The 56,780-nt window shown below is 65.6% G+C and carries 50 protein-coding genes and 2 pseudogenes (2 of these 52 running past the window's edge); 22 read left to right on the top strand and 30 right to left on the bottom strand.

What is annotated here, in order from left to right:
* Positions 1–1,583, bottom strand: partial view of a bifunctional aconitate hydratase 2/2-methylisocitrate dehydratase gene (gene acnB, locus HAV18_RS01005; protein ID WP_166951506.1) — the 5' portion only. The gene continues 1,003 nt to the left of window position 1, outside the view; 1,583 of the gene's 2,586 nt are visible here — the first part of the coding sequence; it begins with the start codon at positions 1,581–1,583; its stop codon lies off the left edge, out of view.
* Between the two features lie 610 nt (positions 1,584–2,193).
* On the opposite strand from acnB, the gene HAV18_RS01010 reads away from it, so the two are divergent.
* A complete protein-coding gene (locus HAV18_RS01010) occupies positions 2,194–2,949 on the top strand; it encodes a BPL-N domain-containing protein (RefSeq protein WP_166951509.1) in 756 nt (251 codons plus the stop codon).
* 11 nt (positions 2,950–2,960) lie between these two features.
* Here the strand turns inward: HAV18_RS01010 and HAV18_RS01015 are convergent, their stop codons facing one another.
* Positions 2,961–3,434, bottom strand: a complete 474-nt coding sequence (locus tag HAV18_RS01015) for a nuclear transport factor 2 family protein (protein ID WP_166951512.1) — start codon at positions 3,432–3,434, stop codon at positions 2,961–2,963.
* A 212-nt stretch (positions 3,435–3,646) separates the two neighbouring features.
* Here HAV18_RS01015 and HAV18_RS01020 point away from each other — a divergent pair, with 212 nt between their 5' ends.
* Positions 3,647–5,029: a lysozyme inhibitor LprI family protein gene (locus HAV18_RS01020; protein WP_166951515.1), complete on the top strand. Its 1,383-nt coding sequence runs from the start codon at positions 3,647–3,649 to the stop codon at positions 5,027–5,029.
* Between the two features lie 68 nt (positions 5,030–5,097).
* Here HAV18_RS01020 and HAV18_RS01025 read toward each other — a convergent pair whose 3' ends face one another.
* Entirely contained in the window at positions 5,098–5,346 is a 249-nt protein-coding gene (locus HAV18_RS01025; protein ID WP_166951518.1) for an adhesin, read from the bottom strand.
* Between the two features lie 626 nt (positions 5,347–5,972).
* Positions 5,973–6,407: a universal stress protein gene (locus HAV18_RS01030; RefSeq protein ID WP_166951520.1), complete on the bottom strand. Its 435-nt coding sequence runs from the start codon at positions 6,405–6,407 to the stop codon at positions 5,973–5,975.
* Between the two features lie 367 nt (positions 6,408–6,774).
* On the opposite strand from HAV18_RS01030, the gene HAV18_RS01035 reads away from it, so the two are divergent.
* From HAV18_RS01035 to HAV18_RS01065, 7 genes are all read left to right on the top strand, one after another.
* The gene (locus tag HAV18_RS01035) at positions 6,775–8,259 is read left to right on the top strand and encodes an amidase (protein WP_166951523.1); all 1,485 of its coding nucleotides are present in this window, start codon (positions 6,775–6,777) and stop codon (positions 8,257–8,259) included.
* A gap of 371 nt (positions 8,260–8,630) precedes the next feature.
* A complete protein-coding gene (locus HAV18_RS01040; protein ID WP_166951526.1) occupies positions 8,631–8,885 on the top strand; it encodes a hypothetical protein in 255 nt (84 codons plus the stop codon).
* A gap of 88 nt (positions 8,886–8,973) precedes the next feature.
* Complete coding sequence (locus tag HAV18_RS01045) at positions 8,974–9,660, top strand: hypothetical protein (protein ID WP_166951528.1); 687 nt, start codon at positions 8,974–8,976, stop codon at positions 9,658–9,660.
* A gap of 119 nt (positions 9,661–9,779) precedes the next feature.
* Positions 9,780–10,610, top strand: a complete 831-nt coding sequence (locus HAV18_RS01050) for an arylamine N-acetyltransferase (RefSeq protein WP_166951531.1) — start codon at positions 9,780–9,782, stop codon at positions 10,608–10,610.
* Between the two features lie 87 nt (positions 10,611–10,697).
* Positions 10,698–10,874: a ribbon-helix-helix domain-containing protein gene (locus tag HAV18_RS01055; RefSeq protein ID WP_166951534.1), complete on the top strand. Its 177-nt coding sequence runs from the start codon at positions 10,698–10,700 to the stop codon at positions 10,872–10,874.
* A gap of 1 nt (position 10,875) precedes the next feature.
* Complete coding sequence (locus HAV18_RS01060; RefSeq protein WP_166951536.1) at positions 10,876–11,226, top strand: glyoxalase/bleomycin resistance/extradiol dioxygenase family protein; 351 nt, start codon at positions 10,876–10,878, stop codon at positions 11,224–11,226.
* Positions 11,227–11,233: 7 nt separating this feature from the next.
* On the top strand, positions 11,234–12,094 hold the full coding sequence (locus HAV18_RS01065; protein ID WP_166951539.1) for a class I SAM-dependent methyltransferase: 861 nt from the start codon (positions 11,234–11,236) through the stop codon (positions 12,092–12,094).
* A gap of 86 nt (positions 12,095–12,180) precedes the next feature.
* Here HAV18_RS01065 and HAV18_RS01070 read toward each other — a convergent pair whose 3' ends face one another.
* The 4 genes from HAV18_RS01070 to HAV18_RS01085 all read right to left on the bottom strand — a co-directional run bounded on the left by HAV18_RS01070 (position 12,181) and on the right by HAV18_RS01085 (position 19,113).
* Positions 12,181–17,022, bottom strand: a complete 4,842-nt coding sequence (locus HAV18_RS01070; protein WP_166951542.1) for an NAD-glutamate dehydrogenase — start codon at positions 17,020–17,022, stop codon at positions 12,181–12,183.
* A gap of 195 nt (positions 17,023–17,217) precedes the next feature.
* Positions 17,218–17,406 (bottom strand): 4-oxalocrotonate tautomerase, encoded by a 189-nt coding sequence (locus tag HAV18_RS01075; RefSeq protein ID WP_027789356.1) that lies wholly within the window; start codon positions 17,404–17,406, stop codon positions 17,218–17,220.
* A gap of 62 nt (positions 17,407–17,468) precedes the next feature.
* Positions 17,469–18,245, bottom strand: coding sequence for a class II aldolase/adducin family protein (locus HAV18_RS01080; protein ID WP_166951544.1), 777 nt, complete (start codon positions 18,243–18,245; stop codon positions 17,469–17,471).
* Positions 18,220–19,113, bottom strand: a complete 894-nt coding sequence (locus HAV18_RS01085; protein ID WP_166951547.1) for an urea transporter — start codon at positions 19,111–19,113, stop codon at positions 18,220–18,222. The genes HAV18_RS01080 and HAV18_RS01085 overlap by 26 nt, the downstream gene beginning before the upstream one ends.
* Positions 19,114–19,369: 256 nt before the next feature.
* Between HAV18_RS01085 and HAV18_RS01090 the strand changes: the two genes are divergently transcribed.
* On the top strand, positions 19,370–19,930 hold the full coding sequence (locus HAV18_RS01090; protein WP_166951549.1) for a putative glycolipid-binding domain-containing protein: 561 nt from the start codon (positions 19,370–19,372) through the stop codon (positions 19,928–19,930).
* On the opposite strand, the gene HAV18_RS01095 is transcribed toward HAV18_RS01090, so the two are convergent.
* The 6 genes from HAV18_RS01095 to HAV18_RS01120 all read right to left on the bottom strand — a co-directional run bounded on the left by HAV18_RS01095 (position 19,885) and on the right by HAV18_RS01120 (position 25,620).
* Positions 19,885–20,796, bottom strand: coding sequence for an alpha/beta fold hydrolase (locus HAV18_RS01095; protein ID WP_166951552.1), 912 nt, complete (start codon positions 20,794–20,796; stop codon positions 19,885–19,887). The two genes, HAV18_RS01090 and HAV18_RS01095, sit on opposite strands and share 46 nt — an antisense overlap.
* A 4-nt stretch (positions 20,797–20,800) precedes the next feature.
* Positions 20,801–21,706: a metal-dependent hydrolase gene (locus HAV18_RS01100; protein WP_166951554.1), complete on the bottom strand. Its 906-nt coding sequence runs from the start codon at positions 21,704–21,706 to the stop codon at positions 20,801–20,803.
* The gene (locus tag HAV18_RS01105) at positions 21,703–22,641 is read right to left on the bottom strand and encodes an SDR family oxidoreductase (protein WP_166951557.1); all 939 of its coding nucleotides are present in this window, start codon (positions 22,639–22,641) and stop codon (positions 21,703–21,705) included. The genes HAV18_RS01100 and HAV18_RS01105 overlap by 4 nt, the downstream gene beginning before the upstream one ends.
* Before the next feature lie 21 nt (positions 22,642–22,662).
* Positions 22,663–24,252, bottom strand: coding sequence for an NAD(P)/FAD-dependent oxidoreductase (locus HAV18_RS01110; RefSeq protein WP_166951560.1), 1,590 nt, complete (start codon positions 24,250–24,252; stop codon positions 22,663–22,665).
* A 246-nt stretch (positions 24,253–24,498) separates the two neighbouring features.
* Positions 24,499–25,170, bottom strand: a complete 672-nt coding sequence (locus HAV18_RS01115; protein ID WP_166951563.1) for a lysoplasmalogenase — start codon at positions 25,168–25,170, stop codon at positions 24,499–24,501.
* A 108-nt stretch (positions 25,171–25,278) separates the two neighbouring features.
* Positions 25,279–25,620: a hypothetical protein gene (locus tag HAV18_RS01120; RefSeq protein WP_166950850.1), complete on the bottom strand. Its 342-nt coding sequence runs from the start codon at positions 25,618–25,620 to the stop codon at positions 25,279–25,281.
* On the opposite strand from HAV18_RS01120, the gene speB reads away from it, so the two are divergent.
* On the top strand, positions 25,619–26,587 hold the full coding sequence (gene speB / locus HAV18_RS01125) for an agmatinase (protein ID WP_166951566.1): 969 nt from the start codon (positions 25,619–25,621) through the stop codon (positions 26,585–26,587). The two genes, HAV18_RS01120 and speB, sit on opposite strands and share 2 nt — an antisense overlap.
* 392 nt (positions 26,588–26,979) lie before the next feature.
* On the opposite strand, the gene HAV18_RS01130 is transcribed toward speB, so the two are convergent.
* Positions 26,980–27,672, bottom strand: a complete 693-nt coding sequence (locus HAV18_RS01130) for an NADPH-dependent F420 reductase (protein ID WP_279573889.1) — start codon at positions 27,670–27,672, stop codon at positions 26,980–26,982.
* Positions 27,673–27,763: 91 nt separating this feature from the next.
* Here HAV18_RS01130 and HAV18_RS01135 point away from each other — a divergent pair, with 91 nt between their 5' ends.
* The gene (locus HAV18_RS01135) at positions 27,764–28,693 is read left to right on the top strand and encodes a LysR family transcriptional regulator (RefSeq protein WP_166951569.1); all 930 of its coding nucleotides are present in this window, start codon (positions 27,764–27,766) and stop codon (positions 28,691–28,693) included.
* 185 nt (positions 28,694–28,878) lie between these two features.
* Here the strand turns inward: HAV18_RS01135 and HAV18_RS01140 are convergent, their stop codons facing one another.
* The 4 genes from HAV18_RS01140 to HAV18_RS01155 all read right to left on the bottom strand — a co-directional run bounded on the left by HAV18_RS01140 (position 28,879) and on the right by HAV18_RS01155 (position 32,530).
* Positions 28,879–29,868 (bottom strand): sulfonate ABC transporter substrate-binding protein, encoded by a 990-nt coding sequence (locus tag HAV18_RS01140; RefSeq protein ID WP_166951572.1) that lies wholly within the window; start codon positions 29,866–29,868, stop codon positions 28,879–28,881.
* A gap of 123 nt (positions 29,869–29,991) precedes the next feature.
* Entirely contained in the window at positions 29,992–30,831 is an 840-nt protein-coding gene (locus tag HAV18_RS01145; RefSeq protein WP_166951575.1) for a MerR family transcriptional regulator, read from the bottom strand.
* 9 nt (positions 30,832–30,840) lie between these two features.
* Positions 30,841–31,413 (bottom strand): GNAT family N-acetyltransferase, encoded by a 573-nt coding sequence (locus tag HAV18_RS01150; RefSeq protein WP_166951578.1) that lies wholly within the window; start codon positions 31,411–31,413, stop codon positions 30,841–30,843.
* A gap of 97 nt (positions 31,414–31,510) precedes the next feature.
* Positions 31,511–32,530, bottom strand: a complete 1,020-nt coding sequence (locus HAV18_RS01155; protein ID WP_166951581.1) for an AraC family transcriptional regulator — start codon at positions 32,528–32,530, stop codon at positions 31,511–31,513.
* Positions 32,531–32,959: 429 nt separating this feature from the next.
* Between HAV18_RS01155 and HAV18_RS01160 the strand changes: the two genes are divergently transcribed.
* Positions 32,960–34,324: an MFS transporter gene (locus tag HAV18_RS01160; protein ID WP_166951584.1), complete on the top strand. Its 1,365-nt coding sequence runs from the start codon at positions 32,960–32,962 to the stop codon at positions 34,322–34,324.
* A gap of 122 nt (positions 34,325–34,446) precedes the next feature.
* On the top strand, positions 34,447–35,535 hold the full coding sequence (locus HAV18_RS01165) for a porin (RefSeq protein WP_166954062.1): 1,089 nt from the start codon (positions 34,447–34,449) through the stop codon (positions 35,533–35,535).
* A gap of 13 nt (positions 35,536–35,548) precedes the next feature.
* Here HAV18_RS01165 and HAV18_RS01170 read toward each other — a convergent pair whose 3' ends face one another.
* Entirely contained in the window at positions 35,549–36,421 is an 873-nt protein-coding gene (locus HAV18_RS01170) for a LysR family transcriptional regulator (RefSeq protein WP_166951587.1), read from the bottom strand.
* A gap of 131 nt (positions 36,422–36,552) precedes the next feature.
* Here HAV18_RS01170 and HAV18_RS01175 point away from each other — a divergent pair, with 131 nt between their 5' ends.
* Positions 36,553–37,551: a quinone oxidoreductase gene (locus tag HAV18_RS01175; protein ID WP_166951590.1), complete on the top strand. Its 999-nt coding sequence runs from the start codon at positions 36,553–36,555 to the stop codon at positions 37,549–37,551.
* A gap of 59 nt (positions 37,552–37,610) precedes the next feature.
* Here the strand turns inward: HAV18_RS01175 and HAV18_RS01180 are convergent, their stop codons facing one another.
* Positions 37,611–39,125, bottom strand: coding sequence for an MDR family MFS transporter (locus HAV18_RS01180; RefSeq protein WP_166951593.1), 1,515 nt, complete (start codon positions 39,123–39,125; stop codon positions 37,611–37,613).
* A 231-nt stretch (positions 39,126–39,356) separates the two neighbouring features.
* On the opposite strand from HAV18_RS01180, the gene HAV18_RS01185 reads away from it, so the two are divergent.
* The gene (locus HAV18_RS01185) at positions 39,357–40,916 is read left to right on the top strand and encodes a methyl-accepting chemotaxis protein (RefSeq protein WP_166951596.1); all 1,560 of its coding nucleotides are present in this window, start codon (positions 39,357–39,359) and stop codon (positions 40,914–40,916) included.
* A 41-nt stretch (positions 40,917–40,957) separates the two neighbouring features.
* Here the strand turns inward: HAV18_RS01185 and HAV18_RS01190 are convergent, their stop codons facing one another.
* Both HAV18_RS01190 and HAV18_RS01195 read right to left on the bottom strand, forming a co-directional pair.
* Positions 40,958–42,625 (bottom strand): ATP-binding domain-containing protein, encoded by a 1,668-nt coding sequence (locus HAV18_RS01190; RefSeq protein WP_166951599.1) that lies wholly within the window; start codon positions 42,623–42,625, stop codon positions 40,958–40,960.
* A gap of 126 nt (positions 42,626–42,751) precedes the next feature.
* Positions 42,752–43,606, bottom strand: coding sequence for a helix-turn-helix domain-containing protein (locus HAV18_RS01195; protein WP_166951602.1), 855 nt, complete (start codon positions 43,604–43,606; stop codon positions 42,752–42,754).
* 224 nt (positions 43,607–43,830) lie between these two features.
* Here HAV18_RS01195 and HAV18_RS01200 point away from each other — a divergent pair, with 224 nt between their 5' ends.
* Positions 43,831–45,165, top strand: coding sequence for an FAD-binding oxidoreductase (locus tag HAV18_RS01200; RefSeq protein WP_166951605.1), 1,335 nt, complete (start codon positions 43,831–43,833; stop codon positions 45,163–45,165).
* An 82-nt stretch (positions 45,166–45,247) separates the two neighbouring features.
* Positions 45,248–46,342: a TrkA family potassium uptake protein gene (locus HAV18_RS01205; protein ID WP_166951608.1), complete on the top strand. Its 1,095-nt coding sequence runs from the start codon at positions 45,248–45,250 to the stop codon at positions 46,340–46,342.
* Positions 46,343–47,448: 1,106 nt separating this feature from the next.
* On the opposite strand, the gene HAV18_RS01210 is transcribed toward HAV18_RS01205, so the two are convergent.
* From HAV18_RS01210 to HAV18_RS01220, 3 genes are all read right to left on the bottom strand, one after another.
* Positions 47,449–47,733, bottom strand: coding sequence for a transposase (locus HAV18_RS01210; protein WP_166951611.1), 285 nt, complete (start codon positions 47,731–47,733; stop codon positions 47,449–47,451).
* Positions 47,734–47,803: 70 nt separating this feature from the next.
* The gene (locus HAV18_RS01215; RefSeq protein ID WP_166951614.1) at positions 47,804–49,441 is read right to left on the bottom strand and encodes a GMC family oxidoreductase; all 1,638 of its coding nucleotides are present in this window, start codon (positions 49,439–49,441) and stop codon (positions 47,804–47,806) included.
* Between the two features lie 22 nt (positions 49,442–49,463).
* Positions 49,464–50,912, bottom strand: coding sequence for an aldehyde dehydrogenase family protein (locus tag HAV18_RS01220; protein WP_166954064.1), 1,449 nt, complete (start codon positions 50,910–50,912; stop codon positions 49,464–49,466).
* A 211-nt stretch (positions 50,913–51,123) separates the two neighbouring features.
* On the opposite strand from HAV18_RS01220, the gene HAV18_RS01225 reads away from it, so the two are divergent.
* A complete protein-coding gene (locus HAV18_RS01225; protein WP_166951616.1) occupies positions 51,124–52,059 on the top strand; it encodes a LysR family transcriptional regulator in 936 nt (311 codons plus the stop codon).
* A gap of 230 nt (positions 52,060–52,289) precedes the next feature.
* On the opposite strand, the gene HAV18_RS39545 is transcribed toward HAV18_RS01225, so the two are convergent.
* The 4 genes and pseudogenes from HAV18_RS39545 to HAV18_RS01250 all read right to left on the bottom strand — a co-directional run bounded on the left by HAV18_RS39545 (position 52,290) and on the right by HAV18_RS01250 (position 54,285).
* A complete protein-coding gene (locus HAV18_RS39545; RefSeq protein ID WP_347814722.1) occupies positions 52,290–52,649 on the bottom strand; it encodes a porin in 360 nt (119 codons plus the stop codon).
* Positions 52,577–52,999: pseudogene (locus HAV18_RS39765) on the bottom strand (transposase). Before HAV18_RS39765 ends, HAV18_RS39545 begins: the two are co-directional and overlap by 73 nt.
* Before the next feature lie 3 nt (positions 53,000–53,002).
* Positions 53,003–53,140 (bottom strand): annotated as a pseudogene (locus HAV18_RS39770) (transposase); the annotation flags it as partial.
* Positions 53,141–53,355: 215 nt separating this feature from the next.
* Positions 53,356–54,285, bottom strand: coding sequence for an AraC family transcriptional regulator (locus HAV18_RS01250; RefSeq protein ID WP_166951622.1), 930 nt, complete (start codon positions 54,283–54,285; stop codon positions 53,356–53,358).
* 275 nt (positions 54,286–54,560) lie between these two features.
* On the opposite strand from HAV18_RS01250, the gene HAV18_RS01255 reads away from it, so the two are divergent.
* The 3 genes in view from HAV18_RS01255 to HAV18_RS01265 are tightly spaced (at most 19 nt apart) and all read left to right on the top strand, a layout consistent with a single transcriptional unit that may run on beyond the window.
* Positions 54,561–55,781 carry a cytochrome P450 gene (locus HAV18_RS01255; protein WP_166951625.1) on the top strand — a complete coding sequence of 407 codons (1,221 nt, stop codon included), beginning with the start codon at positions 54,561–54,563 and terminating at the stop codon, positions 55,779–55,781.
* A gap of 8 nt (positions 55,782–55,789) precedes the next feature.
* Entirely contained in the window at positions 55,790–56,023 is a 234-nt protein-coding gene (locus HAV18_RS01260) for a ferredoxin (RefSeq protein ID WP_166951628.1), read from the top strand.
* A 19-nt stretch (positions 56,024–56,042) separates the two neighbouring features.
* Positions 56,043–56,780, top strand: partial view of a PDR/VanB family oxidoreductase gene (locus tag HAV18_RS01265; RefSeq protein WP_166951631.1) — the 5' portion only. It continues 225 nt past the right edge of the window; the window shows 738 of its 963 coding nt (coding positions 1–738); it begins with the start codon at positions 56,043–56,045; its stop codon lies off the right edge, out of view.

Below are 56,780 nucleotides of genomic sequence, written 5' to 3' on the forward strand. Positions count from 1 at the left end.
TCCAGCGGCATCGTGCCGGTGGCGGCCGCGAACGCGACCAGGCCCGAACCTGCCGGGAAGCTGATGCCGATCGGGAAGCGCGTGTGCGAATCGCCGCCGGTGCCGACGGTGTCGGGCAGCAGCATGCGGTTCAGCCACGAGTGGATCACGCCGTCGCCCGGGCGCAGCGCGATACCGCCACGCGTGCTGATGAAGTTCGGCAGCGTCTGGTGCGTCTTCACGTCGACCGGCTTCGGATAGGCGGCGGTGTGGCAGAACGACTGCATCACGAGGTCGGCCGAGAAGCCGAGGCAGGCCAGATCCTTCAATTCGTCGCGGGTCATCGGGCCCGTGGTGTCCTGCGAGCCGACCGAGGTCATCTTCGGTTCGCAGTACGTGCCCGGGCGTACGCCCTGGCCTTCCGGCAGACCGCAAGCGCGGCCGACCATCTTCTGCGCGAGCGAGAAGCCCTTGCCGCTGTCGGCCGGCTGGTGCGGCAGGCGGAACAGCGTCGACGGCGCGAGGCCCAGTGCCTCACGTGCCTTCGCGGTCAGGCCACGGCCGATGATCAGCGGAATGCGGCCGCCGGCGCGCACTTCGTCGAACAGCACGTCGGACTTGACCTGGAATTCGGCGATCACGTTGCCGTCCTTCAGCGCCTTGCCTTCGTACGGGCGCAGTTCGACCACGTCGCCCATTTCCATCTGCGACACGTCGAGCTCGATCGGCAGCGCGCCGGCATCTTCCATCGTGTTGTAGAAGATCGGGGCGATCTTGCTGCCGAGGCACACGCCGCCGAAGCGCTTGTTCGGCACGAACGGGATGTCTTCGCCGGTGAACCACAGCACCGAGTTGGTGGCCGACTTGCGCGAGGAGCCGGTGCCGACCACGTCGCCCACGTAGGCGACCAGGTGCCCCTTTTCCTTCAGCGATTCGATGAACTTGACCGGGCCGCGCTTGCCGTCTTCTTCCGGCGTGATGCCCGGGCGTGCGTTCTTCAGCATCGCCAGCGCGTGCATCGGGATGTCCGGGCGGGTGGTGGCGTCCGGGGCCGGCGACAGGTCGTCGGTGTTGGTTTCGCCCGTCACCTTGAACACGGTGATGGTCAGGCTTTGCGGCACTTCCGGACGGCTCGTGAACCATTCGGCGTCGGCCCAGCTTTGCAGCACGGCCTTCGCGTGCGCGTTGCCCTTGTCGGCGAGTTCCTTGACGTCATGGAACTGGTCGAACATCAGCAGGGTTTTCTTCAGTGCTTCAGCGGCGACGGCAGCGACCGCTTCGTCGGACAGCAGCTCGATCAGCGGCTGGATGTTGTAGCCGCCCAGCATCGTGCCGAGCAGTTCGGTCGCGCGTTCGCGCGAGATCAGCGGGCTGGCGGTTTCGCCCTTGGCCACGGCAGCCAGGAAGCCGGCCTTCACGCGGGCGGCTTCGTCGACGCCGGCAGGCACGCGGTAGGTGATCAGTTCGAGCAGCGTCTGCTCTTCGCCGGCGGGCGGGTTCGCCAGCAGTTCCACCAGTTCGGCGGTCTGTTGAGCCGTCAGCGGCAGGGGAGGAATACCGAGCGCGGCGCGGGCGGCCACGTGAGCACGAAAGTTTTCAAGCATGGGGAGACCTGCTGATATTGCGTTTGAGGGGAAGGCCTTGCCGGCACTCCGGGCTGTTCCAAGCACTGCTTTGAGCGGGATTCTAATCTCAATGCTCTATAACGTCAAATGTCTTATGTCTTATATAAGAGTTGAGGCTCGCGACGCGGGAAAGCTCGGTGGAGCGGGGAAGTGGGTGTTTTCCGACGTGTTGCGGAGGCTTGCTTGGGGGCGGATGCAGGCAAGGTGTTCCGGGTGGTTCTGGCGGTGACCGGGAGGCGCGGCGGGCGGCGGGGTGCCCGACTGCGATCCGGGCGCGTCCGTTCGGGTCAGGTGCCTTCGGTGTCGACTTTGGCTGCTGTCGTGCGAGCCGACGCGAACCGTTCGAGGCCGCGACCGGCGAGGTGCGCTACTGATAACGAAGCCCCGGGAGCCCGGTTGCCGACGGCGCATATATCTGTACAAGCACGCAAGAAACGTTACACACAGGCCGCTTTGGCGCGCCTACGCTCTATTGCGCGCGACTTTCAGTCTGATTTCAAAAAGACGGCGCGGGCATCGGTGCTGCCGGTCGCCCCGTCGTGGAATGTCCCGGAAGGCCGCGAGCCCTCAAATCCCGTCGATCAAGCACATGCGAGCCAGAGAATCGATTTTCGTAGTGGCGTCCCTCGTCGCGGTGTCGGTCGTTCATGCGGCCACGGCCGACGCCGAGGCGCGTGACTCCGCCAGCCGTCCCGTCGCGCTGGTCTATCGCGGCCCGGCCGCATGTGATGGCTGCCCCGAGACGATTGCGAGGCGCCTGCGCGAATCGGGGCACAAGTTCCGGGTTCTCTATGTCGGGCCGGCGGAAAAGCTCCGGATCACACCCGCCGTCCTGGCCGGCGCCGCGCTGTATGTGCAGCCCGGCGGCGGGCAGGACATTCCCGGCGCGGCGGCCAGCCTCGGGAAAAATTCGATCGAGGCCGTGCGGCAATACGTATCGAACGGCGGGCGCTACCTGGGCATCTGCATGGGCGCCTACCTGGCGGGCGACCCGGGTTTCGGGCTTGTCGCCGGCGAGGTCGACTCCGAGGTCGACCGGCCGCGCTCGACGCTTCACGGTATCGCGGACACGGTGACGCCGGTGGTGTGGCGCGGGCAGAAGCGCTGGATCTACTTCCAGGACGGCGCGATGCTCCCGGCCGCCCCCGGCGCGGTCGTGCTGGCGACCTATCCGAACCGCGATATCGCAGCCGCGACCTATCGCTACGGCAAAGGACGCGTCGGGCTCGTCGGCCCGCATCCCGAAGCCGATGAAAGCTGGTATCGCCAGTACGGTCTCAGGAATCCGGACGGCGTTCTGCCGGACATGGCGTACGACCTGATCAACGCGACGATGAAGCAGTAAAGGTGCGCGAGCTACTTTCGCCTGGCGCGATACGCGTCGAGATTCTTCCGTGCCTGCGCGCGGATCGCGCGTTGCATGAAAGGCGTCCAGCCGAGCAGGGCGCCTTTAATTCCAAGCGCCTGACGTGCCCAGCGCCACAGGTCGAAGCTGTCGCGATGCTCGACGATGCGCCCGTCGCGAAACCGGAACCGTGCGTCGATCCGGTTGACCACCATCCGGCCGGTCGTGGTGAACCGGTAGTGGGCGATCCACTCGGCACGCCCGGCCTGCTGATCCGCGTCGACGTCGCCGAACGTCAATGAAAAGTCCTGCGCACGCGCGACCAGCATGCGCCACATGTCGCGTGCGAGGTCGCCGCGCAGCTCGCCGAACGCGGGATCGCTGAAGACGACGTCATCCGCATAGCAGGCGAGCATCGCGTCGACGTCGCGTTGCTGGAACGCCGTGTAGAAGCGCTGGATCAACTCGGTGTGCGGATGGTTCATCTGTTGATTGGCTGTCGTTGTCGATGAAGTGGCGTGTCGTCGCGGCGGCCCGATGGCGGGCAAGCCACTGTAGCGGAAATCGCACAGGCTGTCGCCCGTGTGCGACGACCGCGGCCGGCTGTTTCGCCGGCCGGTCAATTGGTGGACAATCCGGCGCGGGAGGCCGCCCGCGCCTCGTCCGCAGAGCCAGCGTCGACCGTCGAGACCGATCCATGACATTCCGCATTGAAGCGCCGTTCCGGCGCGCGTTGTTGCCCGTGCTGCTCGCCGTTGCATCCCGATCTTTCGCCGCGGGGCTCGACTGTGCGCATGCAGGCAGCCCGACGGAACAGGCCGTGTGCGCGTCGAACGACCTGCGCCTGGACGACGGCAGGCTGTCGGCCTTCTACCGGAAGCTGTCCGATGCGTTACCGCAGGGGCCGCGCGCCGCGTTGCGCACCGAACAGCTCGGCTGGCTGAAGACGCGCGACCAATGCGGCGCGGATCGCGGCTGTATCGAACAGCGTTATCTGTCGCGGATCGGTGATCTGCAGACGCGGCTGGTGACGGTGCTCGCGTACCGCCCCGACGCCGAAGACAAGGCCGCGCTCGACGATTTGCGTGCGCTCGTCGACCAGGCGCGCCGGACGGATCCGATTTCGCCGGTCGAGCAGGTCGTCGAGCGGCTGCGGGTCAGGACGGCGGTCGCGCAGTTTTCCAGCGCGTCCGACGACGGGCAGGACGCGGCGTTTCCGACGGCCCGGCCCCACGACGTGACGGCCGACGAATGGAAGGCGTTGCACGCGTCGCACATCGACGCCGGCGACACCGTGACGCGCGCGTTCTACACGCTGATCGACCTCGACGGCGACGGGCAGCGCGACCTGGTCATCGAATCCGCGGCGGAGGGGACCGGCCTGTGGTCGTCGGTCGACGTATGGCGCCGCAACGGCGGCCGGTTCGAGGTGCCCGCCAACTCGAACGAGGCGCTCGATCGCAACCTGTACACGACGAACGGCCGCGGCGCGAATCAGGCGGCGGATTGGGTGCGCCTGCGCGGGCGCGTCTATGCGCTGTATCGCGACAGCCACTACGGCGTGGACGAGTATTACCTGCTGCGGCCGTTTACCGTCGTCGACCGGGTGCCGAAGCTGACGGTGCATTATCGCTACCGGCTGTCGGTGCCGATCGAGCAGCGCGACGACGGCAAGGCCGGTGCGACGACGCTCGACCGCACGCTGCATGCGGCCCTCGAACGGGCGCTGCGCGACGTGAGCGACAGCACCGCGCGCGATGCCGGCTCCGACACGCCGCTGTGTCCGATTCCGGCTTCGGTGCAGGGCGACGATCGCAGCGAGTACATGAGCTACGGGCCCGGTCACTACACGATCGAGATCGTCGGCGACATGCCGGTCCGGGTCGGCGGCACGTGCTACATCGGCCGGCTGATCGACTGGTTCGGCGGATACGGCAAGGACGGCCTGTTCGCACAGATTTCGATGCGCGTTCCAGGAAGCGACGCCGATCGCGAGCAGACGTTCACCGTGAACGGCGTGCGGGCCGTCACATCGGTCGCGACGTCGATCGAGAAAATGACGGTGAACAGCGGGAATTGACGCGGAGGTACGCGGCTTCGGTTCGGCCGGTCCGGCCCGAACGCTGGCGGCGCGCCGCCCGACGCGCGTCAGCGGTTCGCCAGCGCGACGTCCTGGTTGCCACGCCCGGTCACCAGGCAACCCGACATGAATGCCTCGCTCTGGCTGCCGGCGGCTGCGTCGCCGAAACCTCGGCCGAGCGCGTCGGCCTTCACCTGCGCGGCGCCCTGTTCGCAGGCAAGCGGGCTCGCGTCATGCCCCTGCGCATGCAGGACCGCGCGATCCGCGATGAGATAGGCCAGCAGCGCAAAAACGGCGATATGTACGGCTCGTCTCATGATTCGTCTCCTCGTCGCTCAAGCGTAACGCGGACTCATCTGACGAAGCACTTGGGGGTTCCCCCGGTAAACGTCTGCTGAAACGAGGCGGGCGGGGTGATCCTGTCCCGTTTTTTTTGAGTCTTGGGGGCGGAACGCGGGCGCGGCTTCAATGCGGCCGGCAGGCGAAACCGGACGTGCGGCGAGCTATTCGCGCAACGGTTTTCAGCGCGACAGGCACGCGATTCGCGCGAGTTTGACGAATGTCAGGATACGGGCGGCAGGGGGCGGTCGCGCAACCGTTCAAAGCGATAGCATGAATGCATGATTTGACGGAACGAGATCGCGGAGGAATGCATCGGTTCCGGCAAGCAGGTGCGTGTTGAACATCGCTGTTGAAATAGTGAGGAATCCAAATGCTTAACGTCTCTTCCGTCCTGATCAGCCTCGCCCCGATGTGGGCCATCCTGCTCGTTGCATCTTCGGCCGCCGCCTATTTCGTGTTCTGGCGCAAGGTCATCGACTAAGCGCAGCGGGAAGGCCGGTGCGCGTGTGGGCGGTAACGCGCACAGGTGTCGCACCGCGCGTTGCAAACCAGGGGCCCGTCGGCGAACGAGCCCTCGACGCGCTGCCGCGCGTCATCCCCGTCATTGCACGGCCGTGACCGGCACATTCGAAATCCGCACGAGCCGGCTCATCACGCTGCGGCGGAACACCGACATCAGCGCATGCAACGGATCGTGCCGCGGCGCGACGACCACGATCTCGTCGCACCCTGTCTCCGCCGCCACGGTCGCGATTGTATCGGCCACCGGGCCCACTTTCATCACGACGCTGTACTTGACGCCGGCTTCCTGCAGGATCCGCTCGGCCATGGCCAGATCGTCGGACGCGAACTTCTCCTCGATCGAACGCAGCCGCGATAGCGGATGGTAGGCCTCGAGCCGTGTCGATTCGAGCGGTGCCTGAACGTTGATCAGCACAATCTCCGACGCGCACCGTTCGCGATACAGGAATGTCGCGTGGCGAACCGCCTGAAGCGAGCGGGGAGAGTGGCCGACCGGAACCAGCAGCTTGAGCATGAACGTTGTCCAGGGAACGAGATGATTCCAGCGTAGCGCCCTGCCGGGCCGAACGATCTAAAGAGAACGGGCGACCGCGTAAAAATGTCGTTAACGCGCGCCGCTGCGTGCCGCGCCTGATAGAAATATAAGAAATTTAAGTTTATGCGCATAAACGATTTCATCGGCGGGGGCGGCACATCCGAAGCTTGGCCCGCCGCCCCGATTTAGTCGGAACCGCAATGAATCGCGGCGGAAAATATCGGAGGTCGCCGATCCGGCGTCGCGTAGAGTAGTGCATCGGCCGCGGCGCGGCCCCTCCCGGCCGGCTCGGGAGCGACCGCCGCCATGCGGCCCGCCATTCCATTCCGATTTCAGGAGACTCCGCATGCCGCACGGCGCCCCGCAGCTTCTCGCTCCCGCATCCATCCCCGTCGACCCGATCGTGCGCCTGTCGGCGGGCGAACTCGCGTCGGCGATCCGCAGCAAGGCCGTGTCGTGCGTCGAGACGATGCGCGCGTATCTCGATCACGTCGAGCGCGTGAACGGCGCGGTCAACGCGATCGTCGCGCTGCGCGATCGCGACGCGCTGCTTGCCGAAGCCGCGGAAAAGGATGCCGCACTGGCGCGCGGCGAGTACCACGGCTGGATGCACGGGATGCCGCAGGCGCCGAAGGATCTCGCGATGACGAAGGGGCTGCGGACGACCTACGGCTCGCCGATCTTCCGCGAAAACGTGCCGCAGGCCGATTCCGTGGGCGTCGCGCGGATGCGCGCGGCCGGCGCGATCTTCATCGGCAAGACCAACACGCCCGAATTCGGGCTCGGTTCGCACACGTTCAACGAAGTCTACGGCGCGACGCGCAACCCGTACGACCTGACGAAGAGTGCGGGCGGCAGCAGCGGCGGCACGGCGGCGGCGCTCGCGTCGCGGATGCTCCCGGTGGCGGACGGCAGCGATTTCGGCGGTTCGCTGCGCAATCCGGCCGCGTTCTGCAACATCTACGGCTTCCGTCCGTCGCAGGGCCGCGTGCCGCGCTGGCCGGGCGTCGACGTGTTCGTGCAGCAGCTCGGCATCGAGGGGCCGATGGGCCGCACGGTCGGCGACGTCGCGCAACTGCTCGCGATCCAGGCCGGCTACGACCGCAACGATCCGTTGTCGCTCGCGGAGGATCCGGCCGTTTTCGCGCAGCCGCTCGACGCCGACCTGCGCGGCAAGCGCATCGCATGGGTCGGCGACTGGAACGGTTATCTTGCGACCGAGGCCGGCGTGCTCGCGCTGTGCGAACAGGGGCTGGCGACGCTGCGCGGGATCGGCTGCGAGGTCGATGTCGCACTGCCGGCGTTTGCGCCTGACCGGATCTGGCGCCTGTGGCTCGCGCACCGGCACCTGCTGTCGGGCGGCGGGCTGCTTGCGCACTATCAAGACCCGGCGCGGCGCGCGCTGCTGAAGCCCGAGGCGATCTACGAGGTCGAAGGGCTGCTCGCGATGCAGGGCGCGGCCGTATTCGAGGCGAGCGTCGAGCGCACCGCGTGGCATCAGGCCGTGCTGAGCTTCTTTGACCGCTACGACTTCATCGCGGCGCCGACCGCGCAGGTGTTCCCGTTCGACGTCGACCAGCGCTGGCCGAAGGAGATTGCGGGCCGTGAGATGGATACCTACCACCGCTGGATGGAAACGGTCGTGCCGTGGACGCTGGCCGGCTGCCCGGTGATCAGCGTGCCGGTCGGATTCAACGACGCGGGGCTGCCGATGGGGATGCAACTGATCGGGCGGCCGCGCGCGGATCTTGCCGTGCTGCAGCTCGCGCGCGGCTACGAGCAGGCGGCCGACCTGGTCGGGGGGCGGTTGCCGGCGTGGATGGCTGCGTAACGCCGCGCTGGCTAGCCGATAGCCGATAGCCGATAGCCGATAGCCGATAGCCGATAGCCGATAGGCGGAAGGCGGAAGGCGGAAGGCGGAAGGCGGAAGGCGGAAGGCGGAAGGCGGAAGGCGGAAGGCGGAAGGCGGAAGGCGGAAGGCGGAAGGCGGAAGGCGGAAGGCGGAAGGCGGAGGCCGGAGGCGGGAGGCGGGAGGCCGGAAGCCGAAGCCGGAAGCCGGAAGCCGGAAGCCGAAGCCGGTTGCGGTGGACAGATGGAGAGGCGGGCGGCGCGAAGCCGCCCGTTTTGCTTCGATTCTCGAACGTGTGTTTCGTAGATGCGCGTCACGTCGCGTGAGGACGTGTCGTGCGACGGTATGGCGTCATGTCATTGACGCAGGACAGCACGTTCCGTGTCGCTGCTGTTCCGGTCGCAGAAGCATTCGCTGTGCAGTGCGACACGCGCGACCGTGGGCGGATCACCTCCGGCATCGCCTGCGAAAGCCCGCAACCGCCGCCATTGATTGATGCGGCGCGAGAACGAATGTCGGTGCGCGCCTGGAAATCGCACGGCAACCGCGGACGAATCTCCTCAAGCACGTACGCCGGTCGCCGAATTGCAAGCCGCCGCACCGCGTGATTTCGTTTCGATGTGTTTCAGTCGTTGCGGCGGCGCGCGGCGCGCTTCGACAATATCGGCCTCAATCATTCGGGCACGAGGAAAACACATGAAGCAGATTCGCGCGACGGGCCGGCACCTGGCCTCGGCAGGCATCGCGTTCGGCATCCTGGCAAGCGGCGCCGCGCACGCACAGCTCGACCTGCAGTCGATCGGCGCATCGCTGCTCGGCGGCGGGCAGCAGCAGGCGGCGCCCGCGCAGGGCGGCGTCGCGCAACTGCTGCAGGCCTATGTCGGCGCGAACCAGCAGGTGCTGACCGGCCAGTCTTCGCTCGCGTCGGCGATGGGGCTTACCGGTGCGGCCGGGCAGGCGCAGCAAGCCGCGAGCCAGCTCGCCGGCGGCGATGCGCTGACGCCGGCTGCGCTGTCGCAGATGGGCGGCGCGCAGCAATCGGTGTCGCAGGCGCTCGGCCAGGCGTTCGCGAGTGGTGGCGCGACGCACGGGCCGATCGACAAGCAGGCGTTCAGCAACGGCCTCACGTCGCTCGGGCAGGGGCTCACGCAGTATTCGCAGTTGCAGTCGGGGCTCGGCAATCTCGGCTCGACGAGCGCGGCATCGCTGTTGCAGTCGGGCCTGAATCCGCAGAACATGCAGGCTGCGTCGTATATCGCGCAAAGTGCGCCGGGCCAGTTGCAGTCGCTCGCGGCGACGCTCAGCCAGGCTGTGCAGTTCGCGACGAGCCAGGGTATTTCGGTGCCGTCGGTCGCATCGTCCGCGCTGAAGCTGCTGCCATAACGTTGCGCGGGGCCGCGCGCGGCGGCGCCCGCCTCGCGCGCGACGCCGAAGATTGCCCTGCCCAACATGGGGATTTCGCGCGATGTTATCGTGGCGTGTCCCTTTTTCGGTGCAGGTTCATGACTGACTCGTTCGACCTCTCGCGCTATTTCTCCCGCATCGGCTACGACGGCCCGGTCGAGCCGACGCTCGACGTACTGCGCCGGCTGCACCTGCTGCACCCGCAGGCGATTCCGTTCGAAAACCTCGATCCGCTGACTGGCGCGCGCGTCGCGCTCGACCTGCCCACGATCGTCGACAAGGTGCTCGCGCATCGCCGCGGCGGCTACTGCTTCGAACTCAACAAGCTGTTCTACACCGCGCTCACGACGATCGGCTTTCGCGTGACGCCGATGATCGCGCGCGTGCGGTGGATGCTTCCGCCGGAAGTCGCCTCCGCGCATACGCACATGCTGCTGCGCATCGATCTCGACGGCGCGGCCTGGCTCGCGGACATCGGCTTCGGCAGCGCGACACTGACCGCGCCGCTGCGGTTCGTGCCGGACGAGCGGCAGCTGACGCCGCACGGCGTATTCCGTGTCGTCGCCGCGCCGGTCGACGGTGAATTCGACGTGCAGATCGAGACGCCTGACGGCTGGCAGGCCACCTACCGTTTCCAGCCGAAGCGGGTCGAATGGATCGATTACGACGCTGCGAACTGGTTCACGTCGACGTATCCCGAATCGATCTTCCTGCATACCCTGATCGCATGCCGCGTGCTGCCGGACGGCCGCGCCGCGCTGCGCAACACCACGCTGACGATCCGCGATGCGGCGGGCGCCAGACGCTCTGTCACGTTCGACGATGCGGCTGCATGGGGCGCGTGCCTGCGCGACACGATCGGCATCGATACGACGGGATTCGATCTCGACGCGCTGTTCGCGCGGCTGGCGGCGCGTGCCGCGACGTAAACCGGACTCACGATAGCCCATCGCGGCCCGCGCACGCGGGACGCATCCGCGCTTGATTTTTGCTAGATTGCTAGCATACTAGTCCCCATGACCGACGAAGAAGTGAAGCAATTCAACGTGTACCTGCCGCTGAGCCTGATCCGGCAGGTCAAGCATCGCGCCATCGAAACGGAGCAATCGCTGTCCGCGCTGGTGGCCGATGCGTTGCGCGCGTACCTGGCCGCGCCGCAGCCGGGCGCGGGGCCGTCCACCGAGGAGGAGTGACATGTCATCCGAGCGAATCGAAGCCGTGTACCTGACGACGCACAACTGGGGCAAGTCGGCGAAGTTCTTCCAGGCGCTGGGCTTCACGCTGGAGTTCGAAACCGATCACAACTCGGGCCAGCTGCGCAGCGGCGACGGCCCCTTTCTGTTCATCGCCGAAGTGCCGCCGGGCGAGACGCCGGACATGCAGGTCGTGCTCAAGGTGCCGAATGAACAGGCGGTGCAGCCGCAGCCGATCGTCGACGTCGTCACGCCGTTCGAGGACACGCACTGGGGCACGCGCGACATGACCGTGCGGGATCCGGACGGCCGTGTATGGCGCCTGCAGGCGCCGGGCAAGCAGGGCGCGTGAGGCCGACATGACCGATACCCGCGAAAGCGCCCCCGACAGCACCGCCGCGCGCGTCGCGCTGTGGCGTGCGCTTCACGTCGAACTCGACGCGCCGCCGCATGTGCTCGCCGACGAAGTCGGGCTGCAATTGCTCGCACCGGCACCCGGCTGGCAGCAGCGCGGTGACATGGATCCGCAGTTCACGAGGCCGTTCCGTGCGTCGATCGTCGCGCGGGCGCGCTTCATCGAGGATCGGGTGGCCGAGCAGGCGGCGCGCGGCGTGAGCCAGTACGTGATCCTCGGCGCGGGGCTCGACAGCTTCGTGCAGCGCCGGCCCGACATGGCGTCGCGTGTGACCGTCTTCGAGGTCGACCCGCCGGCGCCGCAGCGCTGGAAGCAACGGCGCCTTATTGAGCTGGGCTTCGGCGTGCCCGACTGGCTGCGTTTCGTGCCGGTCGATTTCGAGGCGAAACAGTCGTGGCGCGCGGCGCTCGTCGGTGCGGGCTTCGATGCCGGCAAGCCGGCGGTCGTGGTGTCCACCGGCGTCAGCATGTACCTGACGCGCGAGGCGAACGCGGCCGCGTTGCGCGAAGTCGCATCGCTCGCGCCGGGCTCGACGCTCGCGATGACGTTCCTGCTGCCGCTGGAGCATGCGGATCCGGACGTGCGTCCGGGGCTGGAAATGGCGGCGAAGGGCGCGCGCGCAAGCGGCACGCCGTTCATCAGCTTCTTCATGCCGGCGCAGGTCCAGGCGCTCGCGATGGAAGCGGGCTTCACAAAAACCGAGCACGTTTCGGCCGCCGAACTGACGCGCCGTTATTTCGCGGATCGTCCGGACGGTCTCAGGCCGCCGAACAACGCGGAGGAATTGCTGGTTGCGACGATCTAGCGTCGCGCGCACGAAAGCGGGCACGTGTACGGGTTCCGGTCACGCCGAACCGACGACGCGCATTCACCGGGCGCCCGCCAGCCCGGTCACGCGCGTTCGAGCACGGCCATTTCCCGCACGATCACGAGCAGCACCGCGAGGCTTGCACCGCCGGACGCGCGCAAGTCTGCAAGCAAATGTTCGTAGCGCACGAGCGCGGCTTCGCGGCGCGCGCGCCATGTGCCGACGATCGTCTCCGGCGTGGTCGAATCCGGCGATTCCGCGAGCGCGCTCGTCGCGAGCGTGCGCTTGAGGCGCGCGACTTCCGCGAGCGCGGCCGCGCGCGCCAGCATGTCCCAGTGCGTCGGCGTCGGCAGTGTCGCCGCACGTTCGCTGATCCACCCGTAATTGAGCAGCGTGCCGAGCGAGAAATAAACGCCCGCGACGAGTTCGAGGCTGCGGTTGCTGGTCGCGGCCACTTCGGCGATGTCGAGCAGCGCGGCCGAGATGTCGCCGCTCGCGACGCGCACCGCGAGCGCGCTGTCGACGCCGGCTTCCACCAGCACGCGCTGCCGCTCGGACAGCGCTTCGAGATCGTCGGCCGGCAACAGCGACGGCAGTTGCGGCGCAAGCCGCTCGGCCGCGTCGCGGCAGCGCGCGATCAGCTCGGCGACGCCGCCGTCGGCCACCGCGCCGGATTGCAGATGCCGCAGGAACCACAGCGCCGCGCGCTCCAGGAGCCGCGCGACGTCGACGAACATGCGCGCCTGGATGTCGTCGGCGACGCGGTTGTCGAGCGCATCGATGTCGCGCCACACCGCATCGAGGTCGAACACGTCGCGCGCCATGATGCATGCCCGCACGATGTCGCCGGGCTTCGCGTCGGTTTCCTCCATCAGCCGGTGCACGAACGCGGAGCCGACGCGGTTCACGAGCGCGTTGGTCAGATGCGTCGCGAGAATCTCGCGGCGCAGCGGATGGCGGCGCATCGGTTCGCTGAAGCGCTGCTGCAGCGGCTTGGGGAAGTAGTCGACGAGCATCGCGGCCACCAGCGGATCCTCGGGCACGTCGGATTCGAGCAGCGCGTCGTACAGCCACATCTTGCTGTAGGCGAGCAGCACCGCGCGTTCCGGCGACGTGAGGCCGAGCTTCGCGGCTTGCCGTTCGGCGACTTCGTCGTCGGTCGGCAGGAATTCGATCACGCGGTTCAGGCGGCCCGCGCGTTCGAGCCAGCGCATCAGGCGCGCCTCGGCATCGAGCAGTTCGACCGCATAGCGGCCGGCGATCGACAGCGCCTGCGTCTGGTAGTAGTTGTCGCGCAGCACGAGCAGCCCGACTTCGTCGGTCATCTCCGCGAGCAGGGCGTTGCGCTGCTTCTCGGTCATCTCGCCGTCGGACACGACCAGCCCGAGCAGGATCTTGATGTTGACTTCGTGATCCGAACAATCGACGCCGGCCGAGTTGTCGATCGCATCGGTGTTGATGCGGCCGCCGCGCTGCGCGAACTCGATCCGGCCGAACTGCGTGCAGCCGAGGTTGCCGCCTTCGCCGACGACCTTGCAACGCAGGTCCGCGCCGTTCACGCGCACCGCGTCGTTCGCGCGGTCGCCCACCTGCAGGTGGGTTTCGCGCGCGGCCTTCACGTAGGTGCCGATGCCGCCGTTGTACAGCAGGTCGACCGGCGCCTGCAGGATCGCGCGGATCAGCTCGGCCGGCGGCAGCGCGTGTGCGTCGATGCCGAGCGCGGCCTGCACGGCCGGCGAAAGCGGGATCGTCTTCGCGGTGCGCGGATAGACGCCGCCGCCCGACGAGATCGCGGCCGGATCGTAGTCGGCCCAGCTCGAGCGTTCGAGCGCGAACATGCGCTCGCGCTCCGCGAAGCTCGTCGCGGGATCGGGGTTCGGGTCGAGGAACACGTGCCGGTGATCGAACGCGGCGACGAGCCGGATGTGCGGCGACAGCAGCATCCCGTTGCCGAACACGTCGCCCGACATGTCGCCGACGCCGACCACCGTGAAGTCGGTCGTCTGCGTATCGATGCCCATCTCGCGGAAGTGCCGCTTCACCGATTCCCACGCGCCGCGCGCGGTGATCGCCATCTTCTTGTGGTCGTAGCCGACCGAGCCGCCGGACGCGAACGCGTCGTCGAGCCAGAAGCCGTATTCGCGCGAGATCGCGTTCGCGTAGTCGGAGAAGGTGGCCGTGCCCTTGTCGGCGGCCACGACCAGGTACGGATCGTCGGGGTCGTGCCGCACCACGTCGGGCGGCGGCACGATCGCGTTGCCGGCCAGGTTGTCGGTCAGGTCGAGCAGGCCGCGCAGGAAGGTCTGGTAGCACGCGATGCCTTCGCGCATCCACGCTTCGCGATCGCTCGGCGGCGGCGGGTTCTTCACGACGAAGCCGCCTTTCGAGCCGACCGGCACGATCACGACGTTCTTCACCATCTGCGCCTTCATCAGCCCGAGCACTTCGGTACGGAAATCCTCGCGGCGATCCGACCAGCGCAGGCCGCCGCGCGCGACCCGCCCGCCGCGCAGGTGCACGCCCTCGACACGCGGCGAATACACCCAGATCTCGAACATCGGCTTCGGTTCGGGCAGGCCGGGCACCTTGGCCGGATTGAACTTGAACGACAGGTACGGTTTCGATTCGCCGTTCGCGTCGAGCAGGAAGTAGTTCGTGCGCTCGGTTGCGTTGATCACGCCGAGGAACTGGCGCAGGATGCGGTCCTCGTCGAGGTTAGGCACCTGGTCGAGCGCGCCTTCGATCGCTTTCAGCAGCCGCTCGGCCTGTACGTCGCGCGTGTCGCCGGTGGCCGGGTCGAAGCGCAGCAGGAATAGCTCGACGAGCTGCCGTGCGATCGCCGGGTTGCCGGTCAGTGCGCGCTCGATATACGCGTCGCTGAAGGTCGAGCCGACTTGCCGCAGATACTTCGCATACGCGCGCAGGATCGTCACTTCGCGCGCGCTCAGGTGGGCGCGCAGCACGAGGCGGTTGAAGTCGTCGTTCTCGATCCGGCCGCTCCAGATCTGGTCGAACGCATCCTCGAACAGGCCTTTCACGCGCTCGATGTCGAACTCGGTGTCGTCCGCGAGCTCGAGGCCGAAATCGTGTACCCATGCGTGCGCAGCGTCCTGCGTCTGGATCCGGTACGGCCGCTCCTCGTCCACGCGCACGCCCAGATGCTCGAGCATCGGCAGGCTGCGCGACAGCGCGATCGGGTCGCCCGCGCGATAGACCTTGAAGCGGAACGCACGCGCCTCGGCCTCGATCGGCCGGTACAGGTTCATCGCGAGTTGCCCCGAATCCTTCACGCGCTCGATCAATTCGATGTCGCGCACGGCCGTGCGTGCCGGATAGTCGTCGCGATAGCCGGCCGGGAACGAATCGGCATAGCGCTGCAGCAGGCGGTTGCCTTGCTCTTCGCCGAATACGTCGAGCAGCGCGTCGGCGAGATCGTCCTGCCAGCGGCGCGTGACCTGCACGAGCCGCGTTTCGAGCTCGCGCGTGTCGACGTCGGGCATCGTGCCGGGTTCCGCGTGCACGACGAAATGAATGCGCGCGATCGCCGATTCCGACAGCAGCGGCGTGAATTCGACGTTCACGCCGTTGTACGCATCGACGAGCAGCTTCGCGATGCGCCGGCGCAGGTCGGTGTTGTACTTGTCGCGCGGCACGTACACGAGGCACGACACGAAGCGGTCGAACCGGTCGCGGCGCACGAACAGGCGCGTGCGCTGGTGTTCCTGCAGCCGCAGGACGCCGAGCGCGATGTCGTAGAGCTGGTCTTCGTCGGCCTGGAACAGCTCGTCGCGCGGATAGGTTTCGAGCACCGTCACGAGCGACTTGCCGAGATGCCCCTTCGGCAGGAAGCCTGCGCGCCGCACGATGTTCGCGCACTTGCGGCGCACGATCGGGATCTCGGCGCTCGACACCATGTAGGCGGTCGACGTATAGAGCCCGATGAAGCGGCGCTCGCCGGCGACCTTGCCGTCGGGGCCGACGAGTTTCACGCCGACGTAGTCGAGATAGCCGGGCCGGTGCACGGTCGCGCGCGAGTTCGCCTTGGTCAGGAAAATCGGCCAGGAGCCGGTGATGATGTCGGCGGCGGCCTGCGGCAGCGGCGTGACGTCGGGGGCGCCGGACGTGCGCAGCGATTCGCGCAGGATGCCGAAGCCGGTGCCCTCGATGCCGCGCAGCCCGAAGCCCGTGCCGTCGGACACGAGCGCGTAGTCGCGCTGGCCGAGGAACGTGAAGTGATCGGCGGCCATCCATTCGAGGAACGCGCGCGCCTCGATGTCTTCCGCGGTCGATTCGCGCGCTTTCATTTCCTTGATCGTCGCGCGGGCGATCTCGACGATCTTCGGCCAGTCTTCCACCGATGCGCGCACGTCGCCAAGCACATGCGCGATGTCGTTGCGCAACGTGTTGAGCAGCGCGGCATCGCCGCAGCGATCGACTTCGAAATGGATGAACGACGCGAGCTGCGACTGGCCGTCGCCGGGCGTCGCGCCGCCCGCATTGACGCGCTCGATGCCGCCGTCGGTGCCGCGCCAGATGCGGAATACCGGGTGCAGTGCCGAATGCAGTGCGAGCCCGAGGCGGTTGACGGCCATCGTCACGGAATCGACGAGGAACGGCATGTCGTCGTTGACGATCTCGATGACCGTGTGGTCGGAATGCCAGCCGTGCTGTTCGAGGATCGGGTTGTACACGCGCAGCCGTTCGCTGCCGGGCACGAATTTCTGGGCGGTCTGCCAGTGCGCCATCGCGGCGCCGTAGAGATCGGCGATGCTGCGGCTCTGCAGATCGTCGGCATCGACGAAATCGTAGTAGTGACGCAGGAAGGGTTCGACGATCCGGAAGGTGGCTTCGGGCAGGCGCCCGCGCGCGAATTCGACGACGTCCGAGAGCAGGTGTGCGACGACTTCCTCGTTCTTCGCTTCCATGGCGGTCTCCTCGTCGGGTGGCCATCGGCTGCTGCGTCTGAGGCGCATTATATGCACCGATTGCGTGACAAAGCGATGTGCACGCGCACAACGGGAGGCGAAGGAGGAGGCCGCCTGCAGTGCCGCCCGGCGGGCGCCGCAGGAGATGAATCAGTGCGATGCAGGCGGGCGTTCAGGCATCGCCGGTTGTGACGCTCAGCGCTCGTCGCTCCACAGCTTCCCGGCCGTCGCCCAGTTCTCCTTCTTCACGTCGGTGAGAATGATGTCGACCGAGCCCGGCTCGCAGCCGAGCGTCTCGCACGTGACGCGCGTGATTGCTTCGACGAATTCGCGCTTCTGTTCGACGGTGCGGCCTTCGAACAGCTGGATATTGAAAGTCGGCATGACAAGTGCTCCGGTTGGGATTGAACGATTGGGTTGAATGCGGATGCAACGCGGATGCGGCGTCAGTCGCGATACGACGGATCGATCCGGTCGAGCCGACGCAGCAGCGCCGGCCATTCCAGCTCACCTTCGATCGCGCCGCCGTCGCGCAGCTGTTCGGCGGTGCGGTCGGCCACGGCCGGATCGGGCAGCACGAGCGGCCCGCCGCCGGCCTGCGCGCGCACCTGGATGTCGCACGCCTTGATCAGCGTATCCATCAGCACATAGGCTTCGGCCACGGTGCGGCCGACCGTCAGTGTGCCGTGGTTGCGCAGCAGCATCGCGGATTTCGCGCCGAGGCTCGCGGTCAGCCGCGTGCCTTCGGCCGGCGAGAACGCGAGCGCCTCGTAGTCGTGGTACGCGAGGTCGCCGTGAAAGCGCAGCGCGTGCTGCGACGCGGGCAGCAGCCCGTCGTGCTGGATCGATACGGCGATGCCGGCCGTATTGTGCAGATGCATCACGCAGACGGCGTCGGCACGTGCGGCATGCACGGCCGCGTGCAGCGCAAAGCCGGTCACGTTGACCGCGTGCTCGCTGTCGCCGATCCGGTTGCCGGCGAGGTCGATCTTCACGAGGTTCGATGCGCGGACCTCGTCGAACGTCAGGCCGAACGGGTTGATCAGGAAGTGGCCGGGCTCGCCGGGCACGGTTGCGGAAAGGTGCGTGTAGATCAGGTCGTCCCAGCCGTTCAGCGCGACGAGCCGGTAGGCGGCGGCGAGATCGACGCGCATTTGGCGTTCGGCGTCCGAGATCGGGCCGCCAGGTTTCACGGCTTCAGGACGGTGTGCGAATGACGACATCGGGTTCTCCGAAGGTGAGGCGGCGCGCGACGGCTACGGTCACCCACGACGCAAGCGCGAACGGGGCCGTGAACACGGGGATGCCGGCGCGCATCGCGAGCCACTGGATCAGCGCGGCGAGTGCGGCGGCGGCAAGTGCCGCGCGCGGGCCGCGCGGCATCAGCGCCAGTGCGGCGAGCGCGCCGTTGAAGCCGAGCAGGCCGTCGGCGAACAGCGCGCCGTTCGCGCCGAGCGCGACCAGCAGCACGGTCGACACGATCGCGCCGCCGAGCGCGAATGCGGCCGCGCGGCGCGATGCAAGGGCAAGGCCGACGACGATCAGTGCGCCGGCCCACGCGCCTTGTGCGAAGGTGGTCTGCGCGACGCCAGACAGCAGCGCGTCGGTGACGGACGAAGGCGTCAGTGTCGCACCGGTCGTCGCATCGGTTGCGTGTTGCAGTGCGACAAACGGCAGCCACAGCGCGGTGACGACGAGGCACGGGCTCGAATACGGGCACTGGCGCCAGCGGGCGAGCGGCGTGCGCATCGCGCGCTGCACGAGTGCCGCACCGATCGCGGCCAGCGGCGCCAGCGCGACGGCGGCAAGCGAATCGGGCACGAACAGCACCGCGATCAGCGCGGCGAGCGCGCCGTTGAAGCCGTGCAGCCCCTGTTCGACGTCGTGGCGCTCGGCGCCCGTCAGCACGGCGGTCATGCTGGCGGCGGCCGAGCCGAGCAGCGCCGCGCACGCGAGCCGCAGGTCGGTCAGCGCCAGCGCGGCGAGCAGCAGCGCGCCGGTGAGCGCGTTCGCCTGCAGTACGATCTGACCGATGCCGCGCAGCAGAATGCGCAGGTCGATCGACGGCGAGGCGGAGCGGGCGGTAGACATGATGGCGGCGGAACAGGACGAGCCGCGAGCATAGGACACAATCCGATGCACCGGAATAGGGAATTCTGGATAGTCAGGATTTGTCGGCGGTGCCCCGAAATGGGGAATGCGGACGGTCGGCCATGCTTGACGGGCGCCGCGTTGGCGTTTTCCGAGGCGAACGCTCCGTGGTTGGCGAATTCGGGCATCCACTGGCGTTTTCGTCGGTGGATTCGTGCGACAGTGCCCCGCATTGGGGGCATCGGGAGGCGAAACGATGCGTGAAGTGCGATGGGCGTCGCTTGAAGGCGACGGGGTCGAACATCTGACGTTCGACCAGAGCGGCGGCGGGATCGTCGTCGAAAGCGCGGTGGTCGGCCAGCGTTACGGCCGCGCGTATGGGCTCGCGTATCGCGTCGAGTGCGACGCGCGCTGGCGTGTGACGTATGCGGTGCTCAAGGTGATGGGTGGCGGCACGCTCGAGCTGCGCGGCGACGGCGAAGGCCATTGGCGCGACGGCGCGGGCCGTGCGCTGCCGGAACTGGACGGCTGCATCGACATCGACATCGCGGCGACGCCGTTCACGAATTCGCTGCCGATCGGCCGCCTGGGGCTCGCGCGCGGCGAGCGGCGGCCGATCGACGTTGCGTATGTCTCGACGCCGGACCTGAAGGTCACGCTGGTCAAGCAGGCTTACGCGTGCATCGAGCCGGGCCGGCGTTACCGCTACGAAGGCATCTTCCGGAATTTCACGGCCGAGATGGACATCGACGACGACGGGCTCGTGATCGACTACGAGACGCTGTTCAGACGCCTGCCGGCGCCGACGGGCCGCTGAACCACCGCGTTCGCGACGGCCGGCCGCTCCTGCGCGGACGCGAAGCGGTCGATGCGCGACGCGATCATGTCCGGGTGGCGCAGCACGATCCAGTGCGTGCCATCGATTTCCTCGCGCACGTGGTCGCCGAGCCAGCGGTCGAGGTCGACCGACATCTCGGGCGTGACATAACGATCGCGCACCGGCACGAGGATCTGCACCGGAGCCTGTGCATAGCGTTCGCGCGGCTTGTGCGCCCGCGCAAGGAAGTTCGCGCGGTAAAGCTGCAGGCCGTTCAGCGCGTTCTTCAGTTGCACGGGGTCGCGCTCGGCGCGCACGCGTTCGGTGATCTGCAGCCAGCGCGGCCACAGCGCCGCACCGCCGAGCCGCCATACCAGCGACGGCACGACCGGCAGGTGAAAGAACGCGATGTACCACGACTTCAGGCTCTGCTTGAGCCGCATCTTCGCGCGGAACACGTGATCGAGGCACGGGCCCGAGATCGACGTGTACGACGCGATCCGGCCGCGGAACGCGGGATCAGTGACGGCTTCCCAGCACTGGATCGAGCCCCAGTCGTGGCCGACGAGATGGAACGGCCGGCCGCCGCAGGTCGCATCGGCCACCGCTTTCAGGTCGCCGGCGAGCCGCTCGAGCGTGTAGTCGGCGCGGCGGCGCGGCGCATCGGACGCGCCGGCGCCGCGCACGTCGTACGCGATCACGCGGTAGCGCTTCGCGAGCCGCGCGCGGATCGGCGCCCACACGGCCGCCGAATCGGGGTAGCCGTGCACGAGGATCAGCGGCGGGGCGCGACGCGACCCGCTCACGTAGACGGCGAGTTTCACGTCGCCGGACTGGACGGTCAGCATCTCGTGGGCGCGCGCCATGGCGTCATGCCTGCGGGACCGGGTGCAGCGGCACGCGGCGCGGGGCGGCTTGCGCGGCGTAGCGCGCGTTGGTCGCGTCGATGTTCTCGAGCAGCGTGTCGAGCCCCTGCAGGTACTGGTGGTTGTCGTGGTCCCACGGGTGGAAGCCCGGGCGGAAGTAGTCGAGCCATTCGCGCGCGATGCTCGGGAACACGCCGTGCTTCGGGCTGTACAGGTACTTCACGAGGCGCCACATGCCGCCGAACTTGCCGTGTTCGCGACGGTGCGCGCGCATCAGGCGCACGTGGAAGTCAAACACGATCGTCCAGAAGAACACGGTGGTCGTCAGCATCGTGCCCGTGCGCAGCAGGTAGCTGCCGAGGCTCGGCTTCATCACGGTGGTCCATACGTCGTACGACACGGCCTTGTGCTCGGTTTCCTCCATCGCATGCCACATCCACATCTGCTGGTAGCCTTCGACCGAGCCGTCGATCCGGTGTTCGTGGCCCGACAGCAGCTGGTTCGCGAGGATCGCCGTGTAGTGCTCGAGCGCGATCGTGATCGCGAGCTGCATCGAATGCGGCAGCGCCTTCTTGAACCAGCCGAGGATCGTCCACAGGCGCTTGTCGAGCTTGTGTGCGGGCAGGCCCGACGACTGCAGCAGGTCGTTGTATTCGATGTGCTCGCGCGTATGCATCGCTTCCTGGCCGATGAAGCCGAGCACCTGTTTCTTCAGCTCGGGATCCTCGATCCGGTCGCGGTAGTTGCGCACCGAATCCATGAAGAAGCGTTCGCCGGCCGGGAACAGCAGCGACAGCGCGTTCATGAAGTGCGTGACCGGCACGCCCTGCACGTGCCAGTCGCGCGCGCGTTCGGGGGGCAGCGCGAAACGGATGTCGCGTCGCACGGGCATCATGTTCGGGGTCGTCATGATTGTTCTCCTCCCTGATTGCCTGCATTGTTGTAGGTGGCGTGCAGCGGTGCGGGCGCCGGCGCCGGCGTGCCGCGGGCTGCGCGTCGAGCCTTCGCTGCCTCGCGGCGCGTCGCGAGCACGACGAGCGCCTGGTACGCGGACGGCAGCACGCGCGCCATCCAGTCGCCGGCCTTCGCGTCGCGGCCGATCAGCACGCGGCGCTTGTTCTTGCGCACGCCCGAGAGGATCGTGCGCGCGGCATCGTCGGCGGTCGTGATGAAGAACTTCTCGAACGTGTCGCGGCCTTGCTGCTCGCTCGCGACCATGAAGCCGACCATGTTCTTCGATACGCGGCTCGCCTGCGCGATGTTCGTGCGGATGCCGCCCGGATGCACGCAGGTCGCCGACACGCCGCACTTCATCATGTCGAGTTCCTGGCGCAGCGATTCGGTGAAGCCGCGCACCGCGAACTTGGTCGCGTTGTAGCCGCTCATGCCCGGTTGCGCGAAGATCCCGAACAGGCTCGACGTGTTGATCACGTGGCCGTCGCCCGATGCCTTCAGGTGCGGCAGGAATGCCTTCGTGCCGTGCACGACACCCCAGAAATTGATGTTCACGATCCACTCGAGATCGCTGTATTCCATGCCTTCGATCGTGCTCGACAGCGCGACGCCCGCGTTGTTGAAGATCAGGTTGACCTTGCCGTGTTCCTTCGCGGTGTCGTCGGCCCACGCGAACATCGCATCGCGGTCGCCGACGTCCAGCACGCGCGTCGATACCCGCACGTTCGGCGCGATCGCGCGGACGATCCGTTCGGTTTCCGCGAGGCCCACGCCGTTCTTGTCGGCGAGCGATACCTGGCAGCCAGCCTGCGCGAGCTGGATCGCGAGCGAGCGGCCCATGCCCGAGCCGGCACCCGTGATCGCGGCGACCTTGTTGGCGAAATCTCTCATGTCGGTTGCTCCTTGTCTGGCTCAGGCCGCTTCGGCGGAAGTGGAGGCGGAAGCGGCAGCGGCCGGCGCGGCGGCGGGCCGCGCGGCCGTGTCATGTTGCGGCGCGCGATACGCGTGGTAATCGGCGATCGAGAAGTGCGCGGTCGCCTGGCGGAAGCGCCACGTGAAGCCCGGCCACAGCGTCGTGTTCTTGCCCGTGCGCGGATCGAGGTACCAGCTCTTGCAGCCGCCGGTCGACCAGATCGCCTTCTTGAGCCGGCCCTGCAGGTCGCTGTTGAACTGCGCCTCGACGAGCGGGCGCACCTCGATCGCATCCGCGCGCTCGCGGTGCATCGCCTTCAGCGCACCGAGGATGTACTCGATCTGCGACTCGATCATGAACACCATCGAGTTGTGGCCGAGGCCCGTGTTCGGGCCGACGATCATGAAGAAGTTCGGGTAGCCGGGCAGCGTCGAGCCGAGATACGCATGCGCGCCGTCGCGCCATGCGTCGACGATGTCGAGCCCGCCGCGGCCGACGATCGCGCCGCGCGGGAACGGATCGGCCACCTGGAAGCCGGTGCCGTAGATCAGGCAGTCGACTTCATGGCGCTTGCCGTCGGTCGTCACGACCGCGTCGGCTTCGATGTGGTCGATGCCGGTCGTGATCACGTCGACGTTCTTGCGCGACAGCGCCGGATAGTAGTCGTTCGAGATCAGCACGCGCTTGCAGCCGAGCGTGTAGTCCGGCGTGACGGTCTTGCGCAGCTCCGGATCGGGAATCTGCTTGCGGATGTGGCGCAGCGCGAGCTTCTGCACGTTCTTCATCAGCGACGGATGAATCGCGAAGCCGAGCACGCGCGATTCGAGCATCCAGTAGATGCCGCTGCGCACCGCCTTCTGCGTGAACGGCAGCGTGCGGAACAGCCACTTCTCGAGCCCGGTCAGGTTGCGGTCGGGCTTCGGCATGATCCACGGCGGCGTGCGCTGGAACAGCGCGAGTTCCTTCACGCGCGGTGCAATCTGCGGCACGAACTGGATGGCGCTCGCGCCTGTGCCGATCACCGCGACGCGCTTGCCTTCGAGCGCATAGTCATGATCCCAGTGCTGCGAATGGAACGCACGGCCCTTGAAGGTCTCGACGCCGGGAATCGACGGCAGCGCGGCGCGCGACAGGCCGCCCATCCCGGACACCAGCACGCGTGCCGACAGCCGCTTGCCGTTCGCGAACGTGAGGCGCCAGCGTTGCGCGGCCTCGTCGTACTCGGCGCGTTGCAGCTCGTGGTTCAGGCGCAGGTGCGGGCCGACGCCGAAGCGCTGCACGCAGTCTTCCAGATAGGCGCGGATCTCCGGCTGCGGCGCGAACATGCGCGTCCAGCGCGGGTTCGGCGCGAACGAGAACGAATAGACGTGCGATTGCACGTCGCATGCACACCCGGGGTAATGATTGTCGCGCCACGTGCCGCCGACCGACGCGGCCTTCTCGAGGACGACGAAGTCGGTCACGCCTGTTTGCCGCAGGCGGATCGCCATGCCGATGCCGGCGAAGCCGGTGCCGATGATGGCGATGTCGATGGTTTCGTCCTGGCCGTCGTGGCCGGGTGGACCGAAAGGCAACGTGCGAGCATTCATCCGGGTGTCTCCGATTTGGCTCATTTTCGAATGTTACATTGTTTGATGTAACGATAGTGGGTGAACCCGGAAACCGCAAGAGGCTAGAAGCGGCGCTCTAAGGGCCGGAAACCAGACGGGAAAAGGCTGAGCGGGGTTTGGAACGGGCCGGTTTCCGTATTGCGGGATGCGCGGAAAAGGCCGTCGACAGGGCGAGAGAGGGCGCAGACGAGACCGCCGGCGCGCGGCGGTCTGTTTGAAACAGTATCAGGGACGGATCGTTCGGGCGGCCGTCTCATGGAAAACCCCGGCCACGATCGTGACCTGTGCGAGCGCGTAGAGGCCCCAGATCAGGTAGTCGATACCCGGAAAGCCGCCGAGGAACCGGCCGACGCCGATCAGCGTGTCGGAGCCGACGAAGATCAGGCTGCCGATGGCCACCAGCGGGCCACGCGTGCGGGCGGCGAGCGCGAAGCTCGCCATCACGCACAGCACGAGCATGTAGACGGCGACGGGTGCCAGCAGCTCGCCGAGGTGCGGGAAGAACGCTATGTAGAAAGCAGGGGCGGCGATCCACAGCCCGACGAGCGCGACGATGCGCCAGCCGTGCGGCCGTGCGCGCCAGCGCATGAAGATCGCGCAATAGCACAGGTGCGTAAGCAGGAACGCGCCGAGGCCCAGCACGAACGACAGCGGCCAGTCGGGCAGCGCGAGCAGCACGTCGCCGAGCACGGCCGTCACGAGCGCCGCGCACAGCCACGCGCGTTCGCGCGGCGCGCCGCAGGTGCTGCCCGCCGCGAGCAGCAGGATCCCCATCGCGGCTTTCGCGGCGGCCTGGCCGGGATAGGGCGCGGCGGCGAGCGAGAGCCCGTACAGCAGCGCGGCGGCGACGGCGAGCGGCCAGAGCCGGCGGTAGGTGGCGGGAAGCGTGGCGATCAAGGCGGGTGTCTCCGGTTTGTTGTTGTCTGCGGTGGACGGCGCACGGTCGTGGGCGCGGCTGTCGGCCATTATCCGGAAGAAAGGACGTGGGAAAACCGCCGAATCCTTCTAGGACGCGGCCAACGATGGTACGCGCAGGCGATTGCGCTGCGACTGCGACGAGCCGGCGCCGTCGGGCGCACTCCGTCGCCCGGTTTCTTCGATGCGTTGCCCCGGCTGAACCGGGGCAACGACATCAATTCGGCTTGTTATGATCGCCGCGGTATTGCCGTTGCCGTTGCCATTGCCGTTGCCGTTGCCGTTGTCGTTGCAGTTGCAGTTGTCGTTGTCCCGCTCGGCCGCGCGACAGGATGCGCAAGCCGATGCGTGCCCGATGAATCCATGCCGTGCTTCCTTGCGCTGACGCAGCGCGAGGTAAGGCCGGCCCCCACGAAAAAATGGTCCGACCATGACCGAACTTCTCCACGGCGACGGCGCGATCCGTCGCACGACGCCGTACGGCTCCTCGATCGAAAACACCTATGCGGGCGTGCTGTCTTTCATGCGCCGCAACTATTCGCGCGCGCTCGACGGCGTCGACGTCGCGATCTCCGGCGTGCCGCTCGACCTTGCAACGACCTATCGCTCCGGCGCGCGGCTCGGCCCGGCCGCGATTCGCGCGGCGAGCGTGCAGCTCGCGGAGCTTCATCCGTATCCGTGGGGTTTCAACCCGTTCGACGATCTCGCGGCCGTCGACTACGGCGATTGCTGGTTCGACGCGCACAACCCGCTGTCGATCAAGCCCGCGATCGTCGAGCATGCGCGCACGATCCTGCGCTCGGGCGCGAAGATGCTGACACTCGGCGGCGATCACTACATCACGTATCCGCTGCTGGTCGCGCACGCGGAGCGCTACGGCAAGCCGCTGTCGCTGATTCATTTCGACGCGCACTGCGATACGTGGGCCGACGACGATCCGGACAGCCTCAATCACGGGACGATGTTCTACAAGGCGGTGAAGGAAGGGCTGATCGACCCGGCGACGTCGGTACAGGTCGGCATCCGCACGTGGAACGACGACTTTCTCGGGATCGAGCGGCTCGATGCCGCGTGGGTGCACGACCACGGTCCGCGCGCGGCGGTCGAGCGGATCGTCGAGATCGTCGGTGCGCGGCCCGCTTACCTGACGTTCGACATCGACTGCCTCGATCCGGCGTTTGCGCCCGGCACGGGGACGCCGGTCGCGGGCGGGTTGTCGTCCGCGCAGGCGCTGGCGATCGTGCGCGGGCTCGGGGCGGTGAATCTGGTCGGCGCGGATGTGGTCGAGGTTGCACCGGCTTACGATCACGCGGATATCACCGCGATCGCCGCGGCGCATGTCGCTTGCGATTTGCTGTGCCTGTGGCGGCAGAAGAAGGTGGCGGGGGCCCTGAAGTAAACGGGTGCGCGTGGTCATGCAATGCAAAAGGCCGGCGGGTAATTTGTCCGCCGGCCTTTTTTCATGCGTTTTGCGTGGCTTCCCGCGGTGCCTGTAAAAGAGCGACTCGCGGAATACCGTGATTGGCGCTCTCCGACCGAGGCTGTGTGGAAACGCAAAACCAGCCGGTTTCGGGGGGCCGCCTCACCCCTCCCAGGTTGCTACCAAGCCAATACAGTGCGATCTGAAGGGCCGAATTTTCGAATGGAGCATTCGGCCAGCGTTTTCACACAGCCTCGACCCGTAGCAGTCTTGCGCGAAGCCGGAACAGGGGCGCCCGTTTGCGCACCCGTGCGGCCGCCGGCAGAAAACACCCGGGATCTTGCGCAAAGGCGCGGCGCCCCCCTCGGTGGCTAGCCGAATTTGACGAGATTCAGCACCGGCAACGGGCCGCCCGGGATTTGCACGAGGCGCCCTCCGTCTTCGAGCAAACCCAGGTCGATGCCGAAGAAGCCGAGCCGCCCGATCAGTCCGCCCACAACCGATTTCGCGTGCTCGTCGTCTCCCGCGAAGAACAGCACGCGGTGTCCGCCCTCGGCCTGTGGATCGTCGGAAAGGAGGTGCGCCGGCAGATGATTGAACGCCTTCACGACGCGTGCGCCCGGCACGAGGTCCGCGAATACCGCGCTCGACGTTCGGCCATGCAATTCGGCGGGTTCGAACCGCGGCGCCTCGATCGGGTTGTTCGCGTCGATCACGATGCGTCCGCCGAAATCCGGCAACCCGGAGAGGGCGGACGGCAGCTTCGCCCAGTTCACCGCGACGAGGACGATGTCCTGCGCGGCCGCTTGCTCCCGGGTTCCCGGCGTGATTGACGGGCCGAGTTCGCGTGCGAGATCCGCGAGCGAATCCGGGCCCCGGCTGTTCGCGATGATGGCTTCGATGCCTTTGCCCGCCAGCGCTTTCGCGAACGCGGACCCGATGGCGCCTGCTCCGATGATACCGATGGTGTTCATGACGATGCTCCTGGTGAAAGTGGATGAATCAGGTGATAACGCCGATGCCTGTGTCGACGAGGGGAGGAACAGCTGACGTTCGCTCTCCAAGATCAGGTGAGCGAATGTTGCCGCCGTTATTGCTTGACGATTAGTGGGTAATTGTTTGAATTATTTTCAAGCAATGCTTTAAGATTCACGCATGGAAACGCTCGCCAACCTCGAATCGTTCGTGCGCAGCGCCGAAACGGGCAGCTTCTCCGCGGCCGCGCGGCGTCTTGCGCTGACACCCGCAGCGGTCAGTCGCAACGTTGCGCTGCTGGAACGCAATCTCGGCGTGCGGCTGTTCCAGCGCTCGACGCGCAAGCTCACGCTGACCGAGGCGGGTGCGCGTTTTCTCGTGGAAATCGGCGGCAATCTGGATGCGCTGCAGGCCGCGATCGCGTCCGTCTCGACCGATCGCAGCGAGCCGGCTGGCGCGCTGAAAGTCAGCATGGCGCCGACGTTCGGCATGACGTACGTGATGCCGCTGCTGCCGGCGTTTCTCGCTCGCTATCCGATGGTTCGCCCGGATTGGTACTTCGAGAACCGGCAGGTCGACCTGATTGCGGAGGGATACGACGCGGCGCTCGGTGGCGGATTCGATCTCGCACCGGGCGTCGTGTCTCGCCCGCTGGCGCCTGCGCATCTCGTGGCGGTCGCGTCTCCGGCCTACATGGCTGGCCGCCCACCGCCAACCGATCCTGGAGATTTGGCGGCGCTCGGCGGCATCGTGATGCGTTCGAGCCGCACCGGCCGCGTGCGTCACCGGACGATGCGCGGCCCGGCAGGCGTTGAAATGCCAGCGCTGCTCGGCGAGACCATCGTGGTCAACGACCCGGCGGCAATGCGTGAAGCGGCAATGCTTGGGCTGGGCGTCGCGCTGCTGTCCGTGTCGGACGTACTGTCGTCAATCGAACGGGGGGAACTCGTTCGATTGCTGCCGCGCTGGTACGTGGACGCCGGCGCGATTTCGATCTATTACGCGACGCGAACGCTGCTGCCGGCGAAAACACGCGTGTTTGTCGACTTCGTTGTCGAAGCATTCGACCGGGAGCGGCTGGCCGAAAGGTTTGCGGGAGGTGCCGCATGAGTCGAATGCCGGCAAGTCGATGCGCCTCGACTGCTGCAACGTGATGGCCGGGAACGGTTGCTCGTGGCCGAACGTCGACGGTTCGGCCCGCGCTTCGCGAACATTTCAGACGAACCAAAAAAGGCCGACGGGCAGGGTGCCCGTCGGCCTTTCTCGAATGAGTGCGCACTGCGCTGCGTCGCGCGTTACTTCGCCGCCAACGCCGTCGCCACCCGCTTGTCGCTCCAGGCATTATCAGCAACGCTCAGCTTCTGCGGAATCAGCTTAGCCCCATAAAACGCATCGGCAACGCCCTGCTGAACCGCGACGATCTTCTCGTCGACTGGCACCGCGCCGAACGGCACGCGCTTGATCCACGTCTCGACGAGCGCAAGCGGCAGCCCGACTTTCGGCGCGATCAGCGCGGCGGTTTCGGCCGAATGCCCGTTGACCCACAGTCCCGTCTCCCGCGCCTGTTTCAGGATCGCGCCGACCACGTCGCCATGCTGCTCCGCGAAGTCCCGTGTCGCCTCGTAGAAGTTGTTCGCCGGCGTGAGGCCCGTGTAGTCGGACAACGTGCGGATCTTCAGCGAATGCTGCGCGGCCGCGTAATACGGATCCCAGACGGCCCACGCGTCGACATTGCCGCTTTCGAACGCGGCGCGCGCGTCGGCGGGCGGCAGGTACACGGGGCGGATTTCGTCGTAGCGCACGCCGGCCTTCTTCAGCGCCACCAGCAGCAGGTAGTTCGCGCTCGAGCCTTTCTGCAGCGCGACCTTCTTGCCGCGCAGTTCGGCGAGCGAGCGGATCGGCGAATCGGCCTTCACGAATACGGCTTCGTTGTGCGGCGACGGCGGTTCCGCGCCGACGTACACGAAGCGCACGCCCGCTGCCTGCGCGAACACCGGCGGCGGTGCGCCCGTATAGCCGAAGTCGATGCTGTTCGCGTTCAGCGCTTCGAGCAGTTGCGGGCCGGCCGGGAATTCGAACCACTGGACGTTGTAGCCAAGCGGCTTGAGCCGTGCTTCGAGCGAGCCTTGCGCCTTGATGATCGACAGCAGGCCGGCCTTTTGATAGCCGATGCGCACGACCTTACCGGTGTCGCCCTGCGCGAAGGCCGACGTGGCGGACAGCGTGACGAGCGCAACGAGCGCGACGGCGGCGGTGCGGGTGATCCAGCGGGTGAAACCAATCATCGAACGGACTCCATGCGAAACGTCTTCGGGCGAGCGGCGGTGCCGCTCGGTTGGAAGAATCGTCGCATGAGCGATCGCACCCGCAAACGAAGCATTGCCGATAAGAATATGACGGCGGCGGCCCTATGCTTTGTCGCCGTCGTCTTGCGTATCGGGCGTACCGGACTGGCGCGCCGCTTCGTCGCTGAGCTTCTTGTCGAGGATCGTCGCGACGCGGCCGCCGAGATACGCGCTCGCCGCGGTTTCCAGCGCGCGGTTCGTCTCGCCTTCGACGAACACGGCCGCGAGCGGGCGCAGGCGCCAGATCGCGTCGACCAGTTCGGGCACGTCGGTGGCGGGCGGCAGCGTGCCGGCGTCGTAGCGGTCGAGCCGCTTCACGACGAGATCGACGAGCAGCCGCGCGATCGCGTCGAAGTGCGGCCGCGCGAGGCTGATCACGTCGAGCAGTTCGCGCGGCGGGATGCCTTCCTTCGTCATCGCGGCCGCCGCCTCGAGCAGCGCCGGGCTCTTCGCGACGAATGACAGGCCGCGCCGTTCGAGCAGCCCGAGCTCGGTCACGCGCGAAAGCTGCGTGGTGGCCTGCGGGCCGAACATCTGTGCGAGCGCGGCGAGCGAATAGGTCTTCGGCAGTTCATGCGACCAACGGCCGCCGATCGCGTTTTCGAGGCCGAGGATCGAGCGCAGGTCGTGGCCTTCGTCGATCGCCTTGATCAGGTCCTGGATGTTCGACAGCGTATAGCCGCGCGCGAGCAGGTGGTTGATCAGCTTCAGGCGCGCGACGTGCGTGTCGTCGTAGATGCCGACGCGCCCGCGCTTCTCGGGCGGCGCGAGCAAACCGCGATCCTGGTACGCGCGGACGTTGCGCACGGTCGTGTCGGACACGCGCGCCAGTTCGTCGACCGTGTACTCGTTGCGGGAATCCGCCGCGGCCTCGTCAGGGGTGGAATGAGTCTGTTTTGACATGCGGCCATTCTAGCGCGACGCGGCGGGCTCGGGCGAGGCGGGGAGCGTGTGTGCGCCGTCGCCGAGCGGGCGCTGCAGCAGTGCCGTGTCGATCCAGCGGCCGTGCTTGAAGCCGACCGCCTTCAGCGTGCCGGCCGGCTCGAAGCCGAACGCGCGATGCAGCGACGTCGAACCGCCCGTGCCGCCGTCGGCGATGACCGCGACCATCTGCCGCCACGGGCCGGCCTCGCAGCGCGCGATCAGCGCCGCGAGCAGTGCGCGGCCGATCCCGCGCCCGCGCTGCGCATCGTCGATGTAGATCGAATCCTCGATCGTGAAGCGGTATGCGCTGCGCGTGCGGTAAGGCGTCGCGTAGGCGTAGCCGGCCACGCGGCCGTCGCATTCGGCGACGAGATACGGCAGCCCGTGGCCCAGTACCGCGTCGCGGCGCGCGCGCAGCTCGGCGGCGTCGGGCGGTGTTTCCTCGAACGACGCGACGCCGTGGCGGACGTGGTGCGCATAGATTGCATGGATAGCGGCGAGATCGGCGTCGGTCGAATCACGGACGATGCAGGCGGCGGGCGTGGCTGGCGTGGTGGACATGGTGACGGGGCGGCAGGGCGGGGTGCGGGCAAACCATGACTATGCGGGCGATTGCGTGACGCGTAAAGCGGCGGCCGCGCGTCCGGCGCCGCGGCGTTCAGTTCGGCGCGCGCTTCTTTTGCGTGTCGCGCGGCAACTCGTCAAAGCGGGCGAAGTAGTAAGCGGAAAAGCGGCCGAGGTGCCCGAAGCCGAACGTCAGCGCCGTATCGGTGATGCTGGCCACCGGGTCGGTCAGCAACTGCACGCGCGCGGCGTCCAGCCGGATGTTGCGCAGCAGCTCCATCGGGGTCGCGCCGTGATAGCGGCGACACAGCACGTTCAGCGTCCGCAGGCTGACGCCGGCCGCGCGGGCGAGATCCTCGAGCGAGATCGGCGCGCAGAGCCGCGCGTGGATGAATTCGTGCAGCGCGTCCATCTGCCGGATGCCGCCGCGCGATCCGGCTTGCGCGGGTGCGCCGCGCGCTTGCAGCGCCGGGCCGGCATGCACAGCAGCGGGCGACGGCGGGCAATGCACGAGCAGGAACAGCGCAAGGCTTCGTTCGAAGTGGTCGCGCCATTCGGCCCGGATGCCGCCGTCGTCGGCAACGGCGAGCACGTTGAGCAGCGACTGCGCAATCAGATCCCATTGCGACGCAAGCGCCGTCGGCAACAGGAAGCCTGGCGCGAGGCCGGGCGCCGCGTCGTCGGGCGGGCGGCCGCGGACCGAGTGCATCAGCGAATCGGGCACCTTGACGATCAGTTGCCGGGTGCCGGATCGCCAGCGGAGGCGGACGCGCGACGTCGGCGCCAGCACGGCGGTGCGCCCTTCGGACACGCCCATCACGTGCCCGTCGCACTCGATTTCGGCGCCGCCCGCGAGGGACGTGTGGACCAGCGAAAAGCCGTCGAAGGGGCGCGGGGCGACCTCGACTTCGGCGCCGTACTGCAGCGCGTAGACGCTCAGGTGATTCAGTTGCCCCTTGAAAAGCGCTGCGTCGGGTACGCCCTGCTTCCAGCGCAGCGCATGCTCGGCCAGTTCCAGCGAGACCTGCTCGTGCGCATCCGCGCGCAGGCCGGATCGGAACACGCAATTCCGATACAGCGCGGACAGCACGTCCGCATTCGGGGTGAGGGGCATGGGGCGTCTCCTGCGTGGCGATTTTCGTGCAGCACATCAGCTGGCCGCGGATGCGCGTCGTGCCACATCGGTTTCTCTTGTGAGCGAGATATCCTGAAAGGATGATATTGATCTTTGTCAGGCTTGTCGAAAGTTTCGCAAGAATCGGATAGTCCCATCCTCGCCGGGGAAAAATCCGGATAGCGCGCGGCGTACGGCGTGCGGCACGAGAAAAACGGATCGAATTCGCGAGCCGCCTGCAAATTCCGGATAGTGGAAATCATTGTGGCTTCCTACACTGCGCCGGCAGCCGGAGAACCGCGGCGCATTCACGGTAATGATTCGTACAACTACTAAATTGATGGGTTGATCGATCGTATTAGTTCGAACTCGCGTCATGCGACGGCTACCGCCGGGCCCGAATCCCCTCTGGAAAAGGAAGGAAGCTCCATGCGTCAAATCAACCTGCAGGCGCTCTCGGACGATGCGCGGCTGGGCAAGCTGCACGGCGTCGTGCTGTTCTGGTGCGCGCTGATCATCGTGTTCGACGGTTACGACCTGGCCGTGGCCGGCATCGCGCTGCCGGCGATCATGAACGAGATGGGCGTCAACCCCGCGCAGGCCGGTTTCATGGTCAGCTCGGCCCTGTTCGGCATGATGTTCGGCAACATCGTGTTCGGGACCGTCGCCGAGCGGATCGGGCGCCGCTGGGCCATCGCGGCCTGCCTGACGCTGTTCAGCGTCTTTACCGCGGCGGCCGGGCTGGCGCCGACGCCCGCATTGTTCGGTGCGGCCCGCTTCGTTGCGGGCATCGGCATCGGCGGCGTGATGCCGAACGTGATCGCCCACATGACCGAGTACGCGCCGCGCCGCGTGCGCAGCACGCTGGTGACGCTGATGTTCAGCGGCTATTCGGTCGGCGGCATGCTGGCGGCCGTGATGGGCAGGGGGATGATCGAGGCGTACGGATGGCAGTCCGTGTTCGTTGCCGCGGGTGCGCCGGTGCTGCTCGTTCCGCTGCTCGTGAAATGGATGCCGGAATCGCTGCCGTTCCTGATCCGGCGCGGCAGGACCGACGACCTCGCGCGGATCGCACGCCGGCTCGATCCCGCATACCAGTATCAACCGGGCGACTGTTATGTCGTTCCGCGCGACGACAAGGCGGGCGGCGCGCCGGTCCGCCAGCTGTTCGACGACGGTCGTGGCTTCAGCACGGTCATGTTCTGGATCGCGTGCTTCATGTGCCTGTTCATGGTGTATGCGCTCAGCTCGTGGCTGACGAGGCTGATGGCGAGCGCCGGCTACAGCCTCGGCTCCGCGTTGACGTTCGTGCTGGTGCTGAATGCCGGCGCGATGGTCGGCGCAATCGGCGGCGGCTGGCTGGCCGATCGCTTTCCGATCAAGACGGTGCTCGTGTCGATGTATCTGCTCGCCGCGGTGTCGATCACGCTGCTCGGCTACAAGATGCCGACCGCGCTGCTGTTCGTGCTGGTCGGCCTCGCCGGCGCGTCGACGATCGGCACGCAGATCGTCAACTGCGCGTATGCGGGACAGTTCTACCCGATGGCGATCCGCTCGACCGGCATCGGCTGGACCTTGGGCGTGGGCCGCAGCGGCGCGATCCTGGCGCCGATCGTCATCGGTTTGCTGGTGGGTATCGATCTGCCGCTGGAGCAAAACTTCATGGCGATCGGATTGCCCGCGCTGGCGGCGGCCGTCGCGGTCGGCCTGATCGATCATCGGCGCTCGGCGTCGCATCACGGCCTTGCGGCTTCGGCCGGCGAACCGCAGGCGTCGCCCGCCCGGCAGTCCTGAATGGCACACCGGCGCGGCGCCGGCGCGCGGCCGCCGGTCTGTCGTGCGCGGCAACGCAGCGTCCTTCGTCTTTTGGGAGAAATTCAGTCATGCATATCGATTCGAGGGCAGTGAAGGCGATGATGAAGGGGAGCATGCCCGTGTGGGCGCTGGCGGCGGCATCGTCGATCGCGCATGCGCAAGGCGGCGTGACCCTGTACGGCATCGTCGATACCGGCATTTCGTACTACAACCATGCGGGGAGGGGCGGATCGGTGGTGGGCATGCCGCATCTGACCGGCGAATTGCCGTCGCGGTGGGGCGTGAAGGGAACCGAAGACCTGGGTGGCGGCAACCGGGCGTTTTTCGTGCTGGAGAACGGCTTCCAGCCAGGCACCGGTCGGCTCAATTACGGCGGGCGACTGTTCGGCCGACAGGCAAACGTGGGGCTGAGCAGCGATTACGGAACGCTCACGCTCGGCAGGCAAATGAACATGACGGCCTACGCGCTTGCCAACGCCGACGTGATCGGGCCGTCCATTCATTCGCCGAGCAGCTTCGACGCGTATCTGCCGAATGCGCGCAGCGACAACGCGATCGGCTACCTGGGGAAGTTCCGCGGGCTCACGATCGGCGGCACGTACAGCTTCGGCCGCGATGCTGCCGGGCCGGCCGGGCCTTCGGCCACCGGTTGCGCGGGGCAGGTGCCGGGCAATCCGCTCGCGTGCCGGCAATATACGGCCCTGGTCGCTTACGAAGCGACGCGCTTCGGCGTCGCGGTGTCCTACGACGTGAAGCGCGGTGGGGCGGGCGCATCGGCGCCGCTCGACAGCAGCGCCCATACGAGCACGCACAGCGTCGTCGACGGATACGCGGTGATGGGGCGCGCGAAGCTTGGCGCGGGATGGATCCGGAACAACGTTGCGGCGGCCGTCCATTTACAGACCGACATTTTCTTCGCGGGCGCTACGTATACGCTGACCCCGGCGGTGTCGTTCGACGCGCAAGGCTCGCGTTATCTGCAACGCGGGCCTGCGCACAACGCGAACGCGAACGCGACGCTGCTGGTCGGGCGCGCCAACCATCAGCTTTCCAAGCGGACGCGCGTCTACACGTCGGTCGGCTACATGCTGAACAGTGCCACGGCCGCCAAGGCGGTCGCCGCAGGCGGCACGGTCGACACGGGGCGGAACCAGCTGGGGATCATGGCCGGGCTGCAGCAGCGGTTCTGACAAGGCCGGGGCGTCAGAGCCGGCCGTCCGCCGCGCGAACCGCGTCGGCAATCGCATCCGCGACGCGCTGCACGCGCGGCGACCGGCGCACGTCCGGGTGGACGACGAGCCAGATTTCTCGCTCGATGTCGCAGCGGGGCGCGGCCGTCAGCTCGACGAGCGGCGCACCGGCGTGCGCGGCCGGATCGTCGACGAGAAACCTGGGCAGCAGCGCGACACCGGCGCCCGCCGCGCACGCGCGATGTTGCGCGGCCAGGTCGTTGGTGACGAACGCGAAACGGCGCCCGGCGGCGAAACGTTCGAGCCATTGTTGCTGCGGCGTTTGCGCGAGCGCGTCGTCGTAGCCGACGAACGCCCAGGTGTCGGGCGGCGCGTCGACCCATTCCGGCGCGGCGCATAGTGCGAAACGCATCGTGCCGAGCCGGCGCACGGCGAGCCCCGGTTCGCTCGGCCGCGACAGCCGCACCGCGAGATCGGCTTCGCGCGCGTACAGGTTCGCCGCATGCATCTCGCCCATCAGGTCGATCCGTAGCGCCGGCCACGCGCGCTGCGCGCGGGCGAGCCGTGGCGCGAGGAAATGGCTGGCGAACACCGGCGACGCCGATACGCGTACCACGCCGTCGAGTGCCGCGGCACCCTGGGCGGCGCGCGCGAACGCATGCGCGTCGGCTTCGAGGCGGCTCGCGTGCTCGGCGAGGTGCAGCCCTTCATCGGTCGGCGGCCAGCCGCGCGGCAGCCGGTCGAACAGCCGGATGCCGAGCGCGGACTCCAGCGCGTCGATGCGCCGCGCGACCGTCGAATGCTGAACCTGCAGCGCCCGCGCGGCGGCCGACAGGCTGCCGCCGCGCATCACCGCGAGAAAGTAGCGGACGTCGTCCCAGCTCATCGGCGGCGCGGACGCGGGTATGGGTTCTTGGTCGGGCGAATTTTGCACAGTAGATGGGCGATAACCGGGAATTCCGATCGATTATGCACGATGGGATGATCGTGTCACATCATTCGATTGTGAGGAACGTCATGACCCAAACCACCACCGCCATCCGGATCGGGATCGATCGCTACGGCGACGCCAGCGTGCTGCGCCGCGTCGATGCACCCGTCGCGCCGCTCGGTGCCGGCGAAGTGCGGATTCGCCAGACCGCGATCGGCGTGAATTTCGTCGACATCTATTTCAGGACGGGCGCGCATGCGTTGCCCGCGCTGCCGGACGCGCTCGGCGTCGAGGCTGCCGGCGTGATCGACGCGGTCGGGCCGGGCGTGACGGATCTCGTCCCTGGCCAACGCGTCGCGTATGCGGGCATGCCGACCGGCAGCTACGCAAGCCTGCGCACGATGCCGGCCGAGCGCGTGCTGCCGATCCCCGACGGCTTGAGCGATGACGCGGCGGCTGCCGGGCTGCTGAAAGGGATCACCGTCTACATGCTGCTGCATCGTGTCCGGCAGGTTGGGGCCGGCGACACGGTGCTCGTGCATGCGGCGGCAGGCGGCGTCGGGCTGCTGGCGACGCAGTGGGCGCGTGCGCTCGGCGCGCGCGTGATCGGCACGGTCGGGTCGGCCGCGAAGGCCGCGCTCGTGCGCACGCATGGGGCCGAGGCGGTCGTCGATTATCGCGAGGAGGATTTTGTCGCGGCGGCACGCGTGTTCGGCGGCGGCGCCGGTGTCGATTACGCGATCGACGGGATCGGCGGCGACGTGCTGATGCGTACGCTCGGTGCGATCCGCCCGTTCGGGATGGTCGCGAGTATCGGGCAGGTGGCCGCGATCGGTGCGCGGCAGACGTTCGATCTCGACGAACTGGGGCCGGCGCGGTCGATCGCGCTTGCGCGGCCGAGCGTGCTCGGCTTCATCGCGCGCGACGTTGACGGGTATCGGAAGGCTGCGCGTGCGACGCTCGACCGGCTGGCGAGCGGGATGCACGTGGAGATCGGCGCGCGGCTACCGCTCGAACAGGCGGCCGATGCGCACCGGCTGCTGGAGTCGCGCGCGACGACGGGCGGGGTCGTGCTGGTGCCGTAACGGCGGGTGGTTGCGCATCGCGATGCGGCCCGGTGGCTGCGTCGCGATTCGCGGGCCGGTCAGTTGTGCTTGCGCAGCGGTGCATCCTCGACGAACCACGCGAGCACGAACGCGATCGCGATGACCGTCGCCGCCGCGAGATAGACGACATGCAGCGAACCGGCGAACGCATGCAGGTACGTGTCGCGCACGGCATCCGGCAACTGGTGCACGGCGGCCGGGCCGAGCGCGGGCGGCAGCTCCGTGCCGGCCGGCAGCGCATCCATCACCCGCGACTGCAGCCCGTGCGAGAACAGCGCGCCGAACGCCGCGACGCCGAGCGAGCCGCCGATCGAGCGGAACAGCGTCGCGCCCGACGTCGCGACGCCCATGTGCCGGAATTCGACCGTGTTCTGCACGGCGAGCGTGAGCACGGGCATCACCATGCCGAGCCCGATCCCGAGCAGCGCCATGTACGCATACATCGTGTGCAGCGGCGTATCGAGCGTCAGCGTCGACAGCAGCGCCATCGCGATGCCGCCGGTCAGCGTGCCCAGGATCGGGAACATCCGGTACGAGCCGAGCCGCGAGATCAGGCGGCCGCTGACGATCGACGTCACGAGCATTCCGCCCATCATCGGCAGCAGCTGCATCCCGGCCTGCGACGGCGTCGAGCCCTTCACGACCTGCAGGTAGAGCGGGATGAACGTGACCGAGCCGAACAGCGCGATGCCGACGACGAAGCCGATCAGGCTGACCAGCACGAAGGTGCGATGGCGGAACAGTTCGAGCGGCATGATCGGCTCGGCTGCGAGCCGTTCTTCATAAACGAAGCCGCCGATCGCGACGAGGCCGAGCACGAGCGTCATCCACAGTTGCGGCGACGTCCACGGCAGCAGCGAGCCGCCTTCGCTCGTGAACAGGATCACGCAGGTGAGGGCGGTGGCGAGGAACGCGGCGCCCATGTAGTCGATCCGGTGCTTCACGTGCGCGGTGTGCGGCCGGAACGCGACGCCGATCACCGCGAGCGCGAGAAAGCCGAGCGGCAGGTTGATCGTGAAGATCCAGCGCCATGAAAGATGCTCGACCAGGAAGCCGCCGAGCAGCGGGCCGATGATGGTCGCGAGGCCATACACGCCACCGAACATCCCCTGGTAACGCGCGCGGCGATCGGGCGGCACCAGATCGCCGATCGCGGCCATCGTGACGACCATCAGGCCGCCGCCGCCGAGCCCCTGCAACGCGCGCAGCACGATCAGCTGCGTCATGTCCTGTGCGACGCCGCACAGCGCGGAGCCCGCGAGGAACAGCACGATCGCTGCCTGCAGCACGATCTTGCGGCCGTACAGGTCGCCGAGCTTGCCGTACAGCGGCAGCACGACGGTGGACGACAGCAGGTACGCGGTGACGACCCACGACAACTGGTCGAGTCCGCCGAGCTCGCCGACGATCGTCGGCAGCGCGGTCGACACGATTGTCTGGTCGAGTGCGGACAGCAGCATGACGAGCAGCAGCGCGGCGACGATCAGCCCGGTCGGCGCGTCGCGGCGAGCCGTTTCAGCGGCCGGCGGAGTGAGGAGGGTGTCGGTTGTCATTGATATATCTGCCATGGCAGGGAATTGTGTCGAACTATAGCTATCGATGATTGACTAGTCAATTTCTGCCCAGCCTTGATCTGTTGCAGGCGTAACAGTAGATTGCCGGCGCAAAAAATTGACCGGGATCACGTGGAAAGCGGGGCCGGACTCAAGTTTTCTGCAGGCAAACCGTAATCCAGAGTGCTGCAGACCGATTGCCGCCGCATTTTTCACCGCTCACGTCCCGTCATGAACCTGAACGCCCTGTTTTCCCGTTTCTCGATCCGTACGCGGATTTTCTCCACGCTGGGCCTCGTTGCCATCCTGCTCGTCGTCTCGGGGCTGATCGGCCTCGCCGGCATGCAGAGCTCGAACCGCGCGCTCGACGAGGCCTATACGCAGCAACTGGCTGCGAAGACCGCGCTGTCCGCGGCCAGCCTGAACCTGACGATCGTGCGCACGACGCTCGACCGCGCGCTGTTGCATCCGGAAGCGCCGGAAGTGCCCGATCTCGTCAAGAAGGCCGAGAGCTATCTCGCGAAGGCCGATACCGCGTGGCGCGGCTACGCGTCGATGCCGCACGACGGCGACGAAGGCCCGCTCGCGAGCCGCCTCGACGCTGCGCGCCAGGCGCTGATCGGGCAGGCATTGAAGCCGATGATCGACGCGGTTCGCGACGGCCGCCGCGACGAGGCCGACCGGCTGCTGATGTCGGTCGCGCCGCCGCTGTCGGTTGCGCTCACGCAGGCGACCGATGCGCTCGATGCGTACCAGGTCGCACGCGGCAAGGATGTGTACGACACCGCGCAGACCTACTACGGCTGGATGCGCGTGGGCGCGATCGCGGGCATCGCATTCGGCCTGGCCGCGTGCCTTGGCTGTGCGATCGGCCTGCATTTCGCGATCACGCAGCCGGTGAACCGGCTGCTGTCGCATTTCCGCCGCCTGTCGGACGGCGACCTGACGTCGGAAGTGCGCTGGTCGTCGCGCGACGAAATGGCGGAGCTGGTGAAGGGTGTGACGGGCATGCAGCGCAGCCTCGCGGATACGGTGCGCCAGGTCAGCCAGGGTTCCGAGGCGATCTCGACGGCGACGCACCAGATCGCGGCCGGCAACACCGACCTGTCGCAGCGCACCGAGGAACAGGCGTCCGCCCTGCAGGAGACGGCTGCGAGCATGGAGCAGCTCACCGCGACCGTGAAGCAGAACGCGGACAATGCGGTGGAGGCGCAGGCCTGCGCGGACACCGCGAGCGAGATCGCCACGCGCGGCGCGACCGTGGTCGGCGAGGTGATCGGCACGATGAACGAGATCGACCAGAGCTCGCAGAAGGTCGCCGACATCATCGGCACGATCGAAGGGATCGCGTTCCAGACCAACATCCTCGCGCTGAATGCGGCGGTCGAAGCCGCGCGCGCCGGCGAACAGGGTCGCGGCTTCGCAGTGGTCGCGGGCGAGGTGCGCACGCTCGCGCAGCGCTCGGCGTCGGCGGCGAAGGAGATCCGCACGCTGATCGGCGAATCGGTCGAGCGCGTCGCGACCGGCTCGCGGCTCGTTGGTGTGGCCGGCACGACGATGCAGGACATCCAGCAGGCGATCGGCCGCGTGACGGGCATCATGACGGAGATCGCGGCCGCGTCGAACGAGCAGCGCGACGGAATCGAGCAGGTGAACCGCGCAGTGTCGCAGATGGACCAGGTGTCGCAGCAGAACGCGGCGCTCGTCGAGCAGGCCGCGGCTGCGGCGGCTTCGCTGGAGGAGCAAGCGGACGGGCTGCGTCGCGCGGTGGGTGCGTTCCGGGTCGCTTGATCGGCCGTGGGTGGCGACGGGCCGGTCGCCCGCCGATTACGTCAGACGGCCGCGAGCTGCGCGGCCGCACGCGACGACGCGACGATCAGCAGCTTCATCGTCGCGCGCGTCGCGCCGACGAACAGCTTGCGCGCGGCACGCGCGTCGAGCGTGTCGAAGTCGACCTCGGTGAGGATCACGCACGGCGCCGACTGGCCCTTGAAGCGGTAGATCGAATCGAGCAGCACGTCGCCTTCGCGATATTCCGGGTTGCCGAACAGGTCGTACTTGCCGGTGAAGCTCTTGAGCCGGTGCGGGCCGAGCTGGTCGAGCGGCGCGAGCACCGAGCCTTCGCGGCCGCGATACGACAGCACCGCGATGTCCTGCTTGCGAAAGCCGAGTGACAGCGCGTGCGTGATCGCCCGCTTGGTCGCGTCGACGCAGGCGTCGGCCAACGCGTCTTGCGACGCGCCTTCTTCCCCGTACGCCGACACCGACGGATCCGAACCGTCGAACGGGCTGCCCGAGCGCAGCTCGGCCGCGAGCGGCTCGACCCGGCCGACGATGTCGCGCACGAATTCGAGCAGGTCGCGCGGGCTCCGGTAGTTCGTGAGCGCCTTCAGCGTGACCCAGCCCGGTAGCGCGACGGGCTCCCGCATGTACAGGTTCTGCAGCGGATCTTCCAGCCACCACCATGCGCCGTCAGGCGCCAGCAGGCGCTCCAGCGCATCCGCCCACGGCGCATGGAAATCCTGCCCTTCGTCGACGACCAGCACGTCGAAGCGCCAGCGCTCGGAAATCGGCGTTTGCGCGAAGCGCGCCTCGAGCCGTTCGAATTCGCCGGGCACCTGGAAGTCCGGCGTATAGCCGCCGTCGCGCGCGACCCAGTCGCACAGCTGGTGGTAGTTCGCGATCTTCGCGCCGGGTGGCGCGATGCGTGCAATGTAGTCGGCGAGCGGCCGGTTGAAGCACACGTAGAGCACGCGCTTGCCGGCCGCGACGGCATCGCGCATCGCCTGCACCGCGAGCTGCGTCTTGCCTGACCCGGCCGTGCCGGTGACGCGCAGCCGGAACGGCGCGAATTCGAGCTGGCGCGCCCATGCGGCGAGCCCGCCCGACAGCCGCGTGACGAGCGTGCCGGCCTGCCCGACGAGCGCGCTCGTATCGGGCGTGAGCGCGAGCTCGTCCGCGAGGAAATGGTGGAGTTTCGGTGCGTTCGGAAAGTGCTCGTCGTCCTCGGGCAGGATCCGCAGGATCACCTGCGCGAGCTGCGCCTTGCGCGACGCATCGACGATGCGGTCGGCCGCGACGCCGGCGATCGACGCGTCGCGGATCGAGTAGTCGGGGCAGTACAGCAGCGCCTCGACGCCATAGACGCCCGCGCCGAGCGCGGCCGTCAGGCGCCGGTGCAGCGTTTCCTGCGTGCGCGCGAGCTGGATCGGGACGTTGCGTTCCTTCTGCAGATAGACCTTCACGAGCCCCTTCGGCGTTTCGCGCAGGAAGCCGGCTTTCTGCTCGATCAGCAGCACGCGGCCGGCCGGGCTCACGACGACGAACGCGGCCTCGCCGAACACCGAGAACGCCTGGTCGGCGCGCGTCCAGTGCACGCCGTGGTACACGGTGTAGCCGTCGGGCAGCGCGTGTTCGAGGGCGGCGAGCGTTTCGCGCTCACGTTCGGCCGCGCCGGTCGCGGCGAGGCTTTTCCAGTCGTCGGGGATGAGGCGGGCCATGGCGTCGGGCGGCGGATGCCGGGGTGGGCGTGAACGGGTGCGGCTATTGTACTGAGCTATGAACCTGTTCACGACCGCCGGGCCGTGCGGACGATGGCCGTCCGGAGGGGGAGCGGCCCGGGGACGTTACCCGCGCGCGAGCCGTTTCGCGAGATCGGCGCTGAGGATCGCCATACGTGCGGGCTTTTCGTAGCAGACGACGTCGAACGCGCGGATCACTTCGCTGATGTCGGCCTCGCTCGCGCGGCCGGTGAGCAGGTCGCCCGTCAGCACGAAGATCGGCGCGCCCGGGTTGTCGGACGTGCGCACGGCCTTGATCGCGGTGGCGGCCGTGCTGTCGTCGAACAGCCATTCGGTCAGGACCGCGTCGAACGCTTGGCCCTGGAGCGCGTCGACGAACGGCGCGAGGCCGTCGAATGCGGCCGTCGCGAAACCCTGGCGCTCGAGATAGCGGCACAGCTCGGTCGCGCTCACGCGATCGGGGTCGATCACCGCGACGACGAGCTTGTCGCTCTCCGCGCGGCGCGGATAGATCTCGATCTTGTGCACGTCGTACGCGTTTTGATACAGCACACCCGTGTGGCGCAGCACGCGCCAGCGGCCGTTTTGTTCGTACGCGACGAATTCGGGGCGCGCGCCGGCTTCGAGCGGCGCGCCGATCCATGCGGTACACGGCATCTCGGCGACGCCCGCATACAGTACGGCCTCCTGCGAGTAGGCGCCGACCATGCCGGGGTCGAGCGTTTGCGCACCGAACAGCTGGGCGGCGGGTTCGCCGTACGCTTCGGCGACTTTCTTGATCTGCGCGAGCGTCCAGGGGCTGCTGCCGCGCAATTTACGATGGCCTTGCGAGAAACTCAGGTCGAGGATGCGGCACAGCTCGGTGGTCTGCTGGCGCTTGCCGATGCCGTTGCGGGTCATCAGCTCGCGCACGCGCTCGGCAACCGCGAGGGAATCCGTGGTGATTGCTTCAGTGGTCATGCTACGGGAACGGATCGTGACGTTCAGAACGACGCCTTGCGGCAGTCTCGACGGACAGTCTTCATGACGTCCAGGGGCGAGCCGACCGGCCACGCGCGGAAAAGATAACTTTACCGCAAAATGGTCGTTATTCAGCGTCGCGAAAGGTGCGTTTGTGTGAAAGGTGTGTCACGACGTTACCACCGCGGCCCATATCCGGATGCATTAACGCCTGACAGGAAACAATGACGACAACCTATCCGCTGCACGATGCCCTGACCCTTGCCGACCTGCCATTCCCGGCCGAAGCCGATGTCGTGATCGCCGGCGCGGGCATCATGGGCTGCGCGGCCGCGTATTACCTGGGCCTGCGCGGCCTGAAGGCGGTCGTGCTCGACAAGTCGCGCATCGCCGGGCAGCAGTCGACACGGGCGTGGGGCTTCGTGCGCCAGCAGGGCCGCGAAGCGGCCGAGGTGCCGCTGATGATGGCCGGCATGCGGATCTGGGAGGGGTTAGAGGAAACGCTCGGTTTCGATCTCGAATGGCGGCAGGGCGGCTGTCTCTATATTGCGGACAACGAAACGGACTGGGCGTCGTTCAACGCGTGGCTCGCGGTCGCGCGCGAGCACGGGGTCGACACGCGCACGCTGACGCGCGCGCAGATCGACGAGCGCATCAGCGGCCTTTCGCCGCAGGCACGCACGCTCGGCGGGCTGTACACCGCGACCGACGGGCAGGCCGAGCCGCGCCGGGTGGCCGCCGCGTTCGCCGCGCGTGCCGTCGAGGCTGGCGCGCGCTTCTTCGAAGGCTGCGGCGTGACGGCGATCGAGACGGCCGGCGGCGAGGTGGCCGGCGTCGTGACCGAGCGCGGCACGATCCGGTCGCGGCGCGTGATCTGCGCGGCCGGCGCGACCAGCTTCCGGCTGCTCGACGGTGTCGGCATCCGGCTGCCGCAGCAGGCCGTCCGCGGCACCTGCATGCGCACCAATGTGGTGCCGCCGGTGTCGGCTGCGACGGTGTGGGGGCATGGCCTCGGCATCCGGCAACGCAAGAACGGCGCGATCAATCTTGCGGACGACATGCAGGTCGACGTCGACCTGACACTCGGCCACCTGCGCGGGTTGAGCCTGTTCTGGCCGGAGTTCTGGTCGCAGCGCGACAAATTCCGGCTGCACGTGAACGGGGCGGCATGGCGCGATGCGCTTGCGCGCATCAACGGCGCGACCGGGCCGATCGAGCCGCGCGATCCGCAGCCGCAGCCGAATCGCGCGCATGCGCCGCGTGCACTCGAGAAACTCAAGGCGATCTTTCCCGCGCTGAAGGACGCGCAGATCGTCGAGGCCTGGGCCGGCCTGATCGACGTGCTGCCCGACGGCATTCCGGTGATCGATGCGCCGGGCACGCCGTCCGGGCTCGCGATTGCGACGGGGTTCTGCGGTCACGGTTTCGCGATGGGGCCGATCGTCGGGCGGCTGCTTGCCGAATGGATCGACACCGGCGCGCCGTCGCTCGACCTGTCGGCGTTTCGCGCGCAGCGCTTCGTCGACGGCACGATGGTGCGGCCGCGCAGCATGTTGTAGCAGGCGAATCGACGTGATGACGTCGGCTGGTGACGGCCGACCCATCGTAGAATCGAGCCCGCATCCTTCAGGAGATTCCCCGTTGGCAACGCCTTCCGCCCAGCGCCGCTCGTTACGCTCGCGCCTGCGTCGCGCCCGCAATCCGTGGCAGGCACCGCGTGCGCGCACGCTGTTCACGCGTCCCGCGACGTCGCCGCGCCGCACGCTGCTGTTCCGTATCGGCGCGGTCGTGCTGCTGTGCACGCTCGCGTTTCTCGTGCTGTATCTCGATCGCGACGGGTTGCGCGATTCGACCAAGAGCACGCCGATGACCGTCGCCGATCTCGTGTACTTCACAATGGTCACGGTCGCGACGGTCGGCTATGGCGACATCGTGCCCGTCACCGCACGGGCACGTCTCATCGATGCGTTCTTCATCGTGCCGATCCGCATCGTCATCTGGTTCATTTTCCTGGGCACGGCCTATCAGTTCGTGATCCAGCGCGTCGTCGAGGAATTCCGCATGAAACGCCTGCAAAAGCAATTGTCCGATCACATCGTCGTCTGCGGTTATGGCCTGTCGGGCTCGATCGCGGTGCGCGAACTGCTCGAGAGCGGCGTCGATCCGGCGACGCTCATCGTGATCGATTCGCAGCAGCAGGCGATCGAGGCCGCGACGTCGCTCGGCGTGGCGGGATTGCTCGGCGATCCCGCGCATGAGGATCTGCTGCAGCAGGCGCAGGTGCGTGAAGCGAAGGCCGTGATCATTTCGGTGACCGACGATCCGACCGCGATCCTGCTGACGCTGTCGGTGCGCAGCATCGCGCCCGATACGAAGATCGTCGTGCGGATCCAGGAGAACCTGTACCAGCGGCAACTGCGGCAGGCGGGCGCCGACGTGATCGTGTCGTCGACGAAGATCGGCGCGCTGCTGCTCGCTGATGCCGTGCATAGCCGCTACATCGTGCCGTTCGTGAACGACATGCTGTCGACGCGCGGACGCGCGACGCTGCTGGAGCGCGAGGCGATGCCGCAAGAGATCGGCTGCATGACGAATGTCGTGCCGGGTGCGATCGTCGTCGGGCTCGATCGGTGCGGGAAGATTTTTTCGTTCTACGAGGATCCGCCGTGCAGGATCGAGGCGGGGGATACGCTGGTTGTCATCCAGTCGGCGCGGATTCCGGATCCGGATGTTTGAGGATTGTACGTGGAGAAAATGTAAGTATTTTCAATGAATTATTGTTTTCTCTTTCTTCGATTTTTCGTCTCGCTTGTAGTGTGTAGGCGCCATGTAGGCGATCTGGGGCAACTTCGATCCACGTCGATCGATGGCAGTGCGTCCCCGATGAGTCGTCGAGTGCTATCGACGGCAAGACATTTTCCTGGCAGAGCGGGGGTGTGATCCCGGTTGCGATAGCAACTACCATCGGTTCGAACTTCATTGCAAATTTCAACTGGCGTGTGAAATCGCGACAGCATTGTCGCGGTTGTGCCGGTGGGGAAACTTCGTCGAAGGTTTCCCGATGATCGCCCTACCTACCGGCGGAATACGAGTCGGCGACGTTTCTCCATATCACGATCACAAGCGTCTTGGCAGCTAGATTGACGTTGTTGCGACTGTCTTCCAACCGGACGTCTCCGCACGGAGCGCTGTTGCCGGTGCGTTTGACCATGGAGTAACGACGCTGCTTCGAAGCGCACGTTGCTCTGACCTGGGACGTTTCTTGTAGCCATTTGGCAAGTGAGTTCTCTTTTATCCTGGAGGCAAGGAGAACTCGATGAAGAAGCGATTTACCGACGAGCAGACCAGGCGTGGGCGTTGCGCCGCCTCTATGCGCAAGGCCTACTCACGGATGAAGCGCATCCAGAGGCAATGTCGCCGGTTGTCGTCAGCGAAACCACTCTGCCGCCAACTCAGCCGTCGACATCAGTATCATCGCTCTCTGGCTAGGTCACGAGAGTATCGAGACCACGGACATCTATATCGACACCGACCTGGCAACAAAGGAGCGAGCCCTTGAGAAGCTGGCTCCCAAGACGCAACTTCGCTTCGGTTCAAGCCCACGCGACAGCATCCTTGCTTTCCTGCAACAGCTCAGATTATTTACAGTTGATCCGCCGGCAATCCAGAGGCATCGGATCATCAGCGGACCATCTGTGTACAATCTGGAACTGTATCCAAAAGCGCTAATGCTCTGCAGAGGATTAGCGCTTATCTTGGTCAGCCCCTTGTTCACGGTTGCGTCGGTCACAGGACGTTGTTTCCCCCTCCTTGAACAAGCGGGGCATGTGAGACTTCTTCTTTCAGTCTGAAACGTCCTGCACGGTCTTCCTGCCGACGATCTCCCAGAGCAGATCGATATCGAGCGCCTGCTTGGCGACGAGCAACTTCAGACGATGGTTCTCGTCCTCCAACTGTTCGACGCGTCTGGCGTCCGCAGCATCCACGCGGCCGAACCTGGCACGCCAGGTGTCGAGGACATCATCCGAAATGCCATATGCGCGATACAGCTTGTTAGCCGTCGGACCAACCTCGGTCTGTTCAGGAATTGTGTTGATCTGTTCTTCGTTGATTCCATGCTTGTTCATGTCCGCTCAGTCTCCATGCCATACCGACCCATCGATCAGTGACGTATTTCAAAGGCACAACATGCGTGACTCATGCAGTATTGACCGAGAACGATTTGAGTTGCCCCGGAATGGCTTGCCTGGTTCCGTGGAGCATTGAAGAAGAGATTTTCTCGGCCAGCATAATCACAGGCGAATTGAGGTTCGCGGACGGTATTGTCGGAAATATCGAGGCATCGACTACCCGGACTCGCTCAATGCCAATCACGCGCCCCTCCGAATCCGTAACCTTCCCCATGCGCAATGTGCAGGACGGGTGGTAATTGGATTCCGCCGTTGCTTTTGCCCATGCCAGAATTTCCGCGTCGCTGCGCGCTTTCGAAACGTCGCCTGCCTCTCCCAGAATCATTTTGGCAATGGCAGGCTGGCTCATGATTTCTCGCATGTTCTTGACCGCTTTAATCGCCAGCCTTTTGTCATGTTCTGAAGTCAGATAATCGAAGCTGAATGCAGGCATGGCCAACGGGTCTGCGGAGTGCAACCATACCCGACCGACGCTGGTTGGGCGTTGCAAGCTCAACGAGCAGTGATATCCCGGATTGATGCGTATCGCATCGTGCCCGAAGTAAGGTCGGAAAGCAACGCACTCCATCTGAATATCCGGGCGCCCGGAGCCGTCGGTTGAAATCATGGCGCCGGCTTCAAACAGATTGGAGGCGCCAAGCCCCCGGCGTGTCAGGATCCATTGCGCCCCGATTATCGGGCGGCGGGGCAGGGACAACTCGCGGGCCATCGAATCGTGCTCGTTCCTGACATGCCAGTCGATAACGAGGGCCGTGTGATCGGATAAACCTTGGCCAACCTCCGGATGATGGGCAACCGGTGAAATGCGATGCTTGCGGAGTTCGTTTGCATCTCCGATCCCCGAAAGCATCAGTAATTGCGGGGACATCAACGCGCCCGCACAAAGAATCGCCTCTCGTCCTACGGAGATGCGGTGATTCCTGTTCAGCCGTGTTGCCTCGACGGCAACGCAAGTCGTGCCCGAAAACAGCAATCGTGTCACCCTTGTATGCAACATGACGTCGAGGTTGGGCATGGGATGCTGCCGCAAATAAGCGTAAGAAGCGTTCATACGCCGACCGTTGCCGATATTGCGCTGGATTCGATGCATGCCTGCTTGCTTCTCCCCGTTATGATCCGGATTCAGCGCATGCCCGGCTTGCTGCCCCGCCTCGAGAAATGCCTCAAACAACCGGTTTCTGCATTGTGCCCTCTCGACCTTGATCGGACCGCTTCCTCCTCTCCAGAGATTCTCGCCATCTTCGAACGTTTCCGTTTTTTTGAAGAATGGAAGAACATCCTTGTATTCCCATCCAGCTACACCGAGATTGGACCAGCCATCATAGTCCTCCGCATTGCCGCGCATCCAGTTCATCCCGTTTACCGATGACGATCCGCCCAGCACACGGCCTCGCGGTTCGTAAATACGTTCCGGGTAATCATCCGAAAACAATTTCCAATTTGTCTTGTCGCTAAGCAACGGCAGTCCCATCGCACCAGGCATTACGATGCCGAGATTGATATCCGATCCGCCGACCTCGATGAGCAAGATTCTCAGCGATGGATTTTCGGCCAATCGACCGGCGACTGTGCTGCCAGCTGATCCGGATCCGACAACGACGTAGTCGTAGCCATCGATCGCTGGCTCTGAAACGATGTTCAACATGGCACCCCCAATGTAGCGGCAATCACGTTTTGTTCGAGGATCGACGCGCGTGCGCGGGCAGTTGCAGACTCTTTAGTTCGATGAACTCATGCATGCCGAAATCGCCGCACTCGCGGCCATTGCCGGATTGCTTGTAACCGCCCAATGGCGCCTCATAGCTGAATTCGCCGCCATTGATGGAGCAGGCGCCTGCCCGGATCCTCCTCGAAATGCCGATTGCGTCCTCGAGGGTTCCGGACCAGACAGCCGACGCCAATCCGTATGGCGAGTCATTGGCCATCAGAATGGCCTCCTCCAGCCGATCGTATGAAATCATGCAGAGGACCGGACCGAAAATTTCCTCTTGCGCGATCGTCATCTTGTTGTGAACGTCGCGAAAGATCGTCGGTCGCACAAAGGCGCCTTTGTCGACGCCTTCGGGCAGATCCGGGCCACCGGTAACCAATCGGGCGCCTTCATCCAACCCTTTCTGGATGTAGTCGATGACGACCCCTCGCTGGTATCGGGTGCTCATCGGTCCCATGTACGTCGCTTCATCCGCCGGGTTGCCGATCCTGATGCGTTCGGCGATCGTCTTTGCGATCACTACGGCCTCTTCGTACCGGGATCTCGGAATCAGCATGCGGGATAAGCAGACGCACGTCTGGCCGGAATTGATCATCACGTCTTCGACGCCGAACCGGATTGCGGCTTCGAGGTCTGCGCTTTCGGTGATGATGAAAGGACTCTTGCCGCCGAGCTCCAGGCAGACCCGCTTGATCGACCGGGCAGAAAGTTCCTGGATGCGGGCGCCAGTGACAGTCGATCCGGTAAAGGACACCATATCCGCGGCCGGGTGCGTGACCATCAGATCGCCGAGCACGCTGCCCTTGCCGGTCAACAGGTTGAAGACGCCGTCGGGGAGGCCGATCGAGTCGATAACCTCTGCAAGGACCAATCCTTGGAGCGGAGTGACGGACGACTCCTTGACCACGACCGTACATCCTGCGGCAAGGGCAGATCCGACTTTGGTCAGCAGCTGGAACAACGGATAATTCCAGGGCGTAATGAGCGCGCACACGCCGACGGGCTCCCGGATGACCAATACATTGTCGACCTCCGTCGTCTCGTCCAGTATCGCGCTGCGCGCGGCAAAATTCCTGAACGCATCGATACAGGATGTCTGTATCTGTCGTGTAATGTTGATCGGGCAACCCATCGAGGCAGAGATGATGTTTGCCAGTTCCTCCCGGCGGCTTTGCAGCGCATCGTGGATTTTCACGATCCAGTCATGCCGTTCCCTGGATGTGGTTTGTGACCACGCGCCAAATGCTTGCTTTGCAGCGCGAAACGCTTCGTCCACATCTTCGGCGGTTGCATTGCATATCTCGGCGATGACTTCTTCGGTAGCCGGATCGATGACCGGGCTGAATCTGTTTCCATGCGGATAAACCCACGATCCGTTGATGAACAATTTATCGAAGCGCCGAATCATCAGGAAAACTCCTTCGTAAATCTATTGGAATGAAAGATTGATATTTTCTATCGTCTTGCACCGTAACAACGCTAAGTCCACGATTTTTTCATGGCAAGGCTGAAAGATTCGCTGGCCGTGGAATGGTATTCTCTTTCTCCGGGTGGCAGGCACTCTGCGAGTTCGAAAAGTGCCTTGCGTTTTTAGCAAAATACGATCCGAGCAATCCATGGACACTATCGCTGCAATTCGTCTGTTCTTTGAAGTTGCTGATATGGGGAGCTTCTCCGCGGTTGCGCGCACCCATCAGATCGCCATTTCTTCGATCACGCGTGTCATCAACCAGCTGGAGCGGAGCCTGGGCGCAACGTTGTTCATCCGCTCGACACGCCAGCTATCCCTAACCGAAGCCGGGTATCGGCTTCTGCAATCGCGTGGCCAGCTTGCGCAGCTGGCTGAGACGCTGAAGGCGATCAAAGGGGTTACGGAAGATATGTCGGGGAGGATGCGGATCACGGCTCCCGAGAATTTCGGGCGACGCTATTTAGTCGACATCATTCCGGCATTGCTTGATGAGTTTTCAGGGCTTGAGATAGAACTTGATCTTAGCGACGAATATCGCGACCTCGTAACCCAGGGTATTGATATGAGCATTCGAGTGGGTGAGGATCAATCTTTGTCTCTGATTCAACATCAGCTCACTCCCAATACTCACGTGCTTTGCGCAAGTCCGAATTATTTGTCTCGGTACGGAGTGCCGAAAGAGGTTGGTGACTTGAAAAATCACCGTTGCATTAGGCATGAAATACTCGGCCTCGATAAGCACTGGGTATTTTCGGATGAGACTGGTGTGACTTACTTCCTTCCCGAGGGATCATTCTCGTCCAATCTGTCGGATGCAGTCATTTCTGCAGCGATTTCAAGTCAGGGAATCATTCTGATGCCATATTGGCTGGTTGGAGCCGAGCTGATTGACGGAAGGCTTGCTCCGGTCATGGCGACCAGTTCCGCCAGACCTTTGCCGAAATATGGGGAGTGGCTTTATATTGCCTATCCCCCGCATAATCGCCATTCGATCAAGGTTCAAACCGTAAAGGAGAGATTGATTGCGTTATTGTGTGACGTCGGATATCCGGCCGAAGCTGCTCCAGATATCCATCGCTGATAATCCGCCCATCGCTGAGCGACAGGGGGCAACGCAGCGTTTTCGGAGCACGGTGCGAAGGCCGAAGCTCGATCACCTGTGACGCGTTGCTCGACGGTCCGGCCGGATCGAGGATGCCGTTGATCGCCGCATGTGCTCCCGAGTTGGCACGCTGGTAGATGCCGTCGACGTAGACCATCGTTCGTTTGGATACCGAATAGCCAACCGTCGCGGCGATCCGGTGTGCGTGGTTATTTTCCGGTTCGGCATTGCCTTTCATGTACATGTGGCTTGTGCCGAACGACCACGCTGGTGTGATTTGCACAGAGCTGTGCTGCATAGGCTGTGCCGGCGGTCAGTGTATTTCGGATGGTGACGAAGTCGGCGACGGTGTATGCGGGACCCAGCACGTAGTGCGCACCGACGCCCCGGTTCCTGATCGCGATTTGCGGCGATCCGTCGAGCGAACCCGGATACTTCTTTTCGGTGTAGGTTGCACCGAGCCCGAACGGTCCTGCGGCGTAGTTCAGACGGAAGCTCATGGCGGCGTTCGAGCCGAATGATCCCGGTACGCCGCCTGGTGCATGGAGCACACCGAAAGACAGTCCCACAAAGATCTGAGATTCATACTTGATAGAGTCGGCCGTTGGTTCTGCTCCATTCGAACCAGCCGGGTGGGGCTCTGCGGAACGTTGAGCTTCTGAAATGCAGCTAGAGTCCGAGACAAATGGCGGGTTACTCCATGCGCCCGTGCAAACCACTCGGGCGTCAGGTAGTCGAGCGAGCTGTGGGACCGCTCGGAGTTGTACTCGATTCGCCACGATTCAATCAAGCTCCTCGCATGACGCATGGAGGCAAGTCAGCGCCCGTTGAAACTTTCGATGTGAGCATTTTGATTGGGCTTGGCCGGCCGGATGAACGACAGCGTTACACCGACCTGGTAAGCCCATGCATGCAGCACCTTGCCGGCTAACTTGCTGTGCCACCAGTAACAGCTGGCCTCCGAGAAGCCGTATCGGCGGCACAGATCCTTGATCGGGATACCTGCGTCTGACTTCCGCAGGAGGCCAATGATCTGCTCGTCGGTGAAACGTTTTTTGATGTCCAATCTCCTGGCTACGTGATTGGACGCTAAATCGGCGCGCTACTCGAATTAGGAGGGGCGTCGGTCCCATCTTGTTCGTTGCGCTTGTCGCGCCGTGCCACAAATCATGGTGATGGAGACACCGCATTTCCTTGTCCCACCTCGCACGTTCGAATGCCCGTTGAATTTGAGCAAGCTCGAAAAGCCTGACGTGCTGTCTACCGCATACGCGTCTACCGTGAAACACCGTCCCTGAACTGACGCGGCTGCATGCCGTTGAAGCGCTTGAATGCGATCGAGAACGCGGCTTCCGATTGATAGCCTACCCGCCCGGCAATCCTGCCGACGGGTTGCGGCGTTTCCACCAGTAGTCGCTCGGCCTCCTGCATGCGAATGCGTGTGATGTAGCTGAATATCCCTTCGCCCAGTTCGCGCTGTGCGGCGGCGATCAGCCGGGAACGCGATGTTCCCGCAAGACTGGCAAGCGTCTCCAGTGTCCATGGCCGGGAGATATCTCGATGAAATTCGCGCAAGGCGGCGGCAACTCTGGAATGCCCTGACAACGAAATCCACGCGGGCAACAGCGGCATGTTCGAGGCGACGTAATGCCGGATGACGTTGATGACGACTAGCTCGGCCTGTCGCACCGCCACTGACCGAAATCCGGGGCGCTGGAACGTCAGTTCGTCCCGAATCGCCTCGATCGCGCGACACAGCCACACGGGCAATTGGTCGAAATTGAGGAGCAATACGTCGGGCAGCGCGTCGAATATCGCCGCACTGACGCTTTTTGCTGGTGCCATGCCCACGAAAAACGTCGACGTCACGCCCGTGTCTGGCGATTCGCCAAAAGCGATGGACTGGAAACGATCAATCTTGGCGGGGTTGCGCAAATCGACAGGCTGGTTGGGACGTGTGAACAACGAGTCCTGAACGATATGCTCCCGCGCGCGCAAGATCAGGCAAACGCTCTTGTCGCGCAATGCGTTTCTCTCTCCTGACTCCGTCATGAGCAGGTTGCAAGTCGCGCCGGTGAAAACATACAGCGTAACCGGCCATATGCCTTCGGGCATATGCACCGCCCACGGGCTGCTCGATTGCGCCTCACCCGCTTCGATTTCTGCGAAACGGCAGGTATCGAGCGCAGCAGTTATCGGGTCCATTTCCGTACTCCATCCAACCCTGCATGTCATTGGGCCGAACATAGGATCATAAGAAGAACACTGCAGGCTGCCGTGCGCAATCCGGAGATGTCCGTATCCGCCCGAGTGGGCCGCCGTCCATGCGGTGCTCTCGCAAAAGGAAACGAGTCCTTTAGATGGGCGCGACTAACCATACTCCCCACGGACCGAACGTGTATGCGCCTCGAAGCGAAGAAGACACCCGGCTGAGGCTCACACAGCACGGCGGATTGGCCACTCATTTCTGAAAAATACAGATGCGCCCTCTCGATATCCCCGATCTGAAGTCGGCGGCATTCCTCGCCGACCGTTACCCCACCTACCGTGCGTTGCAGGCGGACTTTCCCCATTTCGCGGTCGACATCAATGGCGAGCAGTGCATCGTCCTGACGCGATATAGCGACGTGGACGAGGTGCTACGCAACCCGCTTGCGTCCGTCCAACAGGCGCCGGGCGAGTTTCCCGAGCGCATCGGGAAAGGCGATGCCGCACGCTTCTATCGTGAATCGCTGCCGAACATCGATGCGCCGGATCACACACGTATTCGACGCATCGTCACCCCGGCCTTCAATCCGAAAACCGTCGCCAACATGCGCGGATGGGTCGAAAAAGTCATCGTTGACCATTTGGACAAGCTCGACGGCGAAAACGAGGTCGATTTTGTGGCGGACTTTGCCGACCCGGTTCCCGCTGAAATCGCCTGCAGGCTGCTGCATGTGCCGGTCTCGGACGCTCCCGAGCTTTTCGCGCAACAGCACGGATTGAATGCGGTACTGAGTGTGTCGGACATCACGCCGGAACGTCTGGCGCAAGCGGATGCCTCCGCAACCTTTTACTACGAGTACATGGACGATGTCCTGGACGCCCTCAAAGGCAAGCTTCCCGAAGATGACTTCGTCGGTGCCTTGATGGCGGCCGAAGGCGCGGACAACGGCCTGACCCGCTCCGAGTTGGTCACGACGCTGATAGGCTTCCTGGTCGCGAGCTACCACACGACCAAGGTGGCGATGACCAACACGGTACTGGCTTTGCTCAATCACGGCAGCGAAAAGGCTCGCCTGATGGCGAATCCAGACCTTGCGCGCGCGGCGTGGGAAGAGTCGCTGCGCTACGACGCTCCAGTCCATTTCGTGCATCGCTACGCGTCGGAGGCGATGACGGTCGGTGGCACGCCCGTCGAGAAGGGGAAACGTCTGCTGCTCGGACTGCACGCGGCGAGCCGTGATGAGGCCCGTTTCCCGGAGGCGAACCGCTTCGTGATCGACCGGCCCGATAACCGGCATCTGGCATTCGCTGGCGGTGGTCATTTCTGTCTGGGATCCCAGCTCTCCCGTCTAGAGGGCGATGTGCTCCTGCGCTCGCTCTTTCAACGCTTCCCTGAGATGCGTTTGACGGAGTCGCACTTCGAGCGTGTGCCGGACCTGACCTTTCCGATGCTGCTGCGTATGACCGTTGCCCTTCGCGGCGCTGAAGGTTGAGATCGACCATGCATCCAATCACCGTCCAGATACAGCGCGATATGTGCTGCGGATTCGGCAATTGCGCGGGCCTGTGTCCGCAGGTCTTTGCGCTCGATTACGACACGAACCGCGCACAACTCGTGCCTGACGCGCCGCTCGCGGACTATGTCACCCAAATCTCCCTGGCGGCGAGCGAATGTCCGACGCAGGCGATTCTGGTCCGCCAATCCGGCGGCGATGCGGGGGAACTCAATGCGTGACCGGACCCTTCGCGGCGCGATGTCCGAGTGGACGCCGATGCGCGTTGCCCATCGCTATCGTCTCGCCGAGCACATTTTCGCCGTGACGCTCGAGAGTGAGCGCGGAGCGCCCCTTCCCGGGATTGCGCCGGGCGACCATGTGGAGGTGCAGGTGCCGGGGGGCACGCGTGCGTATTCCCTCTGCAATCCGCCCGGCGCGCGGGACCACTATCTGTTGGCCATCCACCGCTCGCCTACGCGTGGCGGCGGACATTACTTATGTGAGACGTGTGAAGTTGGCGACACGGTGCACGTGCGGGGCCCGAACAATTGCTTTGCGCTGTCGCCACAGCATCGGAATGTCGTGCTGATCGCGGGGGGCATCGGCATCACGCCCATCATCTCCATGGCGGAGCATCTGACATTGCAAGGCGTGAACTTCGAGTTGCATTACAGCGCACGTACCCGGGCCTGCGCAGCATTCGTCGACAGGATGGATAACGCCACATTCCGAAGCCGCGTCCGCTATTACTTTCGGGATGATCTTCGAAGTGAGCGGCTAGGCCTCGACGCTATCTTCAAAAGGCTCGACGCCGATCAGCACGTCTACCTCTGCGGACCGAACGCCATGCTGGCGGAAGCCATGACGCTAAGTGAGCGATATTCCCTGTCCGACCGCCTGCATTACGAGCGTTTCGGGGCGAGTCGCGCCGCTCCGGCACCCATCGGGACAGATGACAACTTCGAGGTCCTTGCTGCACGAAGCGGTCTGCGAGTC

Source organism: Burkholderia sp. D-99 (assembly GCF_011605345.1).
In the GTDB taxonomy this organism is placed as follows: Bacteria; Pseudomonadota; Gammaproteobacteria; order Burkholderiales; family Burkholderiaceae; genus Burkholderia.

What these genes read in the sequence shown, in the direction of transcription:
- HAV18_RS01010 (WP_166951509.1), top strand. Translation starts at nt 2,194, where the DNA reads ATGCGAGCCAGAGAATCGATTTTCGTAGTGGCGTCCCTCGTCGCGGTG.
- HAV18_RS01015 (WP_166951512.1), bottom strand. Translation starts at nt 3,434, where the DNA reads ATGAACCATCCGCACACCGAGTTGATCCAGCGCTTCTACACGGCGTTC.
- HAV18_RS01020 (WP_166951515.1), top strand. Translation starts at nt 3,647, where the DNA reads ATGACATTCCGCATTGAAGCGCCGTTCCGGCGCGCGTTGTTGCCCGTG.
- HAV18_RS01025 (WP_166951518.1), bottom strand. Translation starts at nt 5,346, where the DNA reads ATGAGACGAGCCGTACATATCGCCGTTTTTGCGCTGCTGGCCTATCTC.
- HAV18_RS01030 (WP_166951520.1), bottom strand. Translation starts at nt 6,407, where the DNA reads ATGCTCAAGCTGCTGGTTCCGGTCGGCCACTCTCCCCGCTCGCTTCAG.
- HAV18_RS01035 (WP_166951523.1), top strand. Translation starts at nt 6,775, where the DNA reads ATGCCGCACGGCGCCCCGCAGCTTCTCGCTCCCGCATCCATCCCCGTC.
- HAV18_RS01040 (WP_166951526.1), top strand. Translation starts at nt 8,631, where the DNA reads ATGTCATTGACGCAGGACAGCACGTTCCGTGTCGCTGCTGTTCCGGTC.
- HAV18_RS01045 (WP_166951528.1), top strand. Translation starts at nt 8,974, where the DNA reads ATGAAGCAGATTCGCGCGACGGGCCGGCACCTGGCCTCGGCAGGCATC.
- HAV18_RS01050 (WP_166951531.1), top strand. Translation starts at nt 9,780, where the DNA reads ATGACTGACTCGTTCGACCTCTCGCGCTATTTCTCCCGCATCGGCTAC.
- HAV18_RS01055 (WP_166951534.1), top strand. Translation starts at nt 10,698, where the DNA reads ATGACCGACGAAGAAGTGAAGCAATTCAACGTGTACCTGCCGCTGAGC.
- HAV18_RS01060 (WP_166951536.1), top strand. Translation starts at nt 10,876, where the DNA reads ATGTCATCCGAGCGAATCGAAGCCGTGTACCTGACGACGCACAACTGG.
- HAV18_RS01065 (WP_166951539.1), top strand. Translation starts at nt 11,234, where the DNA reads ATGACCGATACCCGCGAAAGCGCCCCCGACAGCACCGCCGCGCGCGTC.
- HAV18_RS01070 (WP_166951542.1), bottom strand. Translation starts at nt 17,022, where the DNA reads ATGGAAGCGAAGAACGAGGAAGTCGTCGCACACCTGCTCTCGGACGTC.
- HAV18_RS01075 (WP_027789356.1), bottom strand. Translation starts at nt 17,406, where the DNA reads ATGCCGACTTTCAATATCCAGCTGTTCGAAGGCCGCACCGTCGAACAG.
- HAV18_RS01080 (WP_166951544.1), bottom strand. Translation starts at nt 18,245, where the DNA reads ATGTCGTCATTCGCACACCGTCCTGAAGCCGTGAAACCTGGCGGCCCG.
- HAV18_RS01085 (WP_166951547.1), bottom strand. Translation starts at nt 19,113, where the DNA reads ATGTCTACCGCCCGCTCCGCCTCGCCGTCGATCGACCTGCGCATTCTG.
- HAV18_RS01090 (WP_166951549.1), top strand. Translation starts at nt 19,370, where the DNA reads ATGCGTGAAGTGCGATGGGCGTCGCTTGAAGGCGACGGGGTCGAACAT.
- HAV18_RS01095 (WP_166951552.1), bottom strand. Translation starts at nt 20,796, where the DNA reads ATGGCGCGCGCCCACGAGATGCTGACCGTCCAGTCCGGCGACGTGAAA.
- HAV18_RS01100 (WP_166951554.1), bottom strand. Translation starts at nt 21,706, where the DNA reads ATGACGACCCCGAACATGATGCCCGTGCGACGCGACATCCGTTTCGCG.
- HAV18_RS01105 (WP_166951557.1), bottom strand. Translation starts at nt 22,641, where the DNA reads ATGAGAGATTTCGCCAACAAGGTCGCCGCGATCACGGGTGCCGGCTCG.
- HAV18_RS01110 (WP_166951560.1), bottom strand. Translation starts at nt 24,252, where the DNA reads ATGAATGCTCGCACGTTGCCTTTCGGTCCACCCGGCCACGACGGCCAG.
- speB (WP_166951566.1), top strand. Translation starts at nt 25,619, where the DNA reads ATGACCGAACTTCTCCACGGCGACGGCGCGATCCGTCGCACGACGCCG.
- HAV18_RS01120 (WP_166950850.1), bottom strand. Translation starts at nt 25,620, where the DNA reads ATGGTCGGACCATTTTTTCGTGGGGGCCGGCCTTACCTCGCGCTGCGT.
- HAV18_RS01135 (WP_166951569.1), top strand. Translation starts at nt 27,764, where the DNA reads ATGGAAACGCTCGCCAACCTCGAATCGTTCGTGCGCAGCGCCGAAACG.
- HAV18_RS01140 (WP_166951572.1), bottom strand. Translation starts at nt 29,868, where the DNA reads ATGATTGGTTTCACCCGCTGGATCACCCGCACCGCCGCCGTCGCGCTC.
- HAV18_RS01145 (WP_166951575.1), bottom strand. Translation starts at nt 30,831, where the DNA reads ATGTCAAAACAGACTCATTCCACCCCTGACGAGGCCGCGGCGGATTCC.
- HAV18_RS01150 (WP_166951578.1), bottom strand. Translation starts at nt 31,413, where the DNA reads ATGTCCACCACGCCAGCCACGCCCGCCGCCTGCATCGTCCGTGATTCG.
- HAV18_RS01155 (WP_166951581.1), bottom strand. Translation starts at nt 32,530, where the DNA reads ATGCCCCTCACCCCGAATGCGGACGTGCTGTCCGCGCTGTATCGGAAT.
- HAV18_RS01160 (WP_166951584.1), top strand. Translation starts at nt 32,960, where the DNA reads ATGCGTCAAATCAACCTGCAGGCGCTCTCGGACGATGCGCGGCTGGGC.
- HAV18_RS01165 (WP_166954062.1), top strand. Translation starts at nt 34,447, where the DNA reads ATGAAGGGGAGCATGCCCGTGTGGGCGCTGGCGGCGGCATCGTCGATC.
- HAV18_RS01170 (WP_166951587.1), bottom strand. Translation starts at nt 36,421, where the DNA reads ATGAGCTGGGACGACGTCCGCTACTTTCTCGCGGTGATGCGCGGCGGC.
- HAV18_RS01175 (WP_166951590.1), top strand. Translation starts at nt 36,553, where the DNA reads ATGACCCAAACCACCACCGCCATCCGGATCGGGATCGATCGCTACGGC.
- HAV18_RS01180 (WP_166951593.1), bottom strand. Translation starts at nt 39,125, where the DNA reads ATGACAACCGACACCCTCCTCACTCCGCCGGCCGCTGAAACGGCTCGC.
- HAV18_RS01185 (WP_166951596.1), top strand. Translation starts at nt 39,357, where the DNA reads ATGAACCTGAACGCCCTGTTTTCCCGTTTCTCGATCCGTACGCGGATT.
- HAV18_RS01190 (WP_166951599.1), bottom strand. Translation starts at nt 42,625, where the DNA reads ATGGCCCGCCTCATCCCCGACGACTGGAAAAGCCTCGCCGCGACCGGC.
- HAV18_RS01195 (WP_166951602.1), bottom strand. Translation starts at nt 43,606, where the DNA reads ATGACCACTGAAGCAATCACCACGGATTCCCTCGCGGTTGCCGAGCGC.
- HAV18_RS01200 (WP_166951605.1), top strand. Translation starts at nt 43,831, where the DNA reads ATGACGACAACCTATCCGCTGCACGATGCCCTGACCCTTGCCGACCTG.
- HAV18_RS01210 (WP_166951611.1), bottom strand. Translation starts at nt 47,733, where the DNA reads ATGAACAAGCATGGAATCAACGAAGAACAGATCAACACAATTCCTGAA.
- HAV18_RS01215 (WP_166951614.1), bottom strand. Translation starts at nt 49,441, where the DNA reads ATGTTGAACATCGTTTCAGAGCCAGCGATCGATGGCTACGACTACGTC.
- HAV18_RS01225 (WP_166951616.1), top strand. Translation starts at nt 51,124, where the DNA reads ATGGACACTATCGCTGCAATTCGTCTGTTCTTTGAAGTTGCTGATATG.
- HAV18_RS01250 (WP_166951622.1), bottom strand. Translation starts at nt 54,285, where the DNA reads ATGGACCCGATAACTGCTGCGCTCGATACCTGCCGTTTCGCAGAAATC.
- HAV18_RS01255 (WP_166951625.1), top strand. Translation starts at nt 54,561, where the DNA reads ATGCGCCCTCTCGATATCCCCGATCTGAAGTCGGCGGCATTCCTCGCC.
- HAV18_RS01260 (WP_166951628.1), top strand. Translation starts at nt 55,790, where the DNA reads ATGCATCCAATCACCGTCCAGATACAGCGCGATATGTGCTGCGGATTC.